Raw genomic sequence first — 47,556 nt, 5'->3', positions numbered from 1 at the left:
CTATTGAATCTGCTTTTCTCAAGCATATTAGGGATATACCCATATTGCTTCATAAATTGAATTGCAGAACAATGATTACCATAAAAACTTGTCGAGGAAACTATGGCTGTTATTATTATTTCACTGTCACTTACTTGTCTTCTAATATCGTCTTTGTGCTCAATTCCTTGTAAAATATCATCGATTAAACAAAAAATTGAAATAATTTTGTCTTTTGTAAGCATCATATCTGTGAGTCTTTAGTTGTCGTAAACCAAATTTCTCACTTTTGATGCTTACTTTTTATATTTTATAACTAGCAACTTGAATTACTTAATAAAGTAATAATATGTTATGTGGTGAATAAAGTATAAAAATGTTTTTTAACAAATTATAATAGTAGATTTTACAACCCAATTATGTCATTGGTATATTTAATTTATAGTTTTTTCAATTTAGTAATTACCTCAGATGGAACTTTCAAAACAGTTCCGTGGCGTGTCCCCTTAGGAAAACTAACCTCGTCAGAAATGTCTTCCCAGCCTTTAGAAGTTTGTTTTACGGCGCCATATTTCTTTTGGGTGTATTTATCAAAATAAACAATCCACGAATTATCTATTTTAATCGCCGTTGGACCCTCAGCCCAATAATTTCCAGTAATTGGGTCGCTTGCTTTTGTGTATGGTCCTTCCAGTTTTTTGCTGGTCGCTACTTTTAAATTCTTCTGAACCGGGACTTTTGTTTCGTCTTTTAAATACATCGTAAATCCATCTTCAGTCTTTACAATTGAAGCGTCTATGACATTAAAGCCAGGTTCATAAAGCAATTTTGTTTTAGAAAACTTTTTAAAATCTTTGGTTGTGGTATAATAAATCCTGTGATTGTATCCTTTCTCTTCTTCCGATTTGGTTTCTAAAAACTTTCCGTCGATTGTAGAAGCCCAGTAAATCATATAGGTTTTGGATTTTTCATCATATGTAATTTCCGGAGCCCAGGTATTTCTTGTTTTTTCTTCATGTGCCATAACCGGAATAAATTCCTGTTTTGACCAGTGGATTAAATCTTTTGAAGAAGCATAACCAATGCCTTTATCTGTCCAGCTTACTGTCCAAACCATGTGATATAATCCGTCACCACCTTTAATTACACAAGGATCTCTCATAAGTTTGTCTTTTCCAACTTCAGGAGTTAAAAAAGATGTGTCATTTTTTAAAGTATTCCATTTATAACCGTCTTCGCTGTAAGCCAAATGTAGCCCGTCTTCGCCATTGCCTTTAAAATATGTAAATACATAACCATCAGATTTTAAAGTATAATCGTTAACAGCCAGCCATTTTTTGCAGGTTTCAGGCCAGAAGGCGTTGGTGCCTTTTACACCAAGACCAAAACCATGACCTCCGTTTTCGTATAAATGCATTTCTGCCGGAACTTTTTCTTTTTTTAAGGCTAAATAGTAATTAATACTATTTTCTACAGGAACAGCTTTATCATCAGTAGCATGCACTAAAAATGTTTTTGGTGTTGAAGCTTTTATCTGTTTTTCATTCGAATATTTATCAACTATTTCGCCCTGAGCATTTTTGCCTAACAAATTATCTTTTGAACCTTGGTGTGTAATATCTTCCTGCATGGATATTACAGGATAAATCAGAATTGAAAAATTAGGTTTTGCACTTGTTGTGTCACTAGGTGTATAGACTTTATCGTCATAATGAGTCGCTAAAGTTGATGCAAGATGTCCTCCGGCAGAAAATCCCATAAAACCAATTTTGTTAGGATCTAATTTCCATTTTGCAGCATTTCTTCTAACCAGACGGACTGCTTCCTGAGCATCCTGCAAAGGTGCAACAGTTTTGTTTTTCATGATTAAATCGCTGGGCAATCGGTACTTTAAAACAAAAGCATTTATTCCTAAACTGTTAAACCATTCGGCAACTTTATAGCCTTCTTTGTCAATAGCCAGCATTCCATAAGCACCTCCGGGACATATTATAACAGAAGTTCCTTTTGATTTTTCCTGATCTGCAAAATAAGCTGTAAGAGTAGGTGCTGTAACTTTGCGGACATCCACAGCAATACCATCCTTAGTAGTAACTATTTTCTCGATATATTCTTTAGAAATAATTTCATCAGGGACTTTATCCCATAATGGAATTTCCTTTTTTTGAGAAAAAGCAGTAAGGCTTATTCCTAAAGAAACAAAAAATAATAGTGCTTTTTTCATTATTTCATTTTATAAATTTCTGATCCGGCCAATAAAAAGCAGCCTAATCCGTAATCTTCAAAATCCGGAATTTTATCATAAGATAAGGGCTGACCATCTTTAGGTTCTTTTCCTGTAGATTGTAAAAAACCTAAAAATCCATTTTCATGTAAACTTTCTTTTATTATTCCATTCCAGGCTTTTTCAACCACTGGAAGATACGTTTCTTTTTTCAAAATTCCACTGTTTATACCGTATGCCATTCCGTAAACGAATAAAGCGGTTCCTGATGTTTCTTTTTCGCCAAAATTTGTTGGGTCATGTAAACTTACATTCCAGAACCCGTCAGGTCTTTGTATAGGTACTAAAGCCGCTGCCATTGCTTTTAAATCCTTTACGTACTGATCTCTGTGAGGTGTATTTTGAGGAATTATTGTCAGGACTTTTGCTAATGCGCCAATTACCCATCCATTTCCGCGGCTCCAGTAGCAGTCTTCTCCGTTTGGTTCTTTGTAAGGAGGATCAAAATCGGCATCACGCCACCATAGACCATCTTTTGGGTTAAAAAGACCGTTATCACCATGTTTGTTTCTTGAATACATATACATTTGATACATCTTTTCGAAATAGCGATTGTCTTTTTCCAAAACTCCCAATTTTGCAAAAACCGGCATTCCCATCTGAATAGCATCAATCCAAGACCAGTCGTCTAATTGAGGCGTATTTAGCAGCATATTGATATTTGCTTTGGTGTTTTTTAGCTTTTTAGCATCCGGTTCTAAATTATACAAATCAATATAGGTTTGGGCAGCACAATAATTGTCTGCATTTCGGGTTACGTTTCCGCTATTAAAACCCCATTTGTGAAATTCTGACCATTCATAAGCGTAGTTGTAATAGGCTTCTTTTGGAAAGATTTCATGCAAAGCCATTAATCCTTCATAATATACTCCACGCGTCCATATATTACTTGGACGTTCTTTATTAGTTATTATTGTTTTACCTGTTTCCGGCCATTTTTGCATGAAATAATCATTGGCTAAAATCATTTGTTTCAGTACCAGTTTTTTATCAAATGGCTGTTGTGCGTTTGTGGTATTCGTATATAAAAAGCATATAGCGAAAACTAAAAGTAACTTTTTCATTTTTGTTATTATTGAGAAATTAATTTTGTTGTTTTAAAGGTGTAATTGTAACAGGACCTAATAACCCGGATGGCATTGGACTCCATTTTGTTGCATCAAATTTTTTATAGTCTTTGTCAACCATATTGATTTCATAGAAAATCTTCCATTCTTCGCCTTTTAATTCTTTGTCACGAATTCGGTTTGCAGAAAGATTTGTTACCTGAATTTTTAAAGTGTTTTTTCCGGGTTTTAATTTTCCAATGTTCAGTTTATAAGGAACAGACCATGCAGTACCAATAAATTGATCATTTAGCCAGACTTTTGCGCTTTCGCGAACATCTCCCAGATTTAAATTCCATGATTCTGTTTTAGCATTCGGATTCTCAAATTCAAGTCTGTAAGTTGCCGATCCGGAAAAAGCTTCAGCTTCAGGACCTAATTTTGTCCATGATTCCAGATTTGAAACTGTCGCAGCTGGAGGTAATTTCGGTCCGCCTTTGTCAAAATTGATTTTCCAGTTTCCTTTTAGTGCAATTGCATCAGCAGTTGGTTCATAGTAATTCCATTTTTTTTGAGAAGCAGTATTTTCTGTCTTCAAAAAATAAGATTGGCCAGGTTCAATTTTGATTTTAACCAAAGTTGTGTTGCCGGATTTTTTTACGACTGCATTACCGAATTCTCTGTTTAAAGGATCGAAAATGATAATTTCTTTATTGCCTATTTGCAACGGAATGAAATCATCAATTGTTTTTGGAGTATGATTTACAAGATAATATATTTTTTCACCATCTACATCTCTTCTAATAAATTTCAAACCTGTATTGACAAGTGTCTCAGGATATATTTGAGCATTTTCCAATGTTTCAACAATATTAGAAACCGGTTTTGCTGCTTCTTTATTTTCGGCTATAACAGCCAGAAGTTTTACTTCCTGTTTTTTGTAATCATTAAAACCCGGAACAGATTCAGGTAATCCTTCAAAAATAATTTTACCACCGGCTTTTTGTAATTCAATTAGTTTTTGCAAAGTAACAAGAGGCATTTTTTTACATGCAGGAATAATTAACGATTTAAAAGTACCGCCCGGAAGACTGATTTTTCCATCTACAACTTTTGCTTCGGCAATGAAATTATCAGAGATAAAATCGACTCCGTAGCCTTTTTTCATTAGCTCTTTTGTTGTGTTGTAAAAAGATGTTTCATGCAGCCATTCAGACAAAGAGTGTATTTTGAATTGAAAAAACAAAGTTCCATTGTGATATTTGTCCCAGGTATCAAAAATAGGCCAGTAAAGTAAAATTTCATTATCTGATTTTCCCTGTTGTAACATTGACTGACAGTTTGCTATATAGGAGAAGAGGGACGGAGCATCTTCCCAGATATTATTATTTGCATTGAAATTCACAGAAGCATAAAATTTCCATCCCGGCCAGACCGCTCTGTCCGGTGAATAAGTGGATCCATGAAGAAAAATATGATTGACACCATTTAGCATTAAATCTTCAGCCTCCGGTTTGCATTGAGACAAAGCCGTTTTAAAATGTTCTCTTAGCCATGTAAAAGTTTCTGATGAAACGAGATTTTTTCCTGAAATATGTGCTGCCGATGAAGAGAATTTAAGCATTACAGGATCAGCATCACCCTCACGTATGTCTTGTTTTTCACGTCTAAAGCCCGGAATATCAAAAGGCATAGAGCCAAAAGTTTCACATTCAGGAATGTCAGCAGAAGCATATAAGTCAATTAAATTTCCGGGAGATCCGTGTGCCTGAAGTTTGGTTTTGAAATTTTTTGAATTGGCCCATTGTGTCCATGGCTTATCAAATTTATTCAATAATAAGTCGGCTATGGTCTGTCTGTAATCACTTCTTATTCGGTTAGAAATTTCATCATCTTTTTCGCTTAATAATAGTGATAATTGCTTTTTAAGGTCATATCCTCTTCGATTTTGGAATTCCTCAAAAAAGTTTGGAGTAAAGTCGGTTCCGTATACTTCATAGCTATCATTAAAAATAGCCCTGATTTTTCCTTCACGTCCTTTTAAAGCATTGTTGAATGGAACTACATATGCATTCAACGCTTCTTCTGAATAATGATCTAAAGTATATCCATTTCCTCCCGGAGCTGCTCTTTTTACCTTTTGTGCGGTCTTACCGCTAAAAACAGCATAAATGGTATAATCTGTTTTTTTTGCTTTCCATTTTAGTTTATTTGGTTCTAATGTGTTGACTAAGCTTACAGAAGATCCTTCGATACCTTTATCATTTAGTTTTGAATTTTTATTTTTTAATTGATCGGTTAGATTTACATAACTTCCATCACTGCCGTAGGCTAAAACATATAACAGTTCTGCGGGAGTCTTTTCCTTAGTGTCTTCCAGTTTTATAGAACGATCTATTGTTTCATTCTTTTTTAGCTGATATTTTTCTACAATCAGTTTTGTGGCTGCATGGGGCAGGGTAATGTGAGAACCGCCGTAAGGCCATCCGGTGCCTAAAACCATATCAACCTGCATTTTTAGACTGTCTGCTACATGAATAGTATAATCCAGCATTTCCATCCATTTTGGAGACAAATAATCAATAAAATTATTTTCTTCACCTTTTACACCATATATAGGAGTAATTTCTACCCCGCCAATTCCGGCTTTATAAAAATCAACTAGACTCTTTTTTAAGTTTGGCTTATCCACGGCGCTTCCCATCCACCACCAACGAGCCCAAGGCTGATTTATATTACTGGAGTCCGGCCATATAGATTTGTTTTGTGAATAAGTATGGAGGCTTATGAATATCGTAAAAAATAAAAAAAGTTGTGTTTTGATAAGTTTCATTATTAGGGTTGTATTCAATTGTTGATAGTAATTTATTTGAAGCTGGCAATGAAAGCAAAAAAATCATGAAAAGTAAATGTATATGTGATTTGCGAAATTCCTATCCTGTTCCGTCCTGTTGTTTATTATTGATAATAAATTAGTAAATAAGAGACAAACTATATTTTTCTTGATTTGATATGTTTTTGTGTAAAAAAGTATGAATATTTAAAAAATAATTTATTTAAATTTTAGATTTTTTATTGCGAAATAGCTGCTGTGTTTGGTCTTGCTAATCAGTAAGTTGTCCTTTTTTGTTAATTAAAAATTAAAGATAAAGTATAATATACTGAATTCTAACAGGATACTACAGGATGCTGTGGGTGTCCCTTCTAAATAAATTTGAATAAACTAATTATTAACGAAATTTAACTTTTTATGAAAAAGAAAATTAATCATCTGCTGATTGTCGCCATGTTTGCATTATTGCATGCATCTGGTTATTCGCAGAGCAAAGAGGTTACGGGGGCAGTTACTGATCCGGCTAAACTCTCTATACCGGGAGTGAACGTATTAGTAAAAGGGACGAATAGAGGAACGAGTACAGATTTTGATGGAAGATATAAAATAGCAGTCTCTCCAGGGGAAACTTTAGTTTTTTCTTTTGTAGGATTTGTGTCGAAAGAATTAAAAGTGGGTACTTCCAATAATTATGATATTTCTTTAGATAATGAAAGTTCTAATTTAAATGAAGTTGTAGTAATTGGTTATGGTACACAAAAGAAAAAATTAACTTCGGGTGCTATATCAGGAATAAAAACAGAAAATTTTACAGATAGACCTATTTCAAGAGTTGATCAGGGGATGATTGGTCAGATTGCAGGGGTTCGTGTAAAACAAACTACGGGTTTACCTGGACAGCCTTTTAGTATTGAAATTCGTGGAGCTGGATCTATCACTGCAGGAAACGAGCCTTTGTACGTAGTAGATGGTTTTCCAATTTCTACTGAAGGAACAAATGTTAATGGAGGTTTTTCTAATGGAAGCCCTTTAGATAATATGAATCCAAATGATATTGCGTCTATAGAGGTACTGAAAGACGCAGCAGCAGCCTCTATTTATGGTTCAAGGGCTGCTAATGGTGTCGTTTTGATTACTACCAAAAAAGGAAAAAAAGGAAAAGCAAAATTCACTTTTAATACCTATGGCGGTATAAATAAAGAAGCTAACAGGGTGGATATGTTATCTGCTGAAGGCTGGATTAAGAGAGCTAAAACAATGATTGATACCCAATGGGTAGGTTCTGGTATTGCGGGAGCTTCAGCTAGTCAGACTAATGCAGAGCGAATCGCTGCTTACAATTCTGTAAATCCAACAGCTCCTCTTAATACAACTAATAATAGATATTATACTTATTTGTATGACGAAAGATGGGATATGCCAGGACATCCTGGATTAGATTATATTGACTGGCAGGATAAAGTTTTTCGTACCGGAGAGTTTAGCAATTATCAATTATCTGCATCGGGAGCAACAGATGTAGTTAATTATTATGTTTCTGCAAATTATCAAAAAAATACAGGATATATCGTAGGTACAGATTATACTTTATTTTCTGCAAGAGCAAATATTGATGTTAAGTTATCAGACAGTTTTAAAATGGGAATTAATTTAGCTCCTTCTTATTCTGAAAAAAATGATCCTGGAGTTGAAGGAAAAGATAATACATTATTCAAAGCATTAGTAGCAACTCCTGTTTTTGAAAGTGCCCCAAATGCTGCAGGTGAAAAATATACGACCCGATATGCTTGGGGAAGCAGTACGACCAATATGCTTAATGCTTTAGCTAAAACTGGTAAAAATTCGATGTACAGAAATATTGTTTCTACTTATGCTGATTATAAATTTGCAAATGCCTTTACATTAAAAAGTACAATTAATTTTGATAATTCAGATAATGTATTCGAAAGTTACACACCGAATGATGTTCAGGCGAGTATCAGAGGAGCATATAATACCTATAGAAGATTAAATATTGTAAATGAGAATACTTTAAATTATAATAAATCTGTTGGAAATCATAGTTTTAATGTTCTTTTAGGGGAGTCCTTCAGTTCTTATAAAATTACCAGATCGAGTCTTGCTTCAGGTGGTCTTTACAGTAGTTCAACAATTGAAACACTTCCAACAGGATCGCTTGGTTCTACTAATGCAGAAAAAAATACTTTACTGTCTTATTTCAGTAGATTTCAATATGATTATAAAGAAAAATATATGCTTTCTGCCAGTGTTAGAAGTGATGGTTCTTCTAAATTTGGAAGCGAGAAAAGATGGGGGACATTTTATTCTCTATCATTGGCATGGAGAGTTAAACAGGAGTCATTTTTGCAAAATGTGGATTGGCTTAATGAATTAAAATTAAGAGCAAGTACAGGAACTAATGGTAGTAATAATATTGGTAGTTATTCTTCTTTTTCTACATTAGGTCAATTTAATTATTCTGTTGGAGGTGCTGTAGGAATTGGGCAAGGTGTAAATTCTATAGGGAATCCTTCATTGCATTGGGAGGAATCTAAAAGTGTCGATTTCGGATTGGATTTATCAATTCTAAAAAACAGAATTTCTGCAACATTCGATGTTTACAGAAAAACAAATAGTGATTTATTACTAAGACTTCCGGTTCCTGCTGCATCAGGATTTACAAGTTATCTTACTAATGTGGGAGCAGTACAAAATCAAGGTTGGGAGTTTGAATTAAATACAGTAAACTTTAAGACTGATAATTTTGAGTGGAGAACATCGGCCAATATAAGCCATAACGAAAATAAAGTGATTGCATTGGGACCGGATCAGACTAAAATTGAAATTAGTAATTCTTTTGACGGAGGAACTCCTTTTATTAAATTAGAAGTTGGTAAACCAATGTATACTATTTTTGGTTTGCAGCAAAATGGTGTCATAACTCAGGCAGATCTTGATGCAGCAGCAGCTGAAACGGCAGCTGACCCTTCTATTCCTCTTCCTACTACTATAGGTGGTAATAAATGGGTTTTGGGTGATCCAAGGTATATAGATCAAAATGGGGATAAAAAAATCAACTCAGAAGATCGTGTTGATTTAGGAAATCCAACGCCAAAATACACTTGGGGAATTACCAATAGTTTTAAATATAAGGATTTAGATTTGAGCGTATTGGTGCAAGGACAAAATGGAGGTACAGTTTATGGATTAACGGGAAGAGCAATTGATCGTACCGGAATGGGATCTGTTGAAAATGCATTAAATGTAGATCCGGCAGTGAGAGGAAATTGGAAAACTTCTTTCGGATATCAGGCAAATTCTGACTGGCTGTATAAGTCAGATTATGTTAGTATCAGAAGTATTTCTATTGGATATAATTTAAGAGAAGCTGTTAAAAATATAAAAAGAATTGATAATATGAGGCTTTATGTGACTGGTGAAAACTGGTTCTACTGGAACAAATACAAAGTAGGATTTAATCCTGAAGCTGTAAATACCTCTGGAAGTTCAAATAATGATTTTGCTGTTCCTGTAGATTATGGAGGGGCACCTTTAGCAAAATCAATCGTTTTAGGTCTTAACATTAATTTTAATTAAAATGAAAAAATATATTTGTTTATTAGCAGCTAATTTACTTTTGTTAGGAACAGTTTCCTGTACGGAAGAACTTACGCAGGTTCCTTTATCACAGGGGACAGAGCAGAATTTTTATGCTACCCCTGGAGATTTCATTCAGGCAAGAAATGCAGTTTATTCAGTTGCATTTCATGGAACAGGTACAACTGCTTATGGTTATGCAAATAGAGTGTTGAATTTGAGTGAAACCAGATCAGATAATTTGCTGGCATTGACGACGGCTTCTAGAGATTGGGAAGGAATTAATAGTTTTTACACTTCAATCAGTTCTAATGCCTATGTAAAAGAAGCATATGTAAGTAATTACAATGCAATTTACAAAGCAAACCAATTATTAGAAAAAATTACCGAAAAAGGAGATGCAATTTTTACAAACCCTGCAGATAAAGCCTCAATGGCTGCTGAAGCACGTTTTTTAAGAGCATTTTGTTATTTTGATTTAATCAGATGGTTTGGAAGGGTTCCGTTAATCGATAGAACGATGACAGCTCAGGAAGCTTCTAAAATTGGAAGAACCCCGGTTGTGGATATTTACAATTTGATTATTTCAGATTTACAATTAGCAATTCCAGATCTTACGACTTCAACTACTGATGCTGCCTATGTTGGTCGTGTTACTAAATATGGTGCAAAAGCATTATTAGGTTTAGTATATATGACTCGTTCTAGTCCAAATTACGGTATCGATGGGGCTATGCTTGGTCTAAATGAATGGGATAAGGCATATCAACAACTAAATGATATTAAAACGAGCGGTTCGTTTGTGTTTGGTACAGATTATGCAGCTATATTTAAAACTGAAGGAACTGCTAATAAAGAAAATGTATTGACTATTCCATATACACAAAGTTTAGCAAGTTCTATAGGAGGAAACTTCATGGTTGAAGTTGGTTATGAGCCTTATTTTGCTTCAGTAGGAATTGGGACAGCGCAAGGTTCTCTGGAAGGCAGGCCAATTTCAACAGGCTTTTTAAATATGTTTGCTGCAAACGACAATAGAAAAACTGTTGGTATTGCCACAAGTTACACTGTTGCTTCTGGAACTTATAAAGGAAGCTATACATTTCCTGTATACAAAAAATATATTGATCCTGCTAGATACGGAACCGGCGGGCGTGAAGACTGGGGTGTAGATTTTATGGTAATTCGTTATACAGATGTATTGATGCTGATGGCTGAATGTACACTTCATGGAGGAGGCGGAACGCAGGCTGATGTTGATGCAATTGTAAATCAGGTGCGAACAAGAGCAGGTGTGCCAGCAAATGCGTTAAATATTACTTTGGATCAATTATTTGATGAAAGACGAAAAGAATTCTTTTCTGAAGGTACAAGATGGTTTGATTTAATCAGATCAGGTAATGCATTAACTATCATGAATGCCTGGAAAGCAGCCGAAGATACGGGTAATAAAATCAGAACAATTGATAAGAATGGATTGTTATATCCAATACCATTATCTGAAATGTTAGCGGTTCCAGGATTGTATGATCAAAACCCTGGCTACGATTAATAAAAATAAATTTGCCCCAATTTTTTAGTTTATTTTGAAGAAGACCGCCTCGCTTTGAGGCGGTTTTTTTTGTTTTTATTTGTAAGATATATGAAAAATAGTCTAAATTCATTGTGTTATCGATTACATTTTTCATGATAATTTTTTTGCTTTTTGCAATTTATACAAGGAATACTGTAATAAGCATGTATGTTTATGAGTATTTTTGTTTTAATTTCATATAATATTAACGTATTTTTTTTAGTATCAAAAAAAATAATACATTTGTGTAATCGATTGCATAATTGCATCTTTTTTCTTAGTAATTTTATTTAATAGTTTATTTATGATTAATAATTATTTGTAGGAATACTGTTTGTGTTCATGCTAAGAATGTAAAAATCACCTATAAAAATGAATTGTAATAATAAAATAGATAAGAGTAGTGTAATGATGTAAAAAATTAAATAACTAACTAAATAATTAACCAAATTGAAATTTATGAAAAACAAATTAAGTCTCCTGCTGACTATAGCGATGATGGCATTGCTCGGTGCCTCAGCTTATGCGCAGAGTAAAGTAATTAAAGGGGTAGTTAAGGATGCCTCGGGTCTACCAGTACCAGGCGTTAACGTACTAATTAAAGGAGGGCAGAAAGGGGTAAGTACGGATCTTGATGGAAGTTACTCAATTAATGCAGCTCCTGGAAATGTTTTGGTTTACAGTTTTATAGGGTTTAAAAAACAGGAAATTACTGTTGGAAATGCAAATGTTTATGATGTTTTGCTTAAGGAAGAAGATAATTCGCTTGAAGAAGTAGTTGTTGTAGGTTATGGCGTAAAGAAGAAAAAAGATTTGACAGGATCAATTGTAAGTGTTGGCGCTGAAGAAATTGGTTCCAGACCAGTTGTAAACGCAGTGCAGGCTATGCAGGGTAAAGCAGCAGGGGTAGATGTGGCTTCAAATGAACGGCCGGGGACAGTTGGTGCTATTACTATCCGTGGTGCCCGTTCTATTTCGGCTTCCAATGCACCGCTTTATGTGGTAGATGGTATTCCTTTAAATACAAAACTTGTAACTGATGCTACTACAGGAAAAATTAGTGTAGATCAAAATACTGGAGGGATTGATTTTTTGAATCCAACTGACATCGAAACAATTGATGTATTAAAAGATGCTTCAGCAACAGCTATTTATGGATCTCGAGGTGCTAATGGGGTAGTTATCATAACAACAAAAAAGGGTAAAAACGGTAAGTTTACCTTAAATTATGATACTTCCATAATGACAGAAACTATTCATGAAAATGCCCCAATGATGAGTGCAGGAGAATATATCGAATTCCGTCGCTGGGGAAGATATTATTCTAATCCAACAGCTTTTCCAAAGGGTGATGCTCCCACTATTGCTAATGATGAATTAATTTTCTTAAAATCAGCAGATCCATCTGCCTGGGCAAATATTGCAAAGGGATGGAGTAAAGATAGTGGAGGTAATGATGTATGGGATGGTTCTAAGGTTGCCACTACTGATTGGGCAAAATTTGTAACCCGTACCGGAATCACCCAGCAGCACACCTTAAGTGTTAGTGGTGGTAGTGAAAAAATGAAAGCTTATGGCTCTTTTGGATACCTGAATAATACAGGAACATTATTTGGGCAGAGTTATGTTCGATATAATGGTACTGCTAATGTTGATATTACACCAACAAAATGGTTTTCGATGGGAGTAGGTATTAATACAAGCTATGGTATAAACGAATATGGACAATCAAATACAGGACGAACAGCGGTTACAAGTTCTACCGGAATTTATGCTACAGCTCGCACAAATCTTCCATACGCAGTTCCTTATGACAGTAATGGAAACAGAATTGATAATCCCGGAGGAGATTCTACTATCAGAACTCCTGTCAATGAATACAAATTATCTCAGGATCAACGTGTAACATTGCGTGCTTTTGGAAGTTTATATGCACAAATCGATTTAGGAGCAATTTCTTCAAAACTTGATGGTTTAAAATACCGTCTTAATTTTGGTCCGGATTTGACATCTTTTCGTGATGGAATATTTCTAGATGGAAAATCAGCTATTCGTTCAGGAACAAGTTTTGCTTCTTTAACTAATGAATCTTCTATTTCATACACGCTTGACAACTTATTTTTGTACAACAAAACTTTAGGAAATCATAGTTTTGGCGGAACTTTTTTACTAAGTCAGACAAGATATCATAATGAAACAAGTTCGATGTCTGCCAATGATATAAAAAATCCAAAAAACAAATGGAATTCCTTAACTCCTGCTAATGTAACACTTGCCGGGTATTCTTCAGGTTTAATAGAGTCAGGCTTGTTTTCTTATATGGGTAGAGTAAATTATAGTTATGCTGATAAATATTTGATCACTGTATCAGGTCGTAGTGATTCAGCTTCTCAATTGGCAGAAGGGCATAAAGAGGCATTTTTTCCGAGTGCTTCCGGAGCATGGGTTCTGAGCAAAGAAAAATTTCTTGAAAATATATCCTGGATTGATCAGTTAAAACTAAGAGTTGGTTATGGTGTTACTGGGAATGCAGCAGTTCCTGCTTATGCCACTACACCTCCATTGACAGGAATTGTTTATCCAAATGGCTCAGGAGTTGTAAATAATACGTCATTAGGTAATTTATCTTTGGGATGGGAAGAAACTGCTCAGTTTAACTATGGTCTTGATTTCTCTATGTTTAACAATAGAATATCAGGTGCTCTGGATTATTATACAAGTAAAACAACCAGTTTACTGCTAAAAAGATCTCTTCCAACACCAAATGGAATTAAAGATTCTTATCAAAATATAGGTGAAACTGAAGGAAACGGAGTTGAACTTACTTTAAATTCGGTAAACATAGCAACTAAAGATTTTGAATGGACTACCAGTTTTAGTGGTTCATACCAACAAAATCGTATTATGTCGCTGCAAAATGGAAAATTTAACGATATAAATAACAACTTGTTTATTGGAAACTCTCAAAACGTAATTTACGGTTTTGAATCAAACGGAATCTGGAAACCTGAAGATGCTGCCGAAATGGCAAAATTTAATGCTGCTGCAGGTTCTAATGTATTTTCATTTGGTAATGCAAGGCCTGTAGATCAAAATGGAGATTACAAAATTGACGCCAACAATGATCGTGTTATTATTGGTTCTAAAGATCCAAAATATATAGTTGGACTAACGAATACTTTTACATACAAAAATGTTGAATTATCCTTTTTTGTTTATGGCCGAATGGGATATCTTTATGATACAGGAGGAGAAAATGAAGGAGCAAAAGGAAGTCAGAGACAAATTGATTATTATACAGATAATAATACAAATGCAGAATATCAAAAACCAATTTATTCTGCGGGTACCGGGGATTCTTATTTTCCAATATTGGGATATAGAGATGGCTCATTCTTAAAAATAAGAAACATTTCTGTAGGATATCATTTTGATAAAGAACTAGTACAAAAACTGGGACTTTCTAAATTGAGATTATATTGTCAGGCAAGCAATCCGGGTATGATCTTCTCTAAAGTTAAATGGACTGATTTGGATACACAGACAACAGCTTCAAACAGAGGTATGACGTTAGGGCTAAATGTAGGATTCTAAATTAAATTAAAAAAAAAGATTATTATGAAAAATTATAAAAAACTATATATCAACTTAATGCTTGTTACCGCATTGACTTTAGTAAGTTCTTGTAGTAAAGATTTTCTTGATGAAGAGTTGACAACAGCTTACGATCAGGAATATTATAAAACGGAACCTGGAATACAGGCATTAGCTGTTGGTACTTATTATCAGGTTTTTGCTGCAGAATTTCAAGGCGAAGTTCCCCTTACGGCAACAGAGTCGGGTACAGATGAGTTTCATGCGGGTGGAGATCCTTCAAACTGGACATGGAATTCTTATTCTTCTGGTTTTAAGGCTTTTGTTACAGTTTCTAATGCTAATACAGTGGCGGCAAATACGAATTGGGATAATTTGTATATTGGAATTGGAAATGCTAATCAATTAATTGAAGCTGCTACAAATATTGTTTCAACAAATGATGCTATAAAGAAAACCGCGCTGGGTGAAGGATACTTTTTGAGAGCTTTCAATTATTTAAAATTGGTAAGTCAATATGGTGCTGTTCCTTTGGAATTAAAAGCTGTTACCAGTTCTACTGTTAAATTAGAGTTTACAAGGGCGACTCCACAAGAAGTTTTAGGACAGGTTATTTCAGATTTTACACAAGCCTACACTTTGTTAAGTAATGCTGGAGCTCCTGCAAAAATTACTAAAGATGCTGCTGCGCATTATTTAGCAAAAGCTTATTTAGCTCGTGCCAGTGAAATTAATGACAGTTGGAACTCTGCTACAAAAACGACAGATTTACAGCAAGTAGTTACTTTATCAGACGAAGTAATTTCTCATCACCCACTAGCACAAAACTATGATAACCTATGGAATTATACTATTGCTGATGGTGCAAATGAAAAACTGGGAGAATTAATTTTATCTGCTCAATTTAACGCCAGTACATTAACAACAGGAGGTAATCAACAGCACTTGTATTTTCTTTCTACTTATGATCAGTTACCACAAATGAAACGTAATCTTGCAGGGGGAAGACCATTTAGTAGATTGGCACCGACTTATTTTGTATATGATGTTTTTGATCATGTAAATGATTCCCGTTTCTGGAAAAGTTTTCAAACAAAAAGTATTGTAAACAATGCATCAGGTGCTGTTTATAAAAATGGCGATTTAGGTATTATGTATATCGTTAATAGCCAATCTGATACCCGTTTTGCCAAAACTAAAAACACAGGTACTATTATTTATCCAAAAACAGGAAAAACAATTCCAAGTGCATATGTAGCATATGCAGCAGATCACATTGGTTTGATGGCTGATGTAAGATTTCCATCGCTAAGTAAACATATGGATGGAAACAGAATAGATTTGAGCAATATTAAAGGATCACGGGATATCATATTGGCACGTTCTGCAGAAACTTATTTAATGGCTGCCGAAGCAAAAGTACGTTTGGCTAAACAAGGGGGTGCAACCTTCGCAGATGCATTACCATATATTAATATAGTTCGTACTCGTGCTGCTTATAAGTCGGGTGAGAATCGAGCTGCTTATGTAGATGGTTCCGCTGCATGGACAGTTACCGGTCAGGCTGGAATTCCAATTTCTTATATTCCTGAAAATTCATATTATGAATCTAATAATATTGCTGTTTCAACAGCCTCCACAAGTTTAACGATTTCAAGTATAAGTTCTCTGCCTTTAGAGGATGAAACTGTAATTTCAAAACTGGGATATGGAAGTGATTATGATAGAATGTTATGTTTAATATTGAATGAGCGTACCAGAGAATTGTGTGGAGAATTTCATCGTTGGCAGGATTTAAGCAGAACTAAAACTTTAGTTGCAAGGGCAAAAGCTTATAACATTGAAGCAGCTTCAAATATTCAGGATTTCCATAATTTACGCCCAATTCCTCAAACATTCCTTGATGGAATATATGCAAATGGAAAACCTTTAACAGCGGCAGAAAAAGATGCAATGCAGAATCCTGGTTATTAGTACCTCTGTTTATAATTTTTATTTTTCTAAACCGTCTCAATTTTCGAGACGGTTTTTTTATTCCTTAAGCAGGTTACAACAGGATTGTTTTTAGTAATTTGATGAATAAATTTGAATATTATATTTTCAAAATACTTTATAGTTTAAATTGTAATAAATAAAAATTAAGTGGTTTTAATTTTATAGGGCAGTAACGTAGTTATTGCCTTTTTTTGTTTAATCTGCAAGTTAAAACAGGGAAGCACAGGATAGCTATATTATTTAAGTCATTTATTTTTAAGTGCTAAATATTAAATTTTCATTCTATGATTTATATAAAAAAACTGTCTTTATTTTTAACCTTTTTAAGTGCTTCATTTTCTATAACTGCTCAGGTTAAACTACCAGCTTTGGTTAGTGACAATATGGTCTTACAGCAAAATGCAAAAGTGAACTTATGGGGATGGGCATCTCCAAACGAAAAAATAAATATTCAGTTAGGATGGCAAAACAGTTCAATAGAAACTATTGCAAATTCAACAGGAAACTGGAAAGTAACAGTAGAGACTCCTCAGGGAAGCGAAAAAGAATATTCCATAATTATCAACGCTTCAAACAAAATTACGCTTAATAATATTCTTATTGGAGAGGTCTGGATTTGCTCAGGACAGTCAAATATGTATTTTCCTGTAGGAAAGGAAGAAGGTACCTGGAAAACCGGTGTCAAAAACTATGAAGAGGAAATCGTAAAATCGAATTATCCAAATATCAGATTGTTTACGGTTTTGACAAATGCATCTGCTAAGCCGCTTGATGATGTTACCGGAAGATGGGAATCATGCTCTCCTGAGACAATAAAAACGTTTTCAGCAGTTGCTTATTTTTACGGAAGAGAGTTGTATCAGAAATTAAAAATTCCGATTGGTCTTATTTCAACTTCATGGGGAGGTACAAAAGCAGAAGCCTGGACTTCTCAGAATGTTCTGGAAGAAAATCCGGATTTTTTAACCATTCTGGAAGAAGATGCTAAAAATGAAAAAGGATATCAGGAGAAACTGGAAATGTATTACCTGAATTTAAGAAACGAAAAGCAGGCTAACAATAATGCTTCAAAAACAGAACTTAAAAAGCCTAAAAAAGAAGCAAATAAAACTTCGTATGTATTGTATAATGCCATGTTGCATCCTTTAATTAATTACACAATGAAAGGTGTCATCTGGTATCAGGGAGAAAGCAATTCAGGCAAGGCAAAATTATACCAAACTTTATTTCCTGCTATGGTAAAAAGCTGGAGAGACGACTGGAAACAGGGAGATTTCCCTTTTTATTATGTACAGATTACGCCCCATAAAGGGCAGACTCCAGAGATTAGAGAAGCGCAATTATTGTCATTACAAAAAATATCCAATAGCGGAATGGCCGTTACGACTGATGTTGGGGACACAAACAACATTCACCCAATAGACAAACAAACTGTCGGTCACAGGTTGGCACTAATAGCTTTGGCAAAAACATACAACGAAGATAAATTGGTATATTCAGGACCCATTTATAATCACATGAAAATCAAAAAAGATAAAATCCAGTTATTTTTTGATTATGCTGATTCGGGATTCAAAAAAACAACTGGAGATTTAAAAGAATTTGAAATTGCCGGAGATGATAAAACCTATTATCCGGCTGTTGCTAAGATAGACGGTAAGACGATTATAGTTTCTTCAGAAAAAGTAAAAAATCCAAAAGCAGTTCGTTTTGCATGGAAAGCAGTGCCTGATCCAAATTTATTTAATGCCGAAAATTTACCGGCATCCCCTTTTCGTACTGATAACTGGTAATCAAATTGTATAAAAAGAGTTTAGTTTAGTTAGTTTATAATGTTCCCTTTTCATTTCTGAGTTTAAGAAATGCACAGGTATTTTTTATGAATTAAACCGAATTTTTGTGGATTTGATGGGAAATTAAGAGTTTTAAAATTGAATTTTAATTTTTATAACAAAATACATATGTAATTATTTATCTAGTGGTTATTGTGTTCAATTCTTTGATTTCTAGTTTATTAATATTTTTTTAAACTTTTTTAAAGTGTAAAAATCTAATTTTCAAAAAAATAGCAGGGTAGGGCAGGACAGTATTAAATATTTATCCTAATAATTTTAATAGTACTAACCTTTTAACCAACTATTTATGAAAAAACAAGTACTTTTTGAATTTATACCAATTCACTTTCAAAAGCAATTCCTTAAAATTATTTTAATTACATTTTTTAGCTTTTTGAATGTAAATAATTCGTTTGCACAAAACTGGAATATTTTGGGAAATGAATCTCAGGTTTCCGCTGTAGCATCGTCCTATACATCTATTGCTGTTTTAAACGACGTTCCTTATGTAGTGTTCCGAGAAGGAAGCGGACCTGTTGTCAAAGTTAAAAAAAGAAACACTGCCACAGGAAATTGGGAACAAGTAGGTAACGATATTGGAGCGAATCTTAATTTTTCCAGAATAATACTGGACAAAACAAACCGCTTTTATGTTACTTACGTGGATGCCGCAAATGGTAATAAACTGGCGGTGAAAATTTACAATACAGCTACAGACGCATGGGAACCATTAAATAACGAAACTAACAACCTCTATGTTTCGACTGGTTCTGTTACTAATTCTGTTTCACAATATGGCTCAACACCTCGGTGCTCATTGACTTTCGATTCTGATAACAATCCATATATCGCCTTTGGTGATAATGGGACATTGACTCCTTATGTTAAAAAGTTTGATGGTACTTCCTGGGTTACAGTTGGTAGTGGTTCGGTAAATACTGCTTCAATAGCAATTGGAGTAAGTTTAGTAGTGGATGAGGCTGATGTACCTTGGCTGGTATACTGTAATTTAACTACCATAAGTGCCACTACAGGTAGCATGACATTGTATAAGTTTACAAATGGAACCTGGACTGCTTCTGCAGCTTCATCAGTTACTGCGGGAGTACGTCATACCAGTATGGTACTTAACTCTGCCAATAATCTGGCAATTGCTTATTTTAATACGGCCAGTACCAATAAAGCAACGGTAATTGAATATAATAAAGCTGCAAATACTTGGGGTCCAAATACTATTATTGGTTCCAGAGATTCCCCAAATATAAGTTTGATTAAGGATGTTTCTGGTAATCTTTACTGTTCTTTCATAGACAACGTGAGCAGTACACCTACCTATTCTGCTCGTGTGTTTAAACAAACTGCGGGCGCAACTGTCTGGACAGAAATGAAAGATCCGACAGTAATTAGAGGAATTGATGAACCGGCTGGGAATTTAACAATTGTTGCCGGAAGTTTGTATCCTTTTGTTGTTTATACAAAAGCAAATACAGGAGGTATTGTAACTCCTATTGTTAGAACCTATGTTCCGGCTCCTCCACCGGCAACACTTACCACAAATACGGTTACAAATTTGACAGCAACTACAGCAGAAACAGGAGGGGATATTACCTCAGATGGAGGAACTGCAGTTACAGAAAGAGGAATCGTTTACAGTACAAGCAGTAATCCAACCGTAGCTAATACTAAAATTATAGCAGCTACCGGTGGCACAGGCAATTTTTCAGTAACTATTCCCGGCCTTACACCGGCAGCTTTGTATTATGTTAGAGCCTATGCAATAAATGGAGGTACTACCTATGGAGAAAATATTAGGTTCAATACGCTGGCTCTACCTGATGCAGTAGTGAATACGCCAAAACAGGTAGAATTTTTGAACCGTGGTGTAGTTGCCTTGCGTAAATCGACGAATGAAGTTTTTATTAGCTGGAGATTGCTGGCTAATGATCCTGCAAATATTACTTTTAATGTTTACAGGGATAATGTAAAAATCAATTCTGCTCCTATTACAACTTCGACAAACTATATCGATAATATTGCAGCAAATGGTTCTTATACCATAAAAGCAGTTATTGGTGGAACTGAAGGTGCTGCATCGGCTCCTGTTTCGGTATGGGGGAATAACCAGTTGTCGATTCCATTGCAAATTCCGCCGGGAGGTACAATTCCGGATGGAACAGCATATACCTATACTGCAAATGATGCAAGCGTCGGTGATGTCGATGGAGACGGTGAATATGAAATTTTCTTAAAATGGGATCCTACATTATTGAATCATAACGGAGGAGGTTTTTCGGGAGAACAAATTTTCGATTGCTATAAAATGAACGGTACTTTGCTTTGGCGTATCAACTTAGGTAAAAATGTAAATGCAGGTCCGCACTTCAATCAATTTATGGTGTATGATTTTGATGGAGACGGAAAAGCTGAAATAATTTTAAAAACAGCTGACGGAACTATTGATGGAACAGGAACAGTGATTGGTAATGCTACGGTCGATCATCGAAATTCAGGAGGATGGGTACAGGCAGGACCTGAATTCCTGACTGTTTTCAATGGTTTGACAGGAGCTGCCATGTCTACAGTTGCTTATCAGCCGGCGAGGGCAAATACTGCAGACTGGGGTGACACTTACGGAAATCGTCAGGATCGTTTTGTTTCTGCGGTAGCTTACTTAGATGGCGCCCGTCCGAGTTTGATTGTAGGCCGTGGCTATTATGATAAATTAATGCGTGCTGCTTATGACTGGCGCGATGGACAATTGACGCTTCGTTGGATTTTCGATAGTAAAGACGCGAGTGATCCTGCCAATAATGCATTTTCAACTCAGGGAAATCACCAAATGACTATTGGTGATGTGGATGGTGACGGAAAAGACGAAATCATAAACGGTTCAAGTGCTATTAATGATGATGGAAAACGTCTTTGGACTTATGGGCAGGGACATGGAGATGCACTTCACATGTCGGATATGGATCCGGATCGTCCCGGCCAGGAAATCTGGCAGTGTCTGGAATCCGAAAGTCAATATAGCCCATACGGAATCAGGCTTAATGATGCTAAAACCGGTGAAATGATTTTTGGAGCTGTTACCACAGGAGATGTTGGCCGTGCTTTGGCGGCAGATATTGATTCAAACCACAGAGGTTATGAAATGTGGAGTTCTTCCGGTTATTTGTATAATGTTCAGGATGGACAAATTGGAACCAGCAAACCAACAAACGGAAGCCAGGCTGTGAATGGTGCTGTTTGGTGGGATGGTGATTTAGGACGTGAATTGCTTGATGGTACAATTATGGACAAATGGAATCCGGCAACACAATCGCTAAACCGCTTGTTTACGATTTATCAGGCAGCTCCCGTTTCTTCCAATAATGATTCTAAAAAAAATCCAGCTCTTACAGGCGATATTTTAGGTGACTGGAGAGAGGAAATTATACTACGTCGTACTGACAATACTGCCCTCATTCTTTTTACAACCAATATCATTTCTGATTACCGAATTCCTACTTTAATGCACGATCCTCAATACCGTACAGCAATTGCATGGCAAAATTCAGCTTACAATCAGCCTCCTCATCCAAGTTATTTTTTAGGATATGATATGGCTCCGGTTCCTGCATCGAATATTGTTATAAAAGACATTTCGAATTTAGGGGTTAAAAAAACAGATGCTTCCGTAACAGCAGAAGTAATGGTATATCCAAATCCTTCTTCGGGACAATTTAATATCCGATTTAGTGGTTATAAATCATCTAAAGCAACCGTTGTAATTTCAGATATTACCGGACAGGTTTTAGTGAAAAAAGATATTGAACTTACCGGAAAGGATCAAAATGGAGTATTTAGCATTCCTAACCATAATCATGGAGTTTATCTTCTAAAAGTAATTAGTGAAGAAGGAACTAAAACACTTAAAATTCTGATTGAAAAATAATAACATAATTATCTATAATAGAAAGGTTTACATTTTTGTAAATCTTCCTATTATGCTTTAAAAAGTACAGTATAGCACAGGACAGTATTCGAATAATAAATAAATATATTTGAAATTAAACCTATTATGTTTTCATGAAATTAACCTTCATAACCTTCAAAAAAATATTTTTTTTATACTTTTTATTTTGTCTTTCCGCTTTTGCTCAGCAAGCAAAAAATGAAACTGCAGATAAGCCTTTATATCGAGACCCTGTTTTTGACGGAGCAGCAGATCCGACTATTATCTGGAGTAAAAAAGATAAAAAATGGCTGATGTTTTACACCAATCGAAGAGCAAATATTGGTGGAAATGGGGTGAGCTGGGTACATGGAACTCCCATTGGCATTGCCGAATCAAATGATGGGGCACATTGGAAATATAAAACCAATTGTAATATTGGTTATACGATTAAAGATGTCACCTACTGGGCTCCGGAAGTCATCAAGCATAAAAATAAATATCATATGTACCTGACAATTGTTCCGGGTATTTTTGAAGATTGGAAACATCCTCGATATATTGTGCACCTGAACAATAAAAATTTAATCGACTGGAAATTTGAATCACAATTAAAACTGGCTTCAGAGCGTTGCATTGATGCTTCTGTTTTTCAATTGCCTGATGGAAACTGGCGTATGTATTACAACAATGAAAATGATGGCAAATCCATTTATTATGCCGACAGCAAAGATTTGTACCATTGGACAGACAGCGGAAAAAAAGTAGTAAAAGACAGGGGAGAAGGCCCGAAAATTTTTAGCTGGAAAGGGAAAAACTGGATGATTACAGATCCATGGAAAGGTTTGGCTGTTTTCTCTTCGGATGATTTTATAAACTGGAAAAGACAGGAAAAAAACATTCTTCAAATTCCGGGAACAGGAGAAGATGACAAAGTAATTGGCGGACATGCTGATGTTATTGTAAGCGATGACAAAGCCTATGTTTTTTATTTCACACATCCCGGAAGAACTCCTGAAAATAAAGGAATAGACAATTTTGAAACCAGAAGAAGCACAATACAGGTTGCAGAATTAGAATACATAAATGGTGAAATTATCTGTAATCGTGACAAGGTGGTTCAAATTAATTTAAAACATTAATTAAGACATTTTGCTTTTGATTTTTTATAGGAAATTAAAATGAATAGAAGAAAATTTATAATCGGAAATTCTCTTGCTCTCATAGGGCTGTGTCTGCCATTTCCACTCAGAAGCAATAGTTTTCATATTGATCCGAAACTTTCTGATTTCGAAAAAAGACTTAAACCGGTAGGCTGTGCACTTGAATTTGAAGACTACTATGTGTGGTGTAACAGCCCTATTGAAGGGCCTGATGGTAAAATTCATGTCTTTTTTTCGCGTTGGAAAAAATCTAAATCAATGAGCGGCTGGATTAACGGCTCTGAAATTGCTCATGCCACAGCAGATTCTCCAGAAGGTCCTTACACGTATGTGAGTACTGTCTTTGCTCCCCGTGGTGAAGGCTTTTGGGATGCAACGACCTGTCATAATCCGAGTATTCATTTTGTGGATGGAAAATATGCGTTGTTTTTTATGGGGAATTCTAATGGCAAAATGAATACCAAACGAATTGGACTAGCTACTTCAGATTCTCTTTACGGACCATGGAAAAGACCTGATGAACCTTTTTTGCTTCCGGGAAGTGAAGGTTCCTGGGATGATCTTTTGACTACAAATCCTTCTTTTTTAAAACATCCAAATGGTGAATACTGGCTGTATTATAAATCATTGGATACAGAAAATTATGTGCATCCAAAATTTCCAATTAAAGGAAATAGAAAATACGGATTAGCAGTTGCTAAATCTCTTGAAGGACCTTATAGAAAATATGAAGGCAATCCTGTTGTTGATTTTTCAAAATTAGGAGATAACAAACAATGTGAAGATGCTTTTGTATGGTATGAAGATAAAAAGTTTAAAATGCTGGCAAGGGATTTGGGTGTTTTTGGACAGGACAAAGGACTTTACATGGATTCGGATGATGGAATTCACTGGTCTGATCCTTCAATATCCTATCAGCCACTCAATAAATATATCAATCAGCCTCAGGCTCCAAAACATCTCAACCGATATGGCCGTGCAGAACGCCCTCAGTTATTATTCCAAAACGGAAAAGCGACTTATTTGTTTACTGCCTCACAAGGCGGGAAATTTGAAACGGCTTCATCGTTTATCTTCAAAATAATGTAAATATCTTTAGAAAATTACTCTTAAAAAATTAAAAACTTATGGTAAGAAATGCTTTTAAAATGAAATTAAAACCGGGATTTGAAGCTGAATACAAAAAGCGACATGATGAGATCTGGCCTGAATTAGCAAGTCTCCTTTCAGAAACCGGTATACAGGATTACAGTATTTTTCTGGATGAAGAAACATTAATACTTTTTGCGGTTCAAAAAATAAGTGCTGATTTCGATTTTGATTTATTGCCAAACCATCCGATTGTAAAAAAATGGTGGGTTTATATGGGTGATATTATGGAGACCAATCCTGATAATTCTCCAGTTGCTATTGGTCTGAAGGAGGTTTTTCATTTAGATTAATATTCTTCCGATTATTCAAAAAAACAGCTTTGAATCCGATTAAAAATTAAATAACATACTTATGAAACTTCATACAAAGAATACATTTTTTTTAGCGATAATGTTTTGCACGTTGTTTCAATGCCGGTCACAAGATACCAGAACTTTTAAAGTTTTTCAGTTTCCGGCGAACAAAATCCCAACGATTGACGGAAAAGTAGATGACTGGAAAATGGTTCCTGAAAGTTATACTGTTGGAATGGATCAGTTATGGGAAGACAGCGGAAAACATGCCAAAGCAAATCCTAAAAATTTAGACGTAAGTGTTAAGGTTGCCTGGGTAAAAGGATTGAATCGTCTGTATTTTTTGTATGAAGCGTATGATGATTACTGGGATTTTTCGTTGTCGGGTCTTCACAATGATACTTTTGAAGTCATTGTTGATGCAGATCAGTCCGGCGGACCGTTTATAGACAGGTTTCATCCTAATCCGGCATTGACAAATACAATGGAAGCCTATTTTTCTTTTCATGGTGTGCATGCTCAGAATTATCATATTTTCACTCCTGCCGAAGGAAAAGACTGGACATTGGTTTGGGGTAGCCAACCGTGGATTAAGGAACTTCCGTATGCTAATGCTGCTTCTAATTATAATTTTAAAGCAGGAGAATCAGGAAAACTGATATTAGAATTCTGGATTACTCCTTTTGATTATGCAGGAAACGATCCGTCCAGAGCAGTAGAATCCATATTGGAAGAAAATAAAAGCATCGGTCTCTGCTGGGCAATTATCGATTATGATGATGTGAATAAGGAAACAAATAATGGTTTTTGGAATCTTTCAAAAGAACATAAAATGTATGGAAATGCTTCTTACAGCCTTCCTTTTAAATTAATGCCCTTGGAAAAACAATTTATAAAAGAAATCAGTGCCAAATGGACTTTCAAAGTCATTGATAAAAACAAAAGAACGGTAGCATTTGTCGATCAGTCTGTAGGCGAAATTGAATCATACAAATGGGATTTTGGAGACGGAAGTTTTTCGACAGAAAAAAATCCGATACATGAATATAAGGATGCCGGAAAATATGTTGTAGTTTTAGACATTTCAGGACCAAAAGGAAAATCGAGATTGTCAAAAATCTGGGATGTTGCCGTTAAATAAATAGTAAATAAAAAATAAGAATAATGAAATCGAAACTCTGTCTTTCAATAGCTTTATCGGCTATGGTTTTTATAAGCTGCAAAGCGCAAAAATCACAATCGACTAAAATTGTTTTAACCAATAATTCTGATTTGGCGCTGCCACAAAAGGCAATTTCAATAAAAAGAAGTACGCTTAAAGCAAAGGGAATCGAAAAATCTTTTCCAATAATACTGCAAAATTTAGATACGATTCCGGCCCAGGTAAACGATCTGGATGGTGACGGAAAATGGGATGAATTATTCTTTGTGGCTGATTTTTCTGCTAAAGAAAAGAAAACAGTTGAACTTAAATGGTCCAATACGGATCCTAAGTATGCAGTAAAAACCAGTGCACGTTTCGGAAAAAGAGAAGCAGAAAATTTACCTGTACAGCCTGCAACTGAAGAAGTTTTGTTAGCGAATCAGGTGTACAAGAAACTTGGATTTCAAAAATACCAAACTGATGGCCCAACCTGGGAAAATGATAAAGTAGGTTTCAGACATTATCTGGACGGAAGAAATTGTAAAGATGTTTTTGGTAAAACAACTCCCGGTATCACACCTGAAAATGTAGGTATCAGCAGCAAAGGCGCCTTAGAAGACAATTATCATCAGATGCACGAATGGGGAAGGGATATTTTTCCTGTGGGAACTTCTGCCGGATTAGGCGGATATGGATTAATCGTTGGAGATGAAATCAACAGACTTGGTATTCTAATCAATGATACGATAAATAACGTTGAAAAAACGACTTTCAAAATTGTAAGCGAAGGTCCTGTAAATTCGGTTTTGAGTTATAAATATCAAAATTGGAAGGCTTCAGGAAATAACTATCAGGTGCAGGAAACGGCTTCAATCTGGCCTGGAATGTACGGATACAAAAATAGCGTTTCTTTAAATGGACTGAAAGGTAATGAAACATTGGCTATTGCGTTTTCAAATATCAATAATCAGAATCCGTTACAGGTAATTGATTCCGGAGATTACGTTTGTTTTATTCTGCACGATAAACTGACTTATGAACGTCAATGGATTTTGGGAATTGCTGTAATTATTCCAAAAGATGCTTACAAAGGCTATATCGAAGCTCCAAAAACAGGTAAACTGACCAATTCCTATTTGATAAAAGTAAGTACAAAAAATAATCAGCCAATTAGTTATTATCCTGTTGCAGGCTGGGAACTAAGTGCTGATACAAACTTCAAAGATTCCGCTTATTTCAGTAATTATGTAACGGCTCTTGCTAAACAGCTTTCGGCTAAAATAAAGATTGAAGTAAGCAAATAATAAAATTTCACTAACTAAAAAATATCTAACCATGAACTATAAATCAACCAAAATTATCGCCTTATTTGTTTTGGGTGTCAGTAATTTTGCAAACGCCCAAACCAATGATGCCACAACACCTTTGCATCTAATGCAGCCTGATTATCCAACACCGTATGTAATTCCGCAAAAAGAAAATATAAAATCTGTATTGGACAGAGTCTATAATTTTTTAGATAAAAATTCGGCTTCAAAAATTATAAATGCAGCAACAAAGACTGAAATTACCGACTATAAAAAAAACAAAGAAGATGTTATTTTCGAACCAGGAGCTTTTAGATTAACGAGTTACGAATGGGGCGTTACTTATGCCGGAATGTTATTGGCTTCTAAAGCGACAGGTGAAAAATATTTTGCAGATTATTCGAATAAAAGAATAAAATTAATCGCTGATGTTGCTGAAAATATTCAGGAAAAAAATATCAAGGATAAAGATATGCTGAAAACGCTTCATCCCGAAGCACTGGATTTTGCCGGAGCGCTTTGTGCAGCCTTTATTAAAGCCAAAAAAGATGGCTTAAAAGCCAATATCGATCCTTTGGTTAATAATTACATCGATTTTATAAGTAAGGAGCAGTTTCGATTAAATGACGGAACTTTAGCACGAAACAGGCCTCAGGACAATACGCTTTGGCTGGATGATATGTTTATGAGTGTGCCTGCTTTAGCTCAAATGGGGGCTTACACAGGTGACACAAAATATTTTGATGATGCTGTAAAACAAGTTAACCAATTTTCTAAAAGAATGTTCAACGAGCAAAAAGGAATCTACATGCACGGCTGGGTTGAGTCGATGGAAGTACATCCTCAATTTCATTGGGCAAGGGCAAATGGCTGGGCTATAATGACTATGGTTGAATTACTGGAGGTTTTACCTAAAAATCATCCGGGATATCTTCATGTTCTGGCGCAACTGCAAAAGCACATCGCAGGATTAGTACAATACCAGCACGGAACCGGTTTTTGGCATCAACTGCTGGATAGAAATGATTCGTATTTAGAAACTTCGGCAACAGCCATTTACACCTATTCAATTGCCCGAGCGATTAATCGTGGGTATGTGGATAAAATGACGTATGGTCCTGCAGTTTTATTGGGTTGGAATGCAGTTGCTTCAAAAGTAAATGAAAAAGGTCAAGTGGAAGGAACCTGCGTAGGTACGGGGATGGGCTTTGATCCTGCGTTTTATTACTATCGTCCGATAAATGTTTTTGCCGCTCATGGTTATGGCCCAGTTTTATTGGCTGGAGCCGAAGTAATTTTGTTGTTAAAAGACAATCAGTTTCAGATAAATGACAGTGCAATACAATTAAAAGTTGAAGGTAAAAACAATTTACACAAATAATATGAAGAGCCATTTAAGTGTCATTTTTTTATTGGCAACTATGACTTCTTTCAGTCAGATTGGTACCCGTTTTCCATCAGAAAAAAAGATAATAAAAGATCCGGTCACAGGTCAGGAATTGATTTTTTTGACAACCAAACAGGCAGGAGATTCTAAAACCTATCCAACGCATCCGCAATGGACATCAGATGGAGAATGGCTGATTTTCAGAACCAAAAGAGCCAGTGGAGAAGCAGTAGCGGTCAACGAAAAATCAGGCATAATGGTTCAGGTTACCGAAGGAGGGTATACCGGAACTTTATGCATGGCTCAAAAAAGCATGAAACTGTATTTTATGCGAAAAGGAGAAGGAGATAAAATGCAGATTGTAGAGGTAAATCTGGAAGCTGTTTTTAAAGACAGTCAGGCAGGAAAAATGAAACCGGTTTCAGCTTACGAACGTATTTGCGGTATAACAAATCCCGAAATGGGCGCTTCAGGCGATATGGCTTTAGATGCAGATGAAGAAAGAGTTTATTTTAGAATCGGAAAAGAAGAAGCGGCGAGACACTTAGATCCGAATGTAAAAATAGAGAAAAGTATCGGTCCGAGGAATATGGGTGCAGGTCCGGGCGGAATAGGAAGCCTGAATTTAAAATCGGGTGAATTTAAACAGGTTGTTTCAGTACCATTTCAGGTTGGACATATTCAGTCGAATATCTGGAATCCGGGTGAATTGGTTTTTTGCTGGGAAACAGGAGGGAAGTCACCTCAAAGAACCTGGACCGTTATGGCAGACGGAACGGGTTTACGCCCTTTGTATCCCGAATCTGATTTTGAATGGGTAACGCACGAGGCAGTGATTTCTAAAGATGAAGTAGCAATAGCCATAATGGGACATCGAAAAATTGATATCCAAAAAGATGCTCCGGTAGAAGTAGCTGAAAACGGTGAGATTAAAACTCTGGTTAATCCCGGACAGGAAAGCAATTGGGGAAATACTGGAACCCGTGAAAAACCTACAGGTCTTGCCATTGTAAATTTAAGAACCCGCGAAATGATTATTGCCGGACAAACCAAAAACGGCAGCGGATTATGGCATGTACATGGTTCTGCTGACGGAAGATGGGCAGTAGGAGATGATTTCTCCAGAAGTGTATACTTAATTGACCGAAAAACAAACGAAATGATGCTCCTGACAACTGGACATAAGCAAACAGCAGCTGATCATGTTCACCCCACTTTTAATAGGGATGGAACGAAAATCCAGATTCAGTCGGCTATGCTTTCAGAGGATAATCGCACGATGAATATCTGTATTGTAAATGTTCCGAAAGAATGGCTTAAAAGAAAAGTTAAATAACCAAAAGCTTTTTTTCGATTAGAAAAACTCTATAATATCTCAATATCAAAAAAGCGTTTATAAAAATAGTTTTTATAAACGCTTTTATTTGTTTATAAACGATTTAAATATAAGTATTGAAAGTTTAAATTTAAATAATTTATTTGATTCATTACAAAACTATTTAACTTTATTCTGATTGGAATTAGGCTTTAATTCATCTGGGCTGTCTTTGGTAAACGTTTTAAATTGTTCTTTTGACGGACTCACGAAAATATCGTTTAAGACATCAAAGCTCAATTCTTCTTTTGGATTAAAAGCATCAGAATTCATGTATTGCTGTAAGGAAATGAACAATTGTTTTGCAGCAGGTTTATTTTCTAAATCCGGACCTAAATCGGCACTGCTCACGATAATTTTCCCTTTCCCCACTTTAGCCTCTAGTATTAATGCCAGTCTGCGGTTCATAAACCAAGTATCAATAGGCTGTACCAACGGACGGAAATCTGCCGGAAAATCTTCAAGATTCATCACCTGCGAGCGGTTTTGAATTTCCCACCATTGCAGATCGCTATGGAAACTCGTTGGAAAACTGGCAAAAGCAGCACTTTTATCCTGAATAAACATTCCTGTGACGTGTGGAGGACGCATTTTGAACCAGGAAGTATTCCAGAAAACCGGAAGAAAATGCATTTCTACTTCTTTCCCTTTTACAACCTTGCCGGATGCATTCAAAAAGACTTTTCCACCATTCTGCAAAACCTCTTTGGCTTTGTCATCCATAACAGTTGTGTAATAAACAGAGGAAGTAATTTCCGGATTTTTATCAGGATATACCCAAAAATCCCAATCGTTTATAAAAGCCGTATTATTTACTTTTACTTCTAAATTTAATTTGGATGCAATCTTAATTTCGTTCAATGGAAAAGTCAGGTTTCCAACTAAAATACCATTTCCGTTTTCAAAAGTTTTAGGGGTAAAATTTCCTTCAGAAAGAGCAATTCCTTTCTCATTTTTGATAGTCCAGCTGATTACCGAATTTTGTAAAGGAGTTTTTCCTGAGTGAAAAAGTGCTATTTCGGCCTTAAAAGTTTCAGTATTGGTATAGACAAATTTTGGAATTTTCAGCAACGGAACCGTTTCGTTACAAAATCGTTTATATTCCTGAGAAGTTACATATCCTTTTTCCTGAAAAAAAGCATCCAAAACACCCACTAAAGCGGTTCCCTGACCCGGAAAGTCCTGTAGCCCTAACGCCTGAAATCCTGCATATCCTGGTGTTCTCAGCATTTTTTCAATCTCGTTTTTATAACACAGTACCTGCAGTTTTCCGGAGGCATTCAAAAAGTCTTTTGCCTGATCGGCCATGTTGTGATCTGCAAGATCCTGACGGAACATTTCGAAATTTTTAGCCCTGTAAACCCCTTTGTATTTAGATATTTCTTCAAAATTTGGGAAAACACAATACTGACCGATTTCATGCGCAACAAATGGCACTTTAAAAGGAGCAATTCCAGTACTGAAATCTGTTTCTGTTTCGGGCAATTTATTCCAGTTCAAACCTCGTACACCACCACGGGACTGGTATTCGGCATTTGGAACCACAGGCCAGCTTCCGCCAACAGACATTCCGGTATAAACTCTTCTGCTGTCTTTGGCTTTCCAAAAATCCACAAAGGCATTGAGATACTCTACCTGTTTTCCTGCAGGCTCATTTCCGGCTGATAACATTGTAAATGAAGCATAATTGCCATATGCTTTTGCCATTCGCATGGTCTCATCATACAAGAATTGGTCAATCGGCTGACCTAATCCTATTTTTGGACCGTGATTCGGCCAGCTTGGTCCTTCGGGCTGCAAATAGATTCCGGCCTTGTCAGCTGCAATAAAAGCTGCTTCGGGAGGGCACCACGAATGAAAACGAACATGATTTAAACCATAGGATTTGATTGTTTTGAAAATTTTGTCCCATACTTCAACCGTAGTTGCAGGATAACCTGTTAATGGAAATTCGCAATTATGTACCGTTCCCCGGAGGAATACCGGAACATCATTAATCAAAAACTGATTTCCTTTTATTTTAAATTCCCGCATCCCAAACTGAATCTTTTTCTCAGATTGTATTCCTTTAGCATTAAGTTTTACGGTCAGATGATACAAAGCCGGGTCAAATTCGCCCCAGGTCAGCATGCTTTTTTTAAATGGAAGTTCTATTTCAATGATTTCGCTTTCAGTATACGAAATAGTTACCGGATTAGTAATTTCTTTAGTTTGGTCAGATTTTGGACTGTTAAAGCTTTTCGCTGATAAGGATAATTTTCCATTAAACACATTTGAAGTACTATTCTGAATCGTAATTTTTACAATAGCTTTTCTGTTTTTTACATCCGGATATATCTGAACATCATCAATATAAACAGGCGAAAATGATTCTAAAGCTATTTTACCAATGATACCATTCCAGTTTCCCTGTGTGTGGTCCGTAATACTGTGGGAATCGGGTCCCACGTTTATTTTAGTGATCCGATTATCAATGCGAATAGAAATGCGCTGTTTCCCTGGTGAAAGAAATGCACTTAAATCGTAAACATGTGGTGCTACTAATGAGTTTTTTAAGCCAACTTCTTTATCATTTATCCATACTCTGGTTTCGATATGAGCTCTTTCTAAATGAAGAAGGATCCGTTTGCCTTTCCAGTTGGAAGGAACATTTACATCTTTCTGGTACCAGGCAGCACCAACATAATGTTTTGCAGGGGTGAGCCAAAACGGGATATGTATGTTGCCCGGCTGACGGTATTTTTCTAATCGTGGAATAAAATAGAATGAACTGTCATAGATCGAACCTGTCCATTTTGTTTTTAGGGTGATATCATCCCCTTTCAGAAATTCAGCCATTGACCCGGGAAGTTTTATAACATCTGCGAGATTTTTGTTATACCACTTTTGAGTTATTCCTTCATCGTTTCGGTCAATTTCAAAATGCCAGTTGCCTTCGAGATTGATTTCATCATTTTTAAAACTGCTTAAAGTAAATAAAACAGTCAGTAACAGACAGATGTAGCCGCATTTTTGTGTCATAATCTTAGTTTAGTATAAAGTAAAAATAACCGGTCAGGCAAGAATTGTCATCCTGTAGCATCCTGTCTTTTATTTAACAGTTATAACCGATAGTACAGGATACAAAAAAAATAAGAATAGAATAAATTTGATTAATTAAGAATTGGAATCGTAAAAATGAACGGAAATAATTATTTTATTTTTAAATATTTAAGAAAAGTTACATGGTGTATTATACTTATGATGTGCGTTTCTGCTTCTCATGGGCAACAGTCAGGAAAAATGAATGCGATTTATTCCGGAACGCCATGGTTTGACCAAAACGGAAATGTTGTAAGTGCCCATGGTGCCAATATTATTAAAGAGAAAGATACTTTTTATCTCTTTGGCGAAGCTCACACGGATATCAGTAATGCATTTACAGGATTCAATTGTTACTCATCCAAAGATTTGTATAACTGGAAATTTGAAAGCATTGCACTTCCGCTGCAAAAATCGGGTAAATTGGGTCCTAATCGTGTTGGTGAAAGACCAAAAGTAATGAAGTGCCCTAAAACGGGAGAATTTGTTATGTTCATGCACGCCGACACCCTGACATATAAAGATCAGTTTGTGGGGTATGCTGTATCCAAAAATATTAAAGGGCCTTATCAGTTTAAAGGTCCGGTTTTGTATCAGGGGAAACCCATTAAAAAATGGGACATGGGAACTTTTCAGGATACTGATGGTTCCGGTTATATCCTGGTTCACGGAGGTGAAATTTATAAACTGAGTGATGATTTTAAATCGGTTACAGAAAAAATAAACGAAAATATTACATCCGGATTTGAATCTCCGACTATGCTTAAAAAAGACGGTCTTTATTATTTTATAGGTTCGCATTTAACAAGCTGGGAGAAAAACGACAACTATTATTACACTTCAAATTCGCTTAAAGGCTCCTGGCAATCTCAGGGTTTAATCGCTCCGGAAGGAACACTCACATGGAATTCACAATCGACTTTTGTATTGCCAATCCAGGGGACAAAAGATACAACCTTTATGTTTATGGGCGACCGATGGTCTTTTTCTAAACAAGCGTCATCAGCAACATATGTATGGCAGCCGCTTGTAATTTCGGGAACTTTGCTTTCGATTCCTGAGTATCAGGATGCATGGAAGATTAATACAATTACCGGACTTCAATCTGAGGCAGATAATAATGACGAGATCATAAAAAACACTAATCCGAAAATTCAATATAAAGGTAACTGGAAACAAAAAGAATCTGAAAGCAAATCAGATGAAAAAGATGCTTCTGTTCTAATCAAATTCACGGGAGAGCAAATTGCTTTGTATAGTGTAGTTAATCCTGAAAATGGTTATGCAAAAGTGGTTTTAACCAATGAAAAAGGCAAGGTAATTGTATCGGCACTTGTTGATATGTACAGCAAATTTTCGACATTGACACAAGTTTTTAGGTCTCCGGTGCTAAAAAAAGACAATTATCATTTAACTGTTTCTGTTACCGGAGAAAGACCAAACTGGTCAGATAAAAGAAAATCAAATTACGGAAGCACAGGGTATTATATTTCTATCAGTCAAATTAAAATAACACCTCATAAAATTTAAAAACCAAAAAAAACGCAATGAAAAGATTACTGACACTAGCAATCTGCATTTTGGGAATTGCCCAGCCTGCATTTTCTCAAAATTATAAAAACGATACTTTTCCGGATGGAAGCACTATTACACCATGGTTTAAGGATTATACTAAACTTCAATTGAAGGATTTAGGAAAACAATATGCCATTACAGATTTTGGAGTTACGAAAGACAGTACCAAAATTCAGACCGTTGCGATTCAAAAAGTTATTGATAAAGCGGCGAAAAGTGGTGGTGGAGTAATTGTGATTCCAAAGGGTGTTTTCCTGAGTGGTGCCTTATTTTTTAAGCCTAAAACAAGTTTATATGTTGCTGAAGGTGGAACTCTAAAAGGTTCAGATGATATTGCCAACTATCCGATTATGCCATCCAGAATGGAAGGTCAGAACCTGGATTATTTTCCGGCTTTGGTAAATGCATACGGTGTTGATAATTTTTCTATTTCAGGAAAAGGAACCATCAACGGAAACGGTTATAAATATTATGAAGCTTTTTGGGCAAGACGAAAAATCAATCCAAAATGTACCAATCTTGAAGTGTCAAGACCAAGACTGGTTTTTGTTTGGAACTCTAATAATGTGCAATTTCAGGATGTTAAACTGATAAATTCAGGTTTCTGGACGAATCACTTTTATAAATGTAATAATGTAAAACTATTAGATTTATACATCTTCTCTCCGCATTTAGAAGTTAAGGCTCCAAGTACAGATGCAATCGATGTTGATATCTGTACGAATGTGTTAGTGAAAGGATGTTATTTGTCTGTAAATGATGATGCAATTGCATTAAAAGGCGGTAAAGGACCTTATGCAGATCAGGATAAAAATAATGGACCAAATGCTAATATCATCATCGAAGATTGCCGATTTGGTTTCTGTCATTCGGCATTAACAAACGGAAGTGAATCTATTCACAACAGAAATGTAATTATGCGTAATTGCCAAATCGATGGTGCCACGAGAATGCTTTGGTTAAAAATGAGACCGGATACACCTCAAAGATACGAGTACATTAGAGTAGAAGACATTAAAGGACAGGCAAAAAACTGCCTTGTTGTATTGGCATGGAAACAATTTTTTGATTTAAAAGGCCGTCCTGATGTTCCGTTATCTTATGGCGATCATGTGACTTTAAAAAATATCGAAATGAAGTCGGATACTTTTTTCAATGTAGAAAAAGACCCGAATGTTCGTTTATCTAATTTTACTTTCGAAAACCTGAATATTGAAGCAACAAAAACAGCTGTAGATAAAAGTATTGTAGACGGAATTACCTTAAAGAATGTGCTTTTAAACAAGCAGTTGGTGGAGTAATTTTTTCTAATAATTTAAAGATGCAGAAGTTCAAAGTTGTAACGTAATTAGTTGTAAACTTTGAACTTTTGTTTTTAGGTAAACAAACTTAAATATGAACAAAAATATACTTGCAAGGTTGCTGTTGTTGCTTATTTTTTTGAGTAACAACATTTACAGTCAGGATAAAAACGCAGTTAATTTTTCAATTTCAGATTCCAATCAGTTAACTACAATTTATATCGATAAAAATACAGACGAATTAGTTATTTGGGCTGTAAACGAATTGGCTGATGATGTAAAAGAGATAACCGGAAAAAGACCCGAAATTGTTCCAACCCAAACTATTTCTAAAGAAGGAATTTATATCGGAGAGGCCTCATCAGATCTTTTTAAATCAAAATCCAAAGATTTGTCTGGTCAGTGGGAGAAATTTTCCATTAAAAAAGAGAAGGACAATCTTTTGGTAGTTGGAAGCGATATAAGAGGAACAGTTTATGCCATTTTTGAAATTACAGAGCGTCTGGGAATTTCTCCATGGAAATGGTGGGCAGATGTTCATCCGATAAAAAAAGAAAAACTAACATTGCAGCTTCCACAAAAAGGCATCATTTCATCGCCATCGGTACAATACAGAGGAATCTTCTTAAATGATGAAGACTGGGGATTAGAGCCCTGGGCAGAAAAAACATTCGAACCGGAAGTTGGAAACATCGGACCCAAAACTTACGAAAAGATATTTCAGTTATTACTGCGTTTAAAAGCCAACACCATCTGGCCGGCTATGCATCCTTCTACAAAAGGTTTTTTTACCCTTCCGGGGAATAAGGAAATAGCCCAAAAATATCATATGGTTATTGGTTCTTCACACGCTGAACCAATGCTTCGGAATAATGTTGACGAATGGAAACCTAAAATTCATGGAGATTATAATTATTTTACCAATAAATCCAACGTTGACAAATATTGGCAGGATCGTTTAGATGAATTAAAATCGGCTCAGAACGAAACCATTATGACATTGGGCATGCGTGGCGTTCATGACAGTAAAATGGAAGGGGCGAAAGATTTAAAAGAATCCATCGATATGGTGGAAAAAATCATTTTGAATCAGCGTGAGATGCTTTCAAATACTTTTAAAAAACCGTTAAAAGAAATTCCTCAGGCTTTTGTACCGTACAAAGAAGTGTTGGAATTATACGATAACGGACTTAAAGTTCCCGATGATATAACTTTGGTCTGGCCAGATGATAATTACGGGTATATTCGCCGTCTCAGTAATGAAGAAGAGCAAAAAAGAGCAGGAGGAAGCGGTGTTTATTACCATATTAGTTATTGGGGAAGGCCACATGACTATCTTTGGCTCAGTACAACACAACCGGGTTTGATTTGGTACGAAATGACTAAAGCTTATGAAAACGGTGCTAAAAAAATGTGGATCGTAAATGTTGGAGATATAAAACCTGCCGAATATGATACAGAACTTTTTCTGGATTTAGCGTGGGATATTAATAGTATAAAATCGGATGGAATCAATCAGTACCTGAAACACTGGATTACCAGAGAACTCTCTTCCCAAATTGCAGAATACTTAAATCCTGTATTTGAAGAATATTACCGATTGGCATTTCTCAGAAAGCCGGAATATATGGGATGGAGCCAGACTGAACCTACTACGCAAATAAAACTATCCGATTTTACTGAAGAAGAATGTCAGAAAAGAATAAAAGCTTACAATAATTTGGTTAAAGAAGTAGATGTTTGGAACTCTGCCGTTTCAGTAGATACTGGCCAACTTGTTCCTGATGAAAGACTAGATGCTTATTTTCAATTGGTAACTTATCCGATTAAATCAGCTGCTTATATGAACCATAAATTTTTATACTGGAATCTGGCTTGCAGGGCATCAGATATAAATGAGAAAAAAAAATACGAAACACTATCTAATGAATCATACAACAAAATAAAAGAACTGACTGATTTTTATAATGAGAAACTGAGCAGTGGCAAATGGAATCACATGATGTCGATGCGCCCTAGAAATCTGCCGGTTTTCGATTCTATTAAAAAAGCCGAATTTTCAAAAGAAGCATCAGTTAAAGAAACTTCAAAAGCGATAAAATTCATAAGTGCAAATCAGTTTATTTCTAAAAAAGAATCTAAAGAATACCAATGGAAAACCATTAACTGTTTAGGGTATAGTAATAATGCTATTACTTTATTTCCATTAAAACAAAAGTATTTTAAAACTGAAAAACCGTCAGTTTCTTATGATTTTGAAATTGAAAATGTGGGTAATTATGAAATAGAAATTCACTTGTTGCCTACGCATGCCAATAACTTTGATCATCAAATCGAAGTACAGATAGACGGAAATAAAACGCAGTCCTTTTCGATCAATACAAAAGACAGGGATAAAACCTGGAAAGAAAATGTATTGCGCAATAGTGCCATTGTAAAACTGCCTGTTTCAAATGCAAATAAAGGAAAACATACGATTGCAATTAACGTGAATCAAACAGGAATTGTATTGGACTATATCACAGTAAATACTAAAATCTAAGATGAATCAAATTTTAAAATGATAAAAAATATGAATACAAAAAATCAATTGTTAGTACTGTTATCGTTTTGTTTTTCAATTTTATATAGTCAGGAAAATGAAATGAGTTCATCAGAAAAACCGAATATCATTTTGATAATAGCTGATGATGCCGGATGGAATGATGTCGGGTACCACGGTTCGATAATCAAAACGCCAAATATTGATTTTTTAGCTAGAAACGGGGTAGAAATGGATCGGTTTTATGTCAATCCAACCTGTTCTCCTTCAAGGGCGAGTTTGTTTACGGGAAAACCGGCGAGTCGTATGGGAATCGTAGCTCCGATTAGCGATAAAAGTCAGTTGAAACTCCCGGATTCAATTCCAACATTGCCAAAGCTATTGTATAAAAATAACTATCAGACAGCACTTATAGGTAAATGGCATCTTGGGTTGCAGCCGAGCAGTGGACCAAAAGCGTATGGATTTGATTATTCATATGGTTTCCTACACGGACAATTAGATCAGTATACGCATTTGTATAAAAATGGCGATAAAAGCTGGTATCGAAATGGTGAATTTATTGAAGAGGAAGGGCATGTTACAGACTTGCTTACCAATGAAGCTGTCAAATGGATTTCGGAAATAAGAGATCCAAAGAAAAGTTTCTTTTTAGAAGTAGCTTATAGTGCACCGCATTTTCCTTTACAGGAAGAACAGAAATGGAAAGATCCTTATATGAATTCCATAAAAGACAGTTCGCGCAGGGATTATGCGGCGGCTATGAGTCACCTCGACAATAGTGTTGGAATATTGCTTGAGAAGCTTAAACAGCAAAAACTGGATAAAAACACGCTGGTTATTTTTATGAGCGATAACGGTGCTATGCAGGATTGGGACTCTAAAAACGAATATAATGGAAATCATCCATCAAATACTGTTCTCGGAGATAATACACCGCTCAGGGACTGGAAAACATCAAATTATGAAGGGGCAATACGAGTTCCCTGTATATTTTATTGGAAAGATCATTTGAAGAAATATAAGAATGAAAATTATATTTCGGTAATAGATTTATTACCAACTATTTTGTCATTAGCAGGAGATCATAATCTTCCAAAAAGTATTGAAGGGAAAAATGCCTGGACGGCAGTTTTAGAAAATAAATCAATTTCTGATCAGGAAATTTATGTTAGAGGTCATTTACAGGAATCCTTAATTAAAAAGCCATGGAAAATAATCCGGACCAGGCACGTGAATACTTCTGCAGATTTCGAGCTTTATAATATTGAAAAAGATCCTCAGGAAAAGAATAACCTTATTTCAGAAAATAAATCGGTAGCCGAAGAAATGAAAATAGCACTTGAAAATCAGTTTAAAAAGGATGCTAAAAAAGTGAATTATGACAAATTAAAATAAATCCATTATCAGAGGATTCATAATTTATTTTTTAAGTTAGTAGTTGTTTTTCGAAAAATATTATTTAATGAAGAAATTAACTCAGACCTGCACAGTGTCTATGACAAAAGTTATGACGACAGAAACTTTCATATACTAACCAAAATTTTTTATGAAAAAACTTTTTATTATTCTCTTATTTCTTTTAGCTGTAAATTGTTTTTCTCAATCAGACAAAGACTTCAAATATATTGCTAACGACAATGATGGAGCAAAAATATACATTACATCGCAGGAAAAAGATGGTGAATGTTTAAGGTTTTGGATAAGTCATATAATTCCGGTACGACCAGTTAAAAACATTCAATTAAAGGAGATATTTTTTGGTGGGAATCGTGAATTGATGTTAGTTGAATTGAATTGTACAGCTAGAACCTATAATCTGATTAAAGTAATCTCATATGATCTTAATGGTAAAGTCGAAAAATCAGATGATGTAAAAATAAAACATGAAAAAATCTATCCAGGGTCTTTTATGGATATTATTGCAACAGAAGTTTGTAAATTATAAAATTGAATATCTGATAGCTTTAAATCATCGCTAACCTAATGAATGGTATATGTGCTTCTGTAGACAAAAAGCCAAATTTAAATGACAAAGACATGAGATTTGGGGCTGCCAAACGTTATTGTAAATAAAATTTTGAAAATATTATTTTTATAAACTATTGATAATTAGTGGTAATGTGAATGGTTTTATTAAATATTAACAGTAACAGGAAAAATAGGGATAATTTTAACACTAAACTTACGTTAACTATAAAGCAAACTTTTATTTTTGCGACCTAATTTAATACATAATTATCATGAAAGATTTATTAGTAAAAATCAACGCCGAACTTGAAACATTCAAAACAGAATCTGAATCATTATCTGAAAAAGGTGTTAAAGCAGCAGGAGCAAGAGCACGTAAATCATCTTTAGAGATTGAAAAACTTTTAAAAGAGTTCAGAAAAGTTTCTATCGAAGAATCAAAAAAATAATACTAAAAACCTCGTTTAATTTAAACGAGGTTTTTTTTATGCATTAAAAGTGAAAAGTGAAAAACTGCAAATTCCCCGTTCACGTAATTTATATTCTTAAATTTCATAAAACATTTTACATCTAACATTTTACAGATTCCATACAACTTACTTCGGAATTTCAATATACTCCCTCAGTCCGCAGTCTTTTATTTTTTTAAGACTTTCAGCTACTGTAAGTGCATTAAAAGCAGCCCCTCCAGCTCCTGTGTGCGTATGATCTTTCGGAAAAAACGGTTTTACTTTTTCTTTGCCTAGAGCTTCGTATTTTTGGGCTACAATTTCGTTCAGGTCAATATAAAATGCTTTTTCTCTTTCGGCAGCAATTTTCGACCAGTTTCCATAAGTATCGGTTCTGCGTTCTACTTTGTCGTTTGGCCATTCGTTTCTTGGCGTCTGACTTAAAACAATCGGAATAGCGCCTTTTTCTTTGCTTTCCCTTATGAACTTTTGCATGTACCAGCCAAAAGTATGAACGGTTTCTGTTATGCTGTCACGAACGACAATCTGAGTTTCATCTCCATTACCTTTTAATGAACCTCTAAATTTTTCTTTATCAACCGCTCCGGCATCATTATGACCAAACTGAATCATTACAAAATCACCTGGTTTCAATTGATTCTTAACTTCATCCCACAAACCTTCTTTGGTATAAGTACGTGTACTTCTTCCTCCTCTGGCTTTATTGACCACTTCAATTCTGGTGGTATCGCAATATTTTGGAAATGCAACTCCCCAGCCGACAGCATTGGGATTATCGCCATTGTTTGCCATCGTTGAATCGCCAATTAGAAAGACTTTTTTCTTCGCCGGAAGTACAATTTTCGGATCTTTTAAAATATATTTTTTTAGGGAGTTTTTGCTTGCTTTCAGTTCATTGACAATTAATGAAGCCGCCAATACAGCTCCTTTTGCAGAGGGATGTGTATGGTCTTTTTTATAGAAATAAGTTCCGGTTACTTTTTGTTCGCCTAACTTTTCCATTTCAACAGCCATTTTTTCATTCAGATTGATAAAAGTTACTTTTTCCTTTTCTGAAATTTGTTTAGCCCATAATCCGTATGATTTGTCGTTGCGTGGTACTTTTCCTTCCTTCCAGTCATTTCGTGGAATAGGGGAACAAATAATCGGAATAGCGCCTTTTGATTTTGCTTCCTGAACTACTTTCTGAATGTACCAGCCGTAAGTATGAACTGTTTCATGCTTTTTAGTAATCATGTTGTCGATTTCCTGGGTTTCTGATCCAATTCCTTTGATGGTTCCCCTTGCCCGGAGTGTGTCATTTAGTGGACCGTCATCGTTATGTCCAAACTGAATCAGCACGTAATCACCTTTTTTAAGTTTATTCAAAACCGCTGTCCACAAACCTTTATCCTGAAAAGTCCTGCTGCTGGTACCGCCCAAAGCATGATTTTCAATATTGACTTTTGTATTATCCAAAAACTGTCCAATATAATCTCCCCAGCCCCAAAGCCCGCCGGATCCGTCACCTCTTCCGTTTTTTACGGTAGAGTCTCCCACGGTGTAAACTGTCGGTTTATTGTTTTGTTTTGGCGTAAAATTGAAAAATAATAAACCTAAAAACAGTATTGCAGTTATTTTAATCGATTTCATAATTAATTGTGAATTGTAAATTGTGAATTGTGTAATTCTGTCCAGTTTGTCATTCTGAGGAACGAAGAATCTTCGTAAGTAACTCTACAAAGATTGAAAATCGTTATGGCTAATTGTCGCGGGGATTCTTCGTTCCTCAGAATGACAAAACTATGAACATAAATTATAGCTAAGAGCAAAACCTGAAACCTGAAACAAAACAAAACCTGAAACAAATTTTTTAATTTCTAAAATCAAACCATAAATTCATTTTGATTCCGTCATCACCACTTTTAATTCTGATATTGGTCGCCTGACTTTCTGGTCCCTGATGTTCTAAAGGTTTAAAATCTCTCATAGCCGGAATTTCATACATAAATGAAATATCTCCTTCCGGGAATGTTGGCTGTGGATAACTTCCGGAAAAAGCATTTTTAGGCAAATCTGGTGTGAATAATCTCAAAAATAAATTATCAGATTCACTGAAAACTTTAAATGATGATGCACCCGCTTTTAAGTTTGCACCCAATAAATTAGCATGATAACCTTTAAACTCAGGATAAACCAGATTTTCAAAACTTTCGCCCGTTATAGTTGTGTTATAATCTTTCTCCCAGATACCGTAAGTAGTTCCTTTGATTCTGTTTTTCCAGACATGGTAAGGACCTCTTCCAAACCACTTCATTCCGGTAACTTCTTTTTCCGGAAAACTAAAAGTAATTCCGAATGCGCTGATTTTATCTTCAAAAAAAGCACCGTCAAAACCTTCACCGCCTGAAGCATTTTTCAGTGCAATCAATTCCATTTTGAATCTTCCATCAGGTTTCATGATCCATTTAACAGAAGACAAACCTCCGGTGTAATTTACGGTACAAACGGCTTTATCACCTTCCTGTGAAACCTGAATGTCTTTTAATTTGGCTTTCATTCCAATCGGTCGAGGGCCATTTGTTAATTGAATAGTTGAAGTTCCGTTTTTAACAGAAGAAATTTCTCCTGTCAAAGCATCAAAAGTTACCGTTACATCGCTTCCTTTTAAAGTGATTTCGTTACCTGTTTTTACACCAGAAGCTTTTGCTTTTGTATTTTGAACTGCTAAGAATTTTTCAGCATAATATTTTGCTTTATGAATTGGCCATGTCCATGTGTAAATTTCGTTATTGAACTGATCATGAGCCGTAATAGATAAAATGTCTCCTTCAGCAAAATTAGACGGAACAGCGAATTTAATTTTACGTGTTTCGCCCGGATCTATACTCGGAATCTCAATTTTACCGGAGCTGATTGCTGCCGAAGTTCCATTCGTGTAAAGAACGTTATTGTCAGATTTTAGGACTTTAAATTCCATTTTGCAGGAATTCAGATTACTGAAAAGATAGTCGTTTATAATTAAGAAAGCACCATCAAAATCTGCGGTAACCTGTTTTGGCTGAAACTGAATCGGAGCCCAGACTTCTTTTACGGTATAGTAACTTCCTTCTTTTTCACGGTGCGGTCCTAAAATTCCATCTGCAGCCAAAGAACCTTTTGAATCGAATTTTGCATCTCCGGTCCAGTCAGAACGAAATACGGCTTCATCCAGCATTGCCCACATGAAACCTCCTGCAAACAAAGGGCTTTGTTTATAACGTGTCCAGAAATCTTCAAGGGCAGCTCCGTGACCATTATCGTAAGTTCCGTGCATAAATTCGGTTGGGAAAAATACATTTTCGCCATTGTTAAAACGATGCATTCCGGTTAAATAAGTCGGATAATGGTGCGTGTCCCAGCCGTTAAAATCAGCCCAAGGGTGAATGACGATTCTTTTTTGCGGGTCATTATCTTCAAAAACTTTATCAACGTTGTAATTCCAGCCACCTTCGTTACCATTATCCCAGATAATTACAGAGGGGTGATTCACATCGCGAACGACCATTTCGGTTACTAATTTAGTTCCGGTTTCGGTATCATAAGAGTTTTGCCAGCCAGCTAATTCATTCAGGACAAAAAGGCCTAATGAATCACAAACGTCAAGAAAGTGCTCATCAGGAGGATAATGTCCGCGAACAGCATTCATGTTCATGTCTTTTAATAATTTCACATCCAGATCACTGATTCTCTTGCTGGTGCTTCTTCCTCCTTCAGGCCAGAACGAATGACGGTTGATACCTTTCATCACGATTTTGGTACCATTGACATAAATTCCATCTTGTTTTTTGAATTCTAAAGTTCTGAAACCAATTCGTTTGTCGTATTTATGAATTATGGCTCCGTTTTGTTTTAAAACCAGTTCCAGATCATATAAATTTGGACTTTCCGGATTCCACGGTTTGATGTTTTTCCATTGAGCAGCGATTGATGCCGCAGTACTTTTTGCTTTTACAGGAAAAGTAAAAGTTTCGAATTTTTCTCCGTTTAAACCTTTCAATGTAGCTTCTAAAAAAGCATTTTTAGAAATGTTTTTAAGATTTAAATCTACAGTAATCGAGCCGTCCATTTTTGGATTTACTGCAATATGTTGAATATGTGTTTTAGGAGAAACTTCAAGCCATACCGGACGATAAATTCCTCCAAAAAGCCACCAGTCTGCTCTTCTTTCGGCTGCATTTACTGATTTATTGGCAGAATGTTTCCAGACATGAATTTCTAAAGTGTTTTTAGAACCGAATTTTAATAAGGAGGTAATATCATATTTAAATTCATAAAAACCACCCTGATGAATTGCTCCGGCCAGTTTTCCGTTGATTTTCACTTCGGTATCGGTCATGGCTCCGCCAAACGCAATTAAAATTTCTTTGTCTTTATAATCAGCAGGGACATCAAATTCAAATTTATATAAACCTTCTTCCTTGCTTGGTTCTTTTTGGTTCAGTTCTTTGTACCATCTTCCATACGTGTATTCGCCAAAACCTTCTAATTCCCATTGGGATGGAACATTTATTTTAGACCATTTTTGACTATTATTGCCTCCGGTGCAAAAGAAATCCCATTGTACAGGATGTTCAAAATCTTTTCCGGATAGGTAAACTTTATCGGTTTGCTGTGCTGTGCTATTTTGATAAGAAAATAAAGCTAAGGCAGCAATTGTAAGGTCTTGGATTGCGTTTTTTAGTAACATAAATAGGTGTTTCTATAATGGTTTAGTTCCCATCTGGTTTAGTAATTTCAAATCGGTCACTCAAAGGAAGTGTCCAGTTCGAAATATAATTTGGTTTCTTTGGATTGTAATTTGGAACTTCTTTTTGAATTTGCTTTTTTAGTGGAATATCAAGTTCACGGATTCCCTTCAAAACACAAAGCGCAATTTCATTTGCTCCAAAACTATTAAAATGCGTATTGTCTTCCAAAACTTTTAGCTGTCCCGGAAAAGTATTCGCAGGATATTGTACAAAAGCTTTTCGGGAAGGTTCATCGCCCCAGGTTTCATATAATTCTGTTGTCATTTTGGTAACATCAATAAGGGCAATATTGTTTTTTTGAGCAACAGCTCGCATCGCAGCAGGAAAATCTCCATGTGTTTCCTTTAAAGTTCCATTTTCATTAAAAGCACGTCTTTGTGTTGGTGTTACTAAAACCGGGATAGCTCCTTTGTCTTTGGCAGACTTAACAAACTCGGCTAGAAGAGTAGAATAAGAACCCCAGGCACCATTTCCTTCACCTTTTATTTTTTCGTCATTATGCCCGAATTCCACAAATAAATAATCTCCTTTTTTGATTAGTGAAAGAATCTTTTTTAAACGATTTCCTCCTTTAAAAGAACTCAGTGCCGAACCCGAAACTGCATAATTGGCAACCACAACTGTATTGTCAAAATAATTGGTTATAAACTGTCCCCACGAAGCCCATGGTTCTACATCCTGATCCGTAACGGTTGAATCTCCGGCAAGATAAACTACAGTTAAATTGTCTTTTGGCGTAATTTTTATACTTTGAATTGCAACTTCTCCTAAAAACTCTAATGTAAGTTTATCGTCCCAGTTAAAAATATCTTTTTCCCTGTCTTTTAATGAAACATTCTGTGTGTCATCAATTTTTGGAGTTCTGACATTTACATTAAAAATTTGGGTTACCGGTTTACCTTTTTTAATTGAAAGCTGATCCAGCATCAATCTTCGTGATTCGGCTTTTATGGTAACATTGGTCTGTTTTTCAGAACTTCCCATAAAGACTTCAATCTGGTAATTTCCTTCTGGAAGTTTTACCGAAAAGTAAGTTGGTTTAACCGCAGAAAATGTATTAGAATTGATTGTAGCATTCGAAGCAGAATTCATATCAAAACCATAGCCTGTTTCGGTATTGTATGCCAAGGTAGTGTTTATAATAATCCCATTGTTTTTCAAGGCATTTCCAAAATAAAACAATTTACCTTCAGAATTTTTCTGTGGTAGTATCTTATCTGAAGAGTTATTGTTCAGAGCAAACAGATTCAACTGTAAAACAAAACAAAAAATAGCACCCAAAGAAGTTTTAATGTTTATCAAAGTTTTTCTATTTAAATTATTGTATTTTCAAAACTAACGGTTCCATTATTATAT

Annotated in this window: 26 protein-coding genes and 1 pseudogene; 19 read left to right on the top strand and 8 right to left on the bottom strand. The window is 35.5% G+C overall.

Annotation, left to right across the window (positions count from 1 at the left end; all coding sequences use genetic code 11):
• The 4 genes and pseudogenes from FLACHUCJ7_RS17965 to FLACHUCJ7_RS17950 form a co-directional block, all read right to left on the bottom strand.
• Positions 1-224 (bottom strand): annotated as a pseudogene (locus tag FLACHUCJ7_RS17965) (IS982 family transposase); the annotation flags it as partial.
• Positions 225-418: 194 nt separating this feature from the next.
• Positions 419-2,203, bottom strand: a complete 1,785-nt coding sequence (locus FLACHUCJ7_RS17960) for an alpha/beta hydrolase fold domain-containing protein (protein ID WP_180909879.1) — start codon at positions 2,201-2,203, stop codon at positions 419-421.
• Positions 2,203-3,327: a glycoside hydrolase family 88/105 protein gene (locus FLACHUCJ7_RS17955; protein ID WP_180909878.1), complete on the bottom strand. Its 1,125-nt coding sequence runs from the start codon at positions 3,325-3,327 to the stop codon at positions 2,203-2,205. Before FLACHUCJ7_RS17955 ends, FLACHUCJ7_RS17960 begins: the two co-directional genes overlap by 1 nt.
• A 19-nt stretch (positions 3,328-3,346) precedes the next feature.
• The gene (locus FLACHUCJ7_RS17950) at positions 3,347-6,142 is read right to left on the bottom strand and encodes a glycosyl hydrolase (protein ID WP_180909877.1); all 2,796 of its coding nucleotides are present in this window, start codon (positions 6,140-6,142) and stop codon (positions 3,347-3,349) included.
• Positions 6,143-6,559: 417 nt separating this feature from the next.
• Between FLACHUCJ7_RS17950 and FLACHUCJ7_RS17945 the strand changes: the two genes are divergently transcribed.
• The 13 genes from FLACHUCJ7_RS17945 (at position 6,560) to FLACHUCJ7_RS17885 (ending at position 30,452) form a co-directional block, all read left to right on the top strand.
• Positions 6,560-9,739 (top strand): SusC/RagA family TonB-linked outer membrane protein, encoded by a 3,180-nt coding sequence (locus FLACHUCJ7_RS17945; RefSeq protein WP_180909876.1) that lies wholly within the window; start codon positions 6,560-6,562, stop codon positions 9,737-9,739.
• 1 nt (position 9,740) lies between these two features.
• Positions 9,741-11,291, top strand: a complete 1,551-nt coding sequence (locus FLACHUCJ7_RS17940; protein ID WP_180909875.1) for a RagB/SusD family nutrient uptake outer membrane protein — start codon at positions 9,741-9,743, stop codon at positions 11,289-11,291.
• Positions 11,292-11,771: 480 nt separating this feature from the next.
• Entirely contained in the window at positions 11,772-14,906 is a 3,135-nt protein-coding gene (locus tag FLACHUCJ7_RS17935; protein ID WP_180909874.1) for a SusC/RagA family TonB-linked outer membrane protein, read from the top strand.
• A gap of 24 nt (positions 14,907-14,930) precedes the next feature.
• Positions 14,931-16,880 (top strand): RagB/SusD family nutrient uptake outer membrane protein, encoded by a 1,950-nt coding sequence (locus FLACHUCJ7_RS17930; RefSeq protein WP_180909873.1) that lies wholly within the window; start codon positions 14,931-14,933, stop codon positions 16,878-16,880.
• A 305-nt stretch (positions 16,881-17,185) separates the two neighbouring features.
• Entirely contained in the window at positions 17,186-18,694 is a 1,509-nt protein-coding gene (locus FLACHUCJ7_RS17925; protein ID WP_180909872.1) for a sialate O-acetylesterase, read from the top strand.
• Positions 18,695-19,043: 349 nt separating this feature from the next.
• Positions 19,044-22,670: a rhamnogalacturonan lyase family protein gene (locus FLACHUCJ7_RS17920; RefSeq protein WP_180909871.1), complete on the top strand. Its 3,627-nt coding sequence runs from the start codon at positions 19,044-19,046 to the stop codon at positions 22,668-22,670.
• A 134-nt stretch (positions 22,671-22,804) separates the two neighbouring features.
• Positions 22,805-23,812, top strand: coding sequence for a family 43 glycosylhydrolase (locus tag FLACHUCJ7_RS17915; protein ID WP_180909870.1), 1,008 nt, complete (start codon positions 22,805-22,807; stop codon positions 23,810-23,812).
• Positions 23,813-23,851: 39 nt separating this feature from the next.
• Positions 23,852-24,922, top strand: a complete 1,071-nt coding sequence (locus FLACHUCJ7_RS17910; RefSeq protein ID WP_180909869.1) for a glycoside hydrolase family protein — start codon at positions 23,852-23,854, stop codon at positions 24,920-24,922.
• Between the two features lie 38 nt (positions 24,923-24,960).
• The gene (gene rhaM, locus FLACHUCJ7_RS17905; RefSeq protein WP_078228215.1) at positions 24,961-25,275 is read left to right on the top strand and encodes an L-rhamnose mutarotase; all 315 of its coding nucleotides are present in this window, start codon (positions 24,961-24,963) and stop codon (positions 25,273-25,275) included.
• Positions 25,276-25,336: 61 nt separating this feature from the next.
• The gene (locus FLACHUCJ7_RS17900; protein ID WP_180909868.1) at positions 25,337-26,419 is read left to right on the top strand and encodes a PKD domain-containing protein; all 1,083 of its coding nucleotides are present in this window, start codon (positions 25,337-25,339) and stop codon (positions 26,417-26,419) included.
• 23 nt (positions 26,420-26,442) lie between these two features.
• Complete coding sequence (locus FLACHUCJ7_RS17895; RefSeq protein ID WP_180909867.1) at positions 26,443-27,726, top strand: DUF4861 domain-containing protein; 1,284 nt, start codon at positions 26,443-26,445, stop codon at positions 27,724-27,726.
• 31 nt (positions 27,727-27,757) lie between these two features.
• Positions 27,758-29,110 carry a glycoside hydrolase family 88/105 protein gene (locus tag FLACHUCJ7_RS17890; RefSeq protein ID WP_180909866.1) on the top strand — a complete coding sequence of 451 codons (1,353 nt, stop codon included), beginning with the start codon at positions 27,758-27,760 and terminating at the stop codon, positions 29,108-29,110.
• Position 29,111: 1 nt separating this feature from the next.
• Entirely contained in the window at positions 29,112-30,452 is a 1,341-nt protein-coding gene (locus FLACHUCJ7_RS17885; protein ID WP_078228849.1) for a hypothetical protein, read from the top strand.
• A 159-nt stretch (positions 30,453-30,611) separates the two neighbouring features.
• On the opposite strand, the gene FLACHUCJ7_RS17880 is transcribed toward FLACHUCJ7_RS17885, so the two are convergent.
• Entirely contained in the window at positions 30,612-33,512 is a 2,901-nt protein-coding gene (locus FLACHUCJ7_RS17880; protein WP_180909865.1) for an exo-beta-1,4-galactosidase, read from the bottom strand.
• Positions 33,513-33,668: 156 nt separating this feature from the next.
• On the opposite strand from FLACHUCJ7_RS17880, the gene FLACHUCJ7_RS17875 reads away from it, so the two are divergent.
• The 6 genes from FLACHUCJ7_RS17875 to FLACHUCJ7_RS17850 all read left to right on the top strand — a co-directional run bounded on the left by FLACHUCJ7_RS17875 (position 33,669) and on the right by FLACHUCJ7_RS17850 (position 41,410).
• Positions 33,669-35,102 carry a family 43 glycosylhydrolase gene (locus FLACHUCJ7_RS17875; protein ID WP_180909864.1) on the top strand — a complete coding sequence of 478 codons (1,434 nt, stop codon included), beginning with the start codon at positions 33,669-33,671 and terminating at the stop codon, positions 35,100-35,102.
• Between the two features lie 17 nt (positions 35,103-35,119).
• On the top strand, positions 35,120-36,448 hold the full coding sequence (locus tag FLACHUCJ7_RS17870; RefSeq protein WP_078228209.1) for a rhamnogalacturonidase: 1,329 nt from the start codon (positions 35,120-35,122) through the stop codon (positions 36,446-36,448).
• 94 nt (positions 36,449-36,542) lie between these two features.
• Positions 36,543-38,990, top strand: coding sequence for a glycosyl hydrolase 115 family protein (locus tag FLACHUCJ7_RS17865; RefSeq protein ID WP_180909863.1), 2,448 nt, complete (start codon positions 36,543-36,545; stop codon positions 38,988-38,990).
• A gap of 30 nt (positions 38,991-39,020) precedes the next feature.
• Positions 39,021-40,388 carry a sulfatase-like hydrolase/transferase gene (locus FLACHUCJ7_RS17860; RefSeq protein WP_230408860.1) on the top strand — a complete coding sequence of 456 codons (1,368 nt, stop codon included), beginning with the start codon at positions 39,021-39,023 and terminating at the stop codon, positions 40,386-40,388.
• A gap of 151 nt (positions 40,389-40,539) precedes the next feature.
• On the top strand, positions 40,540-40,938 hold the full coding sequence (locus FLACHUCJ7_RS17855; protein WP_180909861.1) for a hypothetical protein: 399 nt from the start codon (positions 40,540-40,542) through the stop codon (positions 40,936-40,938).
• Between the two features lie 295 nt (positions 40,939-41,233).
• On the top strand, positions 41,234-41,410 hold the full coding sequence (locus tag FLACHUCJ7_RS17850; protein WP_078228205.1) for a histone H1: 177 nt from the start codon (positions 41,234-41,236) through the stop codon (positions 41,408-41,410).
• Positions 41,411-41,557: 147 nt separating this feature from the next.
• Here the strand turns inward: FLACHUCJ7_RS17850 and FLACHUCJ7_RS17845 are convergent, their stop codons facing one another.
• The 3 genes from FLACHUCJ7_RS17845 to FLACHUCJ7_RS17835 all read right to left on the bottom strand — a co-directional run bounded on the left by FLACHUCJ7_RS17845 (position 41,558) and on the right by FLACHUCJ7_RS17835 (position 47,502).
• A complete protein-coding gene (locus tag FLACHUCJ7_RS17845) occupies positions 41,558-43,063 on the bottom strand; it encodes a rhamnogalacturonan acetylesterase (RefSeq protein WP_180909860.1) in 1,506 nt (501 codons plus the stop codon).
• A gap of 220 nt (positions 43,064-43,283) precedes the next feature.
• Entirely contained in the window at positions 43,284-46,139 is a 2,856-nt protein-coding gene (locus FLACHUCJ7_RS17840) for a glycoside hydrolase family 2 TIM barrel-domain containing protein (protein WP_180909859.1), read from the bottom strand.
• A 22-nt stretch (positions 46,140-46,161) separates the two neighbouring features.
• Positions 46,162-47,502 (bottom strand): rhamnogalacturonan acetylesterase, encoded by a 1,341-nt coding sequence (locus FLACHUCJ7_RS17835; protein ID WP_180909858.1) that lies wholly within the window; start codon positions 47,500-47,502, stop codon positions 46,162-46,164.
• Positions 47,503-47,556: the final 54 nt, after the last annotated feature.

This window comes from Flavobacterium salmonis, from assembly GCF_903819435.1.
In the GTDB taxonomy this organism is placed as follows: Bacteria; Bacteroidota; Bacteroidia; order Flavobacteriales; family Flavobacteriaceae; genus Flavobacterium; species Flavobacterium chungangense.
The sequence above is the reverse complement of the archived record's forward strand: the minus strand, read 5'-3'. Positions and strand labels throughout refer to the sequence as shown.

Coding starts and splice junctions, on each gene's coding strand:
- FLACHUCJ7_RS17945 (WP_180909876.1), top strand. CDS start 6,560: ATGAAAAAGAAAATTAATCATCTGCTGATTGTCGCCATGTTTGCATTA.
- FLACHUCJ7_RS17840 (WP_180909859.1), bottom strand. CDS start 46,139: ATGTTACTAAAAAACGCAATCCAAGACCTTACAATTGCTGCCTTAGCT.
- FLACHUCJ7_RS17865 (WP_180909863.1), top strand. CDS start 36,543: ATGAACAAAAATATACTTGCAAGGTTGCTGTTGTTGCTTATTTTTTTG.
- FLACHUCJ7_RS17880 (WP_180909865.1), bottom strand. CDS start 33,512: ATGACACAAAAATGCGGCTACATCTGTCTGTTACTGACTGTTTTATTT.
- FLACHUCJ7_RS17845 (WP_180909860.1), bottom strand. CDS start 43,063: ATGAAATCGATTAAAATAACTGCAATACTGTTTTTAGGTTTATTATTT.
- FLACHUCJ7_RS17870 (WP_078228209.1), top strand. CDS start 35,120: ATGAAAAGATTACTGACACTAGCAATCTGCATTTTGGGAATTGCCCAG.
- FLACHUCJ7_RS17925 (WP_180909872.1), top strand. CDS start 17,186: ATGATTTATATAAAAAAACTGTCTTTATTTTTAACCTTTTTAAGTGCT.
- FLACHUCJ7_RS17885 (WP_078228849.1), top strand. CDS start 29,112: ATGAAGAGCCATTTAAGTGTCATTTTTTTATTGGCAACTATGACTTCT.
- rhaM (WP_078228215.1), top strand. CDS start 24,961: ATGGTAAGAAATGCTTTTAAAATGAAATTAAAACCGGGATTTGAAGCT.
- FLACHUCJ7_RS17940 (WP_180909875.1), top strand. CDS start 9,741: ATGAAAAAATATATTTGTTTATTAGCAGCTAATTTACTTTTGTTAGGA.
- FLACHUCJ7_RS17860 (WP_230408860.1), top strand. CDS start 39,021: ATGAATACAAAAAATCAATTGTTAGTACTGTTATCGTTTTGTTTTTCA.
- FLACHUCJ7_RS17855 (WP_180909861.1), top strand. CDS start 40,540: ATGAAAAAACTTTTTATTATTCTCTTATTTCTTTTAGCTGTAAATTGT.
- FLACHUCJ7_RS17850 (WP_078228205.1), top strand. CDS start 41,234: ATGAAAGATTTATTAGTAAAAATCAACGCCGAACTTGAAACATTCAAA.
- FLACHUCJ7_RS17930 (WP_180909873.1), top strand. CDS start 14,931: ATGAAAAATTATAAAAAACTATATATCAACTTAATGCTTGTTACCGCA.
- FLACHUCJ7_RS17920 (WP_180909871.1), top strand. CDS start 19,044: ATGAAAAAACAAGTACTTTTTGAATTTATACCAATTCACTTTCAAAAG.
- FLACHUCJ7_RS17915 (WP_180909870.1), top strand. CDS start 22,805: ATGAAATTAACCTTCATAACCTTCAAAAAAATATTTTTTTTATACTTT.
- FLACHUCJ7_RS17890 (WP_180909866.1), top strand. CDS start 27,758: ATGAACTATAAATCAACCAAAATTATCGCCTTATTTGTTTTGGGTGTC.
- FLACHUCJ7_RS17935 (WP_180909874.1), top strand. CDS start 11,772: ATGAAAAACAAATTAAGTCTCCTGCTGACTATAGCGATGATGGCATTG.
- FLACHUCJ7_RS17900 (WP_180909868.1), top strand. CDS start 25,337: ATGAAACTTCATACAAAGAATACATTTTTTTTAGCGATAATGTTTTGC.
- FLACHUCJ7_RS17875 (WP_180909864.1), top strand. CDS start 33,669: ATGAACGGAAATAATTATTTTATTTTTAAATATTTAAGAAAAGTTACA.
- FLACHUCJ7_RS17910 (WP_180909869.1), top strand. CDS start 23,852: ATGAATAGAAGAAAATTTATAATCGGAAATTCTCTTGCTCTCATAGGG.
- FLACHUCJ7_RS17895 (WP_180909867.1), top strand. CDS start 26,443: ATGAAATCGAAACTCTGTCTTTCAATAGCTTTATCGGCTATGGTTTTT.
- FLACHUCJ7_RS17950 (WP_180909877.1), bottom strand. CDS start 6,142: ATGAAACTTATCAAAACACAACTTTTTTTATTTTTTACGATATTCATA.
- FLACHUCJ7_RS17955 (WP_180909878.1), bottom strand. CDS start 3,327: ATGAAAAAGTTACTTTTAGTTTTCGCTATATGCTTTTTATATACGAAT.
- FLACHUCJ7_RS17960 (WP_180909879.1), bottom strand. CDS start 2,203: ATGAAAAAAGCACTATTATTTTTTGTTTCTTTAGGAATAAGCCTTACT.